Consider the following 57,671-nt stretch of genomic DNA (forward strand, 5'->3'; position numbering starts at 1 on the left):
AAAACAGCGACTATCTATCGCACGCGCCATCCTGAAAAATCCGCGGCTCATTATTCTAGATGAAGCGACTGCTGCACTGGATACCGAATCGGAGCACCTGATTCAACAGGCTTTGTCTTCCCTATTAACTGGTCGTACGAGTCTTGTTATTGCGCATCGACTGTCGACGATCCAACAAGCCGATCAGATTGTCGTCATGGAAAAGGGACGAATTATTGAAGCTGGCACACATGCTGAGCTGCTTAGAGCGGAAGGGCGTTACTACCAGCTGTACTCATTGCAATTTCCACAAGCAGCGAGAGAGCGAATTAGCATCTAAAAAAACCGCTACCTGAACAGGTAACGGCTTTTTGTCGTATTCAGTTTGATATAAAAGACCCACTTACATTTTTCACTACCCGCTCACCAGAGCCATCCTCGGTGATCGTCACATTTCCTTGGACCGTATCAATGAGCATATCCCCACTTCCGTCAGAAATCGTGATGTCTCCCGTATGATCTCGAATGACAATATCACCCGACTGATCTTGTATTTCTACAGTCCCGCCTGTATCCTCCAAGAAAATATCCCCAGAATCGTCATTGATCAGCTTGAGTGCAGATGCGTTTTTGATCTTGATATCGCCAGACTGATCTTGAATCACTAACTCGCCAGAAACATCTTTAATCAGTATATCGCCTGAGTCATCCTCAATCGTGAGCGCACCGGCAAGATTAAAAATATTTACATCACCGGAGCCGTCGTTTACGTTCACATTGAGCTTGGTTGGAATAGTCACTTCTAGCGTAAGGTCTGTAATCCGAACACCAAAGCCACCCTTTGTCTCCGAAACGAGTTTGGCTGTATTTCCATCCTGCTCTAAGGTAACGATGATGTCATCATCAGGGACGCTCTTCGATTTTTTTATGGTCGCTTCTACTTTAATGGAGGTTGCCTTTTCATCGCCTTTTACAATCAAGTCGCCCGATTCAGTCTGAATATCTAGGGCTTCGATGGAATCCACAGGCAGCTCCATTTGTCTCTTGGTCTCCACCATCTCCAAGCTGCTGCATCCATTCAAGCCAAGTGCTGCTATTAGCAAACCTACTCCTATCCAGTGTTTCATCTCTATCTCCCTTACCAATCCGTAATGTTCTTAGGTAAAGTATAGCATGAATATTTAGGAGAACCATCAGACCCTGGCGCTGTTTTCCAGTCAGTCTGTAGACGGAGTTTATGGATCGATGAGCGTTTTTCTTTCCCACGCTTTGCTTCTCCAGCGGAAAAACATGACGATCCCGCGAATCCATTCGTCCGCTGCCACAGCGAGCCAGACACCCGCCAGCCCCATATTAGCATGAAAAGCGAGTACGTAGCCAAGCGGCAAACTGATGCCAACCATGGAGATCAAGCCCATGTAGACAGGAAACTGTGCGTCACCAGCTGCCCGCAAGGAATTTATCAATACGATATTGAAAACCCGCCCCGTCTCGAGCAAAATACTCAGCAGGATAATCTGTGTACTGATGCGAAGTATGTCAGGGTCTTCCGTAAACAAGCGCATAATCGGCTCGCGGAAAATAATAATGACCGTATTGATGACGACTGTATATACGAGCCCCCACCGCAGACTTTTCCATACTCGCCCATACGCTTCATCACGTCTGCCTGCTCCAACCAAGCGCCCAGTAATAATCGCCGTCCCCATCCCAATCGCTACGCTAAACAAATAAATAAACATGGAAATATTCATCACGTACTGTCTCGAAGCAAGTGCTGCTGCCCCTAGGAAGGTTACATAGTACAGAAAGACAGACTGGCAGGCATGATACGTGATCTGCTCGAATGCCGAGGGAATTCCGACTCGACAGATTTTACTGACATATGATTTGGTAAGGGTAAAGTAGTCCCTAAGCAATACCTTGATCTCGATTAGACGATAAAACGCCCAGAAGAAGATCAGCAAGCCAAGCCCTCTGCTCAATACGGTCGAAATCGCTGCCCCTTCTACACCTAATTGAGGAAAGCCAAAATTCCCAAAGATGAGCAGGTAATTTCCGATGACGTGAATAATGTTGATCCCAAGCGAAATATACATGCTTTCTCGTGTAAATCCGTACGTACGAATAATGCTGGCCAATGTATTAATAATGGCTTGCAGAAAAAGTCCTCCACCGACAATCGCCGTATACGACTGGGCCATGTCCAAGATTTCTCCCTGAAGATTAAAACTTCGCAGAAGCGCATTTCCGTACAAGACAAAGCCTACACTGATCAAAATCCCGATCATCAAGTTGAGAGTAACTGCTATTGCTCCTACCTTTGCTGCGTCGTGCATTTTCTTGGAGCCAATGTATTGCGCAACGACAATCGATGCACCGTTACCCACTACCTCCAGAACAAGAATGGCAATAAACAGAAACTGATTGGCTGCCCCAACGGCAGACACAGCCTGATCGGAAACGCCACTTAGCATAAATGTATCCGTAATACCTATAAGTGTAAAAAGAAAAAGCTCCAAAAAGATAGGCCACGTCAAAGCAAACAGATTGAACTGCTTGGCATCCTGCCGTTCCTTTGGCTGCTTTGCGAGTGTCGCTTCCATGATGTCACCTTTCTTGGCAATGTGCCCCGATTTGCGTAGCGTCATCATTTTACACCCATTTTTCTCAGGTTAGTAGTAAGTAAATCTATTCTTTACATGATTTTCATGAATGAATGGGCCACATTTAATGACAATTCTACATGGAGGAACCGATGGAACAGAAAAAGATTGCAGATATCACGAATGCCTTCCCGTGCTTTGACGCGATTCCTGCAGACGAATGGCTGCGCAGCGGAATTAGCGTAGAACGATTTTCTCCACAGCTCGCCATGCAGGAGGGACATCTTTTTTCGCATGCTGCTTTTATCTTGAGTGGCACTGTGCGTATCCATAAAATCAGTGAGTCAGGACGCGAGGTGACATTATACCGGGTAAGACGAGGAGGGGTTTGCGTGATTATGATGGCAAGCATCCTCGGAGAGACGGGCTACGAAGCATCTGCTGAGATCGAGGAAGACTGCGAAATCTTACTGCTTTCGGTGGAACGGTTCAAGGAATGGATAGATACATGCAAGCCCCTCCGCCAATTTGTTTACCAGACCATGATGAAGCGCATGATCTCCGTTACTACCCTGATTGAGGACATCGCTTTTAAACCGATCAATGCGCGGATTGCACAATTTCTTCTCAGTCGTACCAGCCATTCCTGTACCACGCTCGTCATGACACATGATGCCATAGCAATTGAGCTGGGAACCGCCAGAGAGGTTGTCAGTCGAACTCTCAAGGAATTTGAAGCAGTCGGATGGCTGCAGCTGGGTCGGGGACGAATTACGGCAATCCAACGAGCTGCTATCAGGCAAAAATTCGGGCTGTAAACGGTAAGAAAACCTCTATCGAGGCCATCTCAAGGAGGAGCGACCGCGCTTATAAATTCTTATACGGTGAGAAAGTCACGGATGCTCGGCTGTCTGCTTCGTTACAATGAGTCCGTAATCACAACTTACTCAGAACGGAGCGATGAACCCGTGAGCAAAGCACAATCGTATTATGAAAAATTGAATCTGGCACACATCCCGGAATTGATGAAATTGGCCCCCGAGGCCGCCTCTTCTTATCTCGCCCTCGAACGGAAGGTCTACCACGAATCGCAGCATTTGCCTACGAAAACAAAGGAGCTTATCGCAATCTGTGTGGCGCATGTGACAGGCTGCCCGTACTGCATTGACGTACATGTAAAGAAATACAAGGAGCTTGGTGGTACGATGGAGGAAGTCATGGAGGCGTTGTTAGTGACAGCCATGACTCGTTCGGGCGCGATTCTCAGTCACGGCGTGAACGCCCTGCTTGCTTATCAGGAAGGACCATCATCGCCGCAGTGCTTTTGTTAGGGGATAGTAGTGGAAACAAAAACACCGGGCAAAAAATCTCCCGGTGTTTCTTCATTTAAAACTGAGTAGCTTCCGCTGCTTGCTTGAGCATCTCTTTCGATACTGCCAGTGAGTCGGTTGCCATGTGGTACATGATTGTCTTTTCTCCTTCTTTGCTTACCCATGACAGCTCCTTGTATAGACCGGAGTCACTAAACAGGAATTGATCGTTGCTTGTGTAGTGAGCTTTTTTGCCGTTTACTTCTACTGGCTCGTATTGGGTCGTCTCGGGAGTACTCACTTGGATATTTAACTGATCCTCCGGGAGTACCTCCACTGTGAAATAGATGTTTGCTTTTTGCTCATTTTGATAGAGTGTTGTATACGTATTGATTGGTGAAGCACTATTCGGAACTACCTTCCATACAACGCTTTTCCCTGTCTCTTTGCTTTCCTGTTGCAGCTCTTGCAGCCATGTCTCCCCTCCCTGCCCGATCATTGCTCCGTAAGGTGTTCCCAGCTTGCCTTCGCGGAATGTGAAGTCATCTCCGAGCTGCTTTGGTAGAGAATGAGAAAGAGAAGCTTTTTTGCTGATCTCATCCCACTGCTTCCAATCTGCAACGACCTCAGGCTTTTCTACCCCAATGACCGGATTTTGCTGAAAGAGAGGGTGCTTTTCCTTTGCCAGCTCCGCAAAATAAACGATCGCCGTCTCGCCTGTTGCCAGCTTGTTTTCTACACTTGCCAGCTCACGGCGTATTTCCTCAGGGGCAATCTGCGTCAAAGCAAAGTCTTTTGCCACTTGTACCTCCATTTGTACAGAGCCTGTATTCTCCTTGTAAAGCAAGCTGTGGGTAGCAAAGCCAAACCCAGTGAGCAAAACAAAGGATGCTGCTACATGCGTTAGTTTTGGACGTAAGAACATCGACTTTTTCTTTTCCTTTCTGCCTGCCAGCTCTTTTCTTGCTGCCAAAAGGATTTTATGATCGAGTGCAGGATTGCTCCCAAGCTCGTTTGCTGCCCATTCATACTCTTTTTTCAACTTATCCTCAATGAACATGATAAGATGCCTCCCCGCTATTCGTACGTTCTTCAAAATGCGCTCTCAGCTTTTTCATAGCCAGATGGTGTCGTGATTTCACCGTTCCGAGCGGAATTTGCAGCATCAGGGCAATTTCCTCCAGGGAACAATTTTGGTAGTAACGCAGCACAACAATTTCCTTTAGCTTTTGAGACAGTTGCTCGACGGCAGGTATTACCTCCAGTTGGTCGCTGATAGCCCCCAGCTTATCCTCCATCCCTGCTACAGGTGCCTCATACCCTTTTTCCTTCACTCGTTCCAGCAGCCGAAATCTCCTCCAAGTACTTCGGTTCCAATTGCGCACCTGCCTGACAATCAAGCCGTTGAACCATGCGATAAAGGGCTGCTCCAGATCGTACTTATCCAAGCTGCGAATCAGCTCCACATATACTTCACTCATGATGTCATCTACATCTTGCTTGTGCGGCGCCAAAAAATAAATCAGGTTGTAGACATAGGTCCGAGTGGCTCGGTAAAGCTCTTGAAATGCTTCTTCCTCCCCGTGGCGCATCCGGATGAGCCACGGTCTCACATCTATTTCTTTCATAGGCCGGCCTCCAATCAGGTCTTACATGATATATTGGCTCCCACCCGCTCATTAGGTTCACTTGGTTTTCAAGAAAAAAGACACCCGAGCTGCTTTTCGCAGTGGGTGCCTTACCAGACTTTTTCATGCTTGTGCGATTATGATTGGATCAAAGCCTGCAGTTGCTCCTCGGCATTATCCTCGCAGACGCCGCCATGGTAACAAATCACAGACTGAATCTCTGTATTCTGCAGCTTTTTCAAGGACTGAAGTGCTGTATCCATATCCAGCGTCGTTTGCGGGACTGGTCCTCTAAGCATACCGCCCATATAAACCATGGCATCCCCTGCAATCAGCGTTTTACTGTTCTGCACATATAAACTGATATGTCCCGGCGTATGACCAGGAGTATGGATGACACGTATGCCGCCAAAAATCGGCAGCACATCACCATCTGCGAGAATCTTGTCCACCTTTGCCATTGGGGGAGTTTCGAAGATCGCTTGCATCTTCTTCCGCTCTTCTTCTGGCAGTGACGCCAGCATCGCAGCCATGCGCTCTGGATTTGTTTTGATAAGCGGGAGCTTCCCCTCAATATAAGGCTGATCAAGCTCGTGCGCATATACTTCAATCTGCCCGCTATATACTTGCACAATTTCAGGTAGACTACCAATATGATCGATGTCTTGATGCGTGATAATGACAGCCTTCAGTTTTTCTGGCGATACTCCTGCCTCTATCATAGCAGCGCGTAACAACTCCCATGACCCAGGCATTCCGGTATCCACTAAAACAGCCATCTGCTCATCCCATAGTAATGTCGGATGAATGGCAATTTTTCCGCCAAAAGCTTCTGCTTCTAACGTAATCATTTCTACTCCAGCTGCAACCTTCATACCTTTTTCCTCCTCGTTACAATAAGGTCATGTGAACTACATCCTTATATGTACCACGAACAAGGAGAAGGATTCAACGAATAAATATAATATTATATCATAAAAATAATTATTTGTCAATATACCAAATAGGTATTTCTTTTGAACAATTCATGGGGTACGTGTCCCTGATAACCTTGTTAGCTACAAAAGAAATACCTATTCTTTTACGGAGTTGTAGTTTTCGGTGGCTCTTCAGATAAACCGTTTTGCTCCGCTGGCACCACATACTCAACGGGCTCGATCTGTGGTTCGATCACGAGACGATACGACGGAATCCAGCCATTAGTAGATGGCACTCTCACTCTGTGAGCCGTGTCCGTAGATGGGTCTTTTCCCTGTGCTTCCTCTTGTCCTTTCTGCCAAAACGCGTAGCCACCCCATGCTCCTGCCGCCACCAGTACAAGCAAAACGGATGTTACAAACGCTTTGTTGCGAAAAAGCTTGACCAGCGGATTTGCAGTATCTCTGCGCACTTCCTCCAGCAGCTTGCGGAAATCTGAATTTCGAACCGCATACCAGCGTCTGCGCGATTCTTTATTGCGCAATCTGCGTCCTTTTCCTTCTAAAAAGAGCTGCTTCAATGCTTGGCGATAGGCAGGGAGCAAGTCTTTTTCTTCAAAAAACATACGCTGCGTCATCGTCCACTGAATAAATGCGTGGAGTACCGTCTCTCCGCCATTTTGTTCCACAAAGGTCAGCATTTCTGTGCAATGAAAGCCTTCCTGCCCAAATTGATCGTCCCGATAAAAGACGAGGGCAACCAGCGGAAAGCTGTCTTTGTCCAAAGGAGTGCTCAGCATATTTTGAATGATACGCTGCTGCGCGCGTGACTCCTCCGGGTCCCATTTGCGGAAAAACTCTGCCGGGTGAGGGGACCGTTTTTGTTCCAGTAGTTCCGCCAGATTGAGGAGCAGCTCCTGCTTCTGACGGCTCTCCACATCCAGCGTTCGTGAAAAGCTTTGCGTCTTTTCCTCCAAGAGTGCCACGATTTTTTGAAAATCATCCTTCGAGACAGAATCCAGAGCGAGATGCTTCAGGAGGGACTTGTCCAGCTCGTCCAAAAGCTCCTCCGCGTAACCCCGGGTTCCATCGAGATTTTCAAAAAACTGATGAATCGAGATCGCCGTATCCAGCTTCTGCCGCTCGCGACCAAACAGGTCCAGCAGCCGCTCTGTTGACACCGTAATGAAAAACGGATTTCTCAGTGCTTGCGGTGCCGTCTCCGTCCAAAACTGAATTTCTTTTAAGACCTGGCTGATTTGGGAGGCGCCGCGCAGACGTTCACTCACATAGTCTTCAAACAGTGGCTTAACCAGCTGTTTATGTCCAAAGATCGATCGCATCATAAAGCCAAACAGCTCGGGGTTTCTGGACAGGTGCTTGTACATCTCCGCTACATAACCGCTCTCTCTCAAGCCTTTTGCTTTCATCAGCACATCCATCACAAACCGGACGATCTCCATTTGCAGGCTATCCTGCTTGGTGACATTGTATGATTCAATCATTTGCTTGATCGTTACACTATCAGGCAGCTTTGTCGCCGTCACCGCCTCGGTCTCCACGCGTAACAGCACACTTTGCAAATCGATCAAACGCTTTTTGTGAATCAGGCTAGGATGACCCAAATAACTGTTCAATGCCTGCCAAACTCCTGCCCGATTGCGTTCGTAGACGGACATCCGACCTTTTTCGATCATGTAGAGTGCGCATAGCTCATAACAGGTGCTGACTCGCAGAGTAATGTTGGTGTCCGCACCCGCTAGCACTTCCTCGCAAAAGGCGTAGAAGGATGCCATGATCCGGGAATCATTCAGGAACTCCCAGGCAAAATCCAGGTACTCGTGAACACTCTCCTGTAAATCGACGTTGTAGATGCGTCCCTGGCTAAAATCAAACAAAAAGTCTTTATCGCTATGCCCACCACCAGGTCGAATGCTCCCTTTTTCCACAAACATAACGTTGATATGCTTTTTGCTCTCTGGCTCATGACTATAGGTCAAAAAACCAAAATGCCTGCGCATCTCATAAGGCAGACAGCTATACAAAATCGCAAGCAGCTCAGCAGACACAGCCGACAATGCACTTACCTCGACATTTAAGCTGATAAATACTTTCTTTTTCGCCGAGAGAGATGTCATCACCGCATACAGCAGCTGTTTGAAAACACGCTCATCGATACCGAGCTGCATGAGCCACTTCTTCCGATCGCTTGTCGTGACTATCTGATACGGAAGCTCCTCCAGTGCGGGCAGCTCCTTGCCCATAGCATCCTCGTGCGCTGTAGCAAAGGTACGTATGCCAAATAGCTTGCTCGGGTCCTTTATGAATTCATCACGCCGCTGCGCCGGAATGATGTAATTATGGCTGAAGAACGTATTTCGTTGTCCGGTGAAATCGGCCCCGACAAAAGCGCTTCTCCCGATAACCATTTCCCCAGATTCAGCATGGAAACAGACGAGCGCTTCTGGATACTGGGACAAATCACCCTCTGCTCGCTCTTGCAATTCACGCGGAGCATGGTAGACACAAAACGGATGGAGCGTCTTTTTAATAAACGTATTGTCCAGCCCTGACGATTTGGCGACAGTATCGTATCCTTCGTTCGAACGGAAAATCCCCTGTCGCCCGCGGGTGTAGTACTGCTGCAAAATGGGCTGACGGCTCACTACCGTTCCCTCCCCTCGATGTAATCCAGTTGATGCATTAACCAAATAAACGGCTCATCAACCCGAATCGGTGTCACGACGCCACTTACCTTTTGGTTAACCGGATTGCTTCCCAGCGCGGATACAGCGAAATAAGCCGTGTTGGTAAAGTAAACCTCAAGTGCGTCTTTAAACGGACGATCCACTTTTTCAATGAAGCGACTGATCTCGCCATTGATGTTCTCGAATTCGGTCGTATTGAGGTACTGCTCATGCACGAAATTACGGAAGACGTTGCTGTTGGACTTGATGTACTCGCCGTCATCCTCCTTGATCAGATGCAGCATGTCGCTCTTGGTCAGAACGACCGCCGTCGGGATATTCGTCTTGCTCTGCTCCTGATAGCCGATGAAGTTCTCAAACAGCGTAATGACTACCTCGCGCGGCTCATCGTATCTGGCTGTAAACTCTCCCGGCTCATCCCCGGCCTGAAGCATCACCCGATCGCGAATCGTTTTAATTTGCAACGGATCGACGAGGAACAAAATACCGGACGAGTTTTTCACATGCGCAGCATACAGCTCCAAATACTCGCGATCCACCATTCCCTCACCTGCTACGTCAAAAAAGACAAGGATTAACGGTGCCTTTTCACTGTCCTTGAAAATGAACTGAAAAATAAACGGCTCCTGTCGCTTTTCCTTTTGCGTGGAATCGAGCAGCTGTCCGCGTTCAAACAGTGGCGCCTCATAGTTCTCGCGGAACTTGCGGCTGATTTGTGCATTGAGTGGCATACATGCCGCATCGAAGTGGTTCGCGGTCGTATTTTGCAGCGTATGGATCAAGGATGTCATGTAGACAGACTTACCTACCTGCGAGGCACCGACAATGGAAATGATGTTGCTCGGTGCTTTCCCCGCCGTGATCGGCAGCTCGTTGTGGCACTTCGGGCACAGTCTGCGCTTGGACACCATGCCATAGCGATCGGTCACGCCTGCCAGCACATTGTCTACGTATAGATGATTCTCCTCAGGAATAGACTCCGGATCGATAATAGCCTCCAGCTCATCGATAGCATCCAGTCCGAATTTATCTCGGTAGTGGTTAAGAATCTCATCTTCCTGCAAGGCATAATCTTCGTCATCCTGACGATGATGTGTAGCCCGGAAAACAACCTGATCTGGTTCAAACTTGGCAAAGCAGTATGGGCAAACAATATCGTAAAAAGGAAGTCTTTCCTTCACTGGCGGCTTCTTTTCAAACATGTTTTTCAAAAAAGACAGCATGGCGCTCGCCTCCTATTCGGGTATCAGTTCGTACAGTTCCCCGTACTTTTTGCCATCCGTAAAAAAGAGCCGAATAACATCCTTCTTCTTTATTTCGATCTCTGGCATCAGGTTGACGCCTGGCTCCAGATCGCGAATAAAGGCGTACTGGGTCCCGTCGTCCTTATGGGCAGGAGCTGAGCCTTCCTTTTTTACGTAGCAAAGCACATCCTTGGGGATCGGGATCTCTGAAAAAATGCGAATCTGCAAGGATTGATGCGAGCTGAACCAATTTCGACCTCTTTTAAAAGAGTAATAGATTTTGGCTTTCCCCGTGCTCACATGGACGATATGTGCATCTCCCTCTGGAATGAGCAGGACAGGCTTGCCATTTTGTAAGCGGCAGGGAAAAATCCGATACGTAAACCGCCCGATGCCCTCCGTTTTTTCGCGCAGCCCTTTGTGTACCTTGTATTCCTCACGGGTGTAGAGCTTTAATTGCCCTTCGCTGATTTCGGATGGATCAAATGGGCTGCCATATGGGGATTTATGAACATAAACACAGGGTACGTCCGCAGACCAGTACCAGTTGAGCACATACTCGCTCCCCTGGTACTGACACGTGACATCCTTGATTAGCCGCTCTTGTGTTTCTTCGCTAACGATCATGACTCATCATGCTCCCTTACAATTCAGTTCAAAAAGGAGGATCAACAGAGCCGAGAAGTTCGAGGCGCGGCTGACCCGAGCAGCGCAGCGTAGGTATGACTACGTGAGCAGCGGAGGGGCAACGCAACGCGGAAATTCGACAGCTATGTTGACCGGACTTTTTGAACATCCCCTTACAGTTCGAACCGCTTGCTGCTTCGATTACCGCCTTCCAAAGCACCTGCGCTTTTTCGTCCAGATAACATCCGCTTTTGGATCGAAGTCGCTCCTCCGCTCGCAGAAGCAGGAAAGAACACCGTAAAAATGGTCAAGACGACAGCAAGCAGAGCCAAAGCGATCAGGCGTACGACCATATCGAGCAGGTCAATCGACATCAGCCCCATCTCCAAAACCAGTCCAGCAAGCAGACCAGCTACCGCCCCGCCAATGGTAAAGCTTTTTGCCAGATGACGATTGTCAAAAATAAGTCCCAGACCCAATCCTAAGAGTCCACCAATAATGAGCAGGCTAACGACTCGCAAAATTGTGTAGAAGAGGCTTTCTTCTGTCGCCCCTGTGCGCTCTGTTACCAGATTGCGGTCTTGTCGGCTTATATCGTAGATTTGACCAAAAATACCAGTCATTTCATCCGCATGATCGACGTTGAAATAACGGCCACCTGTTTCAGCAGCAATTTGTTCAAGCAAGCTAGTTCCTGCTGCATCGATTTTGCTCATTCCTACCGTGTGAATCAGGACATGATTTTGCTTGAACGGAGCCAGTGTACTTGGAACATCCAAATCGCTGTAGCCGTCAGACATCAGCACGACTGTACTGTTTTCAAGCTGACTGGACGCCTGCAGCTGCGCAAGCCCCTCTTGCAGGGCCAGCCCAATACGGGTCCCTCCATCTGTTCCCGTTTGATTAAGCAGCTTTTGGATTACTTCATCTCTGGTTGCTTTACTGCTTAAAGAAACCAACGGCTGCAATACTTCCGTACGGTCATTAAAGGTAACAACCGCAACCTTCATATCACTGTCCATTTTTTGAACCATGTCGGCCGCTGCCTTGAACAGTTGATTGTCCGGGTCTGACTGGCTCATGCTCCCCGAAGTATCGAGCACCAGCACAATGTTGTTGGCACCACTCGATTGCTGAAACGACGAGCCGTACAGAAGCTGCAGAAGCATGGCAGCGACGCCTACCATTACAAGCGTGCTGGGCACGAGCATTTTCCATGAGAATCCCAGATAGCGCTGCTTCCATCCGTATCCGTTTAGTCTTGGTGAAATGATTTCCGCGATCAGGCACATCAATCCTACAAAAAAGGCATACTGCCCAAAATAAAGTCCCATTACAGCCCATTGCGGAAACTCGCCAGACAAACGATCCAGAATGACTTCCCCTACCAAAAACCCTATGACGCCACCCACCAGGCTACATAAAACCATGAGCAGACTGAGCTTTCTTTGACTCATGACCATTCATCTCCTCCCCGGCGGTGAAAGACAAACCCGCTTTCCTCGTAGGAAGCATGGTATTTCTTGTTGTTGCGGTAAAACATCAGGTCTTCCATGCCAAATCCGCCCATCAGATTCATTTTTTCTATTCCGCTTTTTTGTTCCTCGTGAATACACCCTTGCTTGTAGGTGCGGGTTCTATCTGCTGAACGGAGAACATACTGGACAAAATCGTTACGGATATCCGCGAATAAATATTTTTCCTCATAGCGGTGTTTTTGCAAGAAATGAAAGACTTCGATGTGAACCGCAGCCCGTTCCTCGAGCACAAGGGATAGATCCTGGAACAAGTCCTCTTTGGTTAAAACCGTTCTGTTCTCGTAAGCGGCAGCAACATTGGCACGAGCGAGCAGCTCTGCTTCAAAGGACAGGGCAAATGTCGATCGCGTAAGTATTTCTGCCCTGCAAAACTGGCATAACCTCTCTACCAATCCAGCAATGCCGCTTTGGAAGAGTAGCGAGCCATTGCCGATAAACCTGGATTCGAGATAAAACCCGCTCCCGCGCTGTGCCTCCAGCGAACGAATCGTCTCTGTCACTACCGACTCGTAATATTCGTCCATGTTTTTGCCCAGATAATCAGACGCCTCACGAACACTTTTTTGGGCAATCTCCCGAAGCTGCTTCTGCAAGCCTTCGAGCTCATCTACTTTTACGCCAATCTCTCTATGAATCTTCTCTACCTGTTTCTCCAATTGCAAGAGGAGTTCCAGTGTAAGCTCCCATTCCAGGAGCTCGAATTTTTTACTGTATATCATGCTCAACAGATGGCGGACAAAGGTTCTGACCCGTTCCTTGTCTCTTGTAAAAAAACCGCCTACTCTGATTTCCTGCCGATCGACACGCTGCTGGTATAGCTCCTCCAGCTCTGTCTTTGTATACTCCAGCTGCCTGGTTGTTTCTCTGATCCCTGTGCGCAGCTCCTCCAACAGATTTGCACCATTTGCCTGCTCCGCTGTCAGCTGATAGGCTGCGTAAAGTCCCAAGCGCTCATCGTCTACCCATTCACGCTGGATCAGTTGTGCGAGTGATTCCTGCAAACTTAGGCTATCGACGCGATTCCGTGCCCCACGAGCCACATTGGCTTCAAAAAAGGCTTGGCTGCTGCCGTCAAACAAAGCCAGCTCGGCTTCCCGCAGGTTCATGCCAGAAAGCTCGCTGTAGCTGACACCAGAGGTCATCAGCCCGGTCATTTCCTCCAGCGCATGATCTTCGGGCATTACCGACCTGATTTTTCGCTCCAAATCATGGGCGGTCAGTCCCAGCTTTTCTCTCGCCTTTGTTTTCGGCAAATTTTCTCCAGCCTTTAACCTTTCCAGATAGCGGTCAAAAACAGCCGAGAGCACCGTTAGCGCAATCGCATGTGTAGGCCGCTTCACCTTTGACAAGCCAGCGCTGGCAAAATTGGTTTGACCCGTATCGACCGTAATGCTGCGAATAAATTGCAGCTTATTGTAGCCCTCGCTGTTCTCACTGAATTCGCGCTCTGCCTTTTTATTGTTCAAAAGCACAAGCTTGCTGATTAGCTCGTAATTTTCCTCCATGCCCGCTTCCAGAAACAATCCGTGCTCCGTCTTGTCGCTCAGCATATAAACAAGGGAGAATAACGGCGCATTTCGATGCTCAACAGGCAGCTTGACGAGATCCTCCGTCACCAGGAGATTTTCTGAAAAGTTGAAATCACTGCGCTGGTAACGGTTGATCTCTTCTAAAAAGCTGACTGACAGTGCCGCTGAAAACCCGAATGCTTCTCCACTGTTTTTTTCTTGCAGCAGGACATACAAATCGACCGACACATTTTTAAACAGTTCAGCGAGATAGCTCTTGAGCAGCAAGGTCAGCTCAGGCAATAAGATAGCAGCCGGATCGTCTGCACGAGTCACAACAGCAATATTCACCTGTTGAAAGGTCGTGAACAGCTTGCCCATTTCCGCTACTCGTACACTGGCCAGCTTAAGCGCCTTGTTCAATTCCATCTTGAACGATTCATCCTGTACAAAACGTTCGTAGATTGAGGTGCGCATCGTCTGCTTGCTTGCCTCCGGACGCGGCAGTCGGCAGCCAAGCACTTGCGGATGCTCCCACGTCTCCTCTTGAAAAGCATGCACGTAGAGGACGCCGTTGCCATTTTGCCAGCTTTGCTTGTTCAGGGCACAAACAGCTTGCAGCGCCTCCACGCATTTATCCCCGAGAAAGAGGAAAAGCACAGGGTTTTGAATGCTTGGCTGTCCATTCCCGCTATCCAGTTGTTTCTCCAAATCCGTAACGTAATGGGTCGCGAACTCTCCAATCAAATCCCTCATGCTTCCTCCTGTCTTATTGCAGCGTCTTGCGCATATCGTTTACTTTTGACCAAACTTTTTTGTAGAACTGATACATCTCTTCTCCATTGACGTACTCATCACGGTCATACTCCAGATCACTCTTCACCGCTTGGAAAGCAGCTGCGATCTCATCGAGCTTGGCAACCAGCTGATCTGTATCCTCGGCAGAGGTCATAGCGTCACTGCGGCGCGAAGCCTTGCGCTGAAGCGTAGCCATGCTCTTGTGATCCAAGCCTCGGAACTTCTCATAGATGGAGAATTCAATGTGCTTTCCTGCCTTCATCAGATTGATGAACGGCTCCCACGCTTCTTCTTCCTCGTCCTTGTCGTACACGTACAGCGCACCGCGTTTTACGATTGTGCCAGTATAGAGCGCCTCGATAAATCGTGTAACCAGCTCTTCCTCACCCTGAATGGCATTTACGATTTGCTCCAGCTCCGCGATTTTGTCCTCGATTTCTTTGTATTTGCGCACTTCCTCTTCCATCAGACGGATTTGCTCCGGATAGCGAATCAGATTTTCCTTCGCCATCTCTTCATTGATACTGCCAAACACATCGCGTGTGTACTCTTGCTCCAAGCCATCCCTCATGAAGCCCTTCAGCTCGACCAGCGCACGCTTGATCTCTCCTGGACTCAGCTTGGACAGATCGCCCTGTGCCTGGTACTTCGCCATGAACGAAGCGATCGAAAATGGCTTGGTGACGACACACTCATAACGGCTGCTCGTTTTGCTGTCGCTGCCTTTTTCCCGGATGCTGCCGTATCCAAGCGCTGTTTCGAACAGGCGACGAACCTTGGCGTTGTATGCTCTGATCCGGTCGTTTTGGTACGTATCGCCCCATGATTTTTCAGGGATCGGGGACGGCAGGTACGCCCAGTTGTTCTTTTCAGTTTGAACGAGGTGACGTCCAATGCCCTCGCGCTCCAGAATCGTGCGCTCGTAGCTTTCCTCATATACCTTCAGTGGCGTGTAAACGAACAGCGGAATCCCGTTTTTCGTATTCAGCCAGAAAATACGGTTTTTGACTTCACTTTCTTTGACCGTAAAGCGCGACCCACTGATGGCTGTATCCTGATAGTTTTTAATTCCTTTCAAAATCCCTGGCGCTTTGAGTGGTACGGATACGAAGCCCCAAGACGGGAAGTGCATATTGCCAAGATTGTTGCTGAGATGGAAAACCGGAATCGCTTCCTCATCCAGCTTGCTTGCAATCTTGCGCTCGACGATGCGATCCAGCGTCTCATCCTGCCCGTATTTGATCACCAGGAATTCTTCCATCGACTTGGTGATCAGCTCACCGAATTTTTCCGACAAGAATTCCGAAATCGAGCTGACGATATCCAGATCCTGCTCTTTTACCCACTGATCCGAATGGCGGAGCAGCTCGCTTGTAAAGTCGCGGATCAAATCATCGGATTCCTTTTGCTCCAAAATGTTGCCGACGACCTTGGCGATATCAGGCACGCTGACGATATTCCAATAGTACGTCTTGTTGCCGGTACGGTCGCTCTCTTCTCCGCCGTTGATCAGAATGTCGCCGTTTTTCTCGAAAATCTGGTTCAGCGTATTCAAAATTTCTGTAAACACGTTATAAATGCGATTGTTTTCCGCATTGAGCAAACGGTGCAGCTCTTCGTAGAATTCAATCATTTGCTCCAGCTTTTCCTGATCGGCGAGAAGCTGGTACTCATTGATTTTCGCTTCAATATAAAGGTTCTTCTTTTTCTCCTTGGAGATAAAAGCGCTGCGGGCATCGCCCAGCTTTTCACCCGCCACTTCACGCGCGCCCTCGATCTCACGCGGGAAGCTCTCCAGATTCGCCTTGAGGCTTTCCACATAGGACAAAATCATTTTCATCAGGCAGTAGCCTTTGTCCGAATGAATCAGACGGGACGCGTAAAATGGTCCTTGCTCCGGATGCAGGAAGACACGCGTAATCATTTCTCCAAATACAGAAATCATATCGCCTGGTGTCTGCTTCTTGCACTTGATGTACGCCTCCCGCGCCTTGGCGAGATAGCCTTGCTCCAGCTCGTGATCGATGCTTACAACCTGCTGGGAAATCACGTTGCTGTAGTTCAGGCGCTCGCTGTTTTCATAGCCAGGCAGCGGCTCAGGAACGCGCTCTTCAAACTTGCGTGAAATGGAGTCGATGTCAATCCCCAGCTTACGAGCGAACTTCTCTGCGTCCTCCTGGGTCGGAGCTACCGTGAACATTTTCTCCATTTTCTTAAACAGACGATAAGCCAAATACGTAGTCATTTCTTCGATCGGCAGGACAGCGGATGAAGCACCGATAACGTTGTATTGATAATTTGCCGCGTACGCCTTTGGCATTTGGTTAATATTCGTGCGGATATTGCTGATATAGTCATGGATCGCGAATTCTTCGCCGGAACGCTTTTCCTCACTCGCCATGAAGTTCGTAATGTTCTCCGCTGTTACGTTCATGCAGTAGTCGTAGGCGTTTTCCAGTGCTTTGCCTTCGAGATTTGTCGCCGAGATCAAATGGCACAGGTTGAACGGAGGCATCGGCGATTGTACGGTAAGCACGTTGCCGTATTGCTGACGGAAGCGCTCCATGCGCTCGTCCGTGTTCATCCAGTAGTCGAGCTCCTTCAGTGCTGCATAGCCATTTTTCATGATGTAGTCACGCGTATGGGAGCTGAGGCTCTTGTTCGACAGATTCACGTCAGGCGTAAACAGATAGCCCAGTGTATTGACCTTGTCTACCCCGCCGCTGCCGAAATCGCGCTCCAAAATGCCGCGAACGATATACGCGATATCGAGGAAGCAGCCACTTCCTGTTCCACCGGAAAGACCGCTCAGCAGGAATACCGTCAGCTTTTTATTCGTGCCCTCGCAAAGCATTTTGATCTTTTTCTCAATCGTTTGGACAACCTGCGTGATTTTTGTAAATAAAAGCAGACGTCCTGCCTGGCGAACCCCGGATGCACCGCTGATTCCGTCTGTGATCGTCAGCTCAGGGGAAAGCCAATCTGTGATGTACGGCTCCAGAATGCTTCGGTTTTGCAATACGCCACCGATCTCCGGATTGGACAACAGTACAAACTCGGTTACCGGATCGAGTCCGATGCCCTTGTACTTTTTATTGCGATCATGCTCGTTGGTCTCAAACGCGATATATTCGATATTGTCCGGCTTTTCCTTGCGCTTTTTCGAGAGAGCGTCTACCGGCAGCTTGAAGCGTCTGTTCACCTGGTATTTCAAGCGGAGCAAGGCATCAATCCCTGTTCCGCCCAATCCGATCACGAGCATCGGGTTATCAATTGTATCTACACGAATTTTGTCGCTGACGATTCCGCCGCCAAGCGAAACATCCAATTGTTGAATATGTTCTCTTACTACTGCTTTCATAATGGATCCACTCCTAGACGATGTAGTCTACAAAAACGGACTTGTTTACGTTGGTGAGAGAAATCTTGATGCGGTCGTTTTTCTTGAGTTCCTTGCCGCGGCTGACATCCAGCACACGCCCTGCCTTTTCAATCCGGCAGCTCGAACGATTCTCGATGATTAGCGTATCGTTTTTCCCCGGGAAAAAGACCACTTTCTCCGTTTCTGTAAATTCTGGCGCCAGCTGCAGGAGCTGATGCAGCTTGACCTTGCCTTTAAATGCGTTCAGCTTTTTGTACTGTGGATTTGATTTTTCGCCTGTATCCTCGTCCACAATCTCGATCGCGATCTGACCGGCGAAGCCTTTGTTGGCTTTGCGCCAGAGCGACAGTGCATACAAGCCTCCCCCAATTAATAGAATGAGAAGTGCGGTACCTCCTACTACGGTTGTCCACGGAAATGGTTTCGACTCTGCGGACGGATCGGTCGTAGCTGGCGGCTGTGGCTTGGCTGTACCTGCACCTTGGGTAGCATCTACGATCAGCGCTGGTGTCTCGCGATAAAAGCTCGTATCCTCCGCTTTTACTTTCAACTCGTATTGATGGTCAGCAGGGATCGTGAAGCTTCCTTCGAACCCGCTGCCTGTATTGTTCAGCGCAATCTCATTCGTTTGATTGTCGGTCTTGTCATGGACGAGCAAGGTTGCCTTCATCTGCTTGTAAATATCGGGGCTTGCTACCTTTTGTCCGTTTGAAACTAGCGCTGCTTTTACAGGAACGACATCTCCTGCCTTAAAGCTTTTGGCAGCTACCGGCTCCATCTCCAATTGCAAATCGTAGTTAAAGATCATATTGATATCGATCTTTTCCTTTGGCACACCTTTTACTTGCAGCTTCCAATCGCCTTGCTGCGGCTTAACCAGCTTGAGCATGGTGTAGGCATTTGATCGTGAAAGACGTATTTCATTAGAGGGCAATTTCACTTCCTGACCGCTTGGATCGAATAGCTTCACGTCTACCGCTTTTTGCGACATGATTGAGATGTTTGCCTCCAGGACGCTCGCGTTCGGTATCGAAATCGCCACTTCCTGCGTCTGACCATTGGAGACAAAGCTTTTCACTGGAACAACCTTTAGCTTGAGATGATTGGCAAAAATTTCACTCAATATTTGTGGGAGCTTATCCGCGGTGCTTGTTTCAAAAAATTTACCGTTCGTGTCTGCCGCAATTTGCTGGAGTGTCGTACGGTTTAGCTGTCCGTCTGCATTCAGTCCAATCGTATAGATCGGGTATCCTTTTGACCCCGCGACCTTGACCGCTTCCGCCAGATCACGATCTGAATCGGCCTGTGTGCGACTAGACGCCTTGTTCAAAAAATTGTTTCCGTCAGCGAGGAGTACGATGATCGGCGCATTTGCCGGGTCACGCCCTGCATCCAGAATCTTCACTGCTTCTTTTACCCCTACCGAAATATCGGTGTACGCGCCTTTTTGCAAGCTATCAATAAATGCTTTGATATCATTCTTGTCCTGCTCGGAATTGACCTGGATCAACGCCTTTTCTCGCTCGATCTTGTCGGTATAGGAGATGACGCCAATCTTGTTTGCCTGAATCGAGGTCATATCTACAAACATTTTCATCGCTTCGTTGCTGACTTTGTTTTTATCACTCTGGGTCATGGAATTGCTGACATCCACCACCAGTACGGCATCCATATTGCTTCCGCTGGTTTGCGCAAAACCAAGTTGGGTGCCTGAGATGACAAAAACCATCAGCAGTGCAAGACACACTACGTATCGACACAGCACTTGGAATCGTAACATTCTACTAAAACCCCTTACTCACAGTATTTGAGATATTGCAAAGAAAGTAAGACTATGCCACTATTACCACTAGATTCAAGGGTCATAATAGCGAAAAATGAGTGAAATAATTGCCCCTACACCTAATACGATACCACATGATTCTTTGTTACAGGTTTCGACACTTTCAATTGGGAGAAATTTTATGTTAACTTACTTTCTTCTTTTTGCTGCTTTCGTACTAGTAGCCATCCGCTTCTTTAAGCTGCTTCGACTAAAAAGGCGCAATCTCTCCAACGCCGAAATCGACCAGCATCTTCATGTCCTTTTGAATGAAAAGAGGGATCGGCCATGAGAAAAAGAATCGGTGTCCAATTTCGCAAAACCCGTAAGACTGCCCATACGTTTGAACGCATACAAGGCTGCAAGCGATGCCATACCTACCATGTTTTATGGGATACACACTGCGAGAATTGCGGCAGAGAATATACTCCAATCCGACAGCTTTCGACAACAGTGACACTTCGCTATGTGCAGACTCGTTTTCTTTTGCTGGGATTGTTCATCTGTCTTGCCATCCTCTCTGCTGATACGGTCTTGCAGCTTGCTCTCGCATTCGGAATTGGCATTCTCCTGTTTGCTCTGTTTTTCGTCATCCAAAAAAGGCTTGGCTCCTATGAAAAGGACGCGCAGTTTGTACGCTTTCTTACATCAGAAAAAGAGACGATCAAACAGTCGCTGGTCCATCATCTCGAAGAAATCGGTGCTGATGTAAAGGCGGAACGGATCAAGGATGCTTATGAGAAAACAAGAGAGATCGGGCATTTTATCGAATCGGACACGATCAAAATTCGCAAAATCATGTTTTTGAACCACTATGTGCTGCGCAAGGACATGGAGCTGGAGCTGGATACGCTGATCCCGAAGACGTATGACAAGGATTTTATGGAGTATTTACGCGAAGTGATCAAGGTGCAGCCTTGGCTCGTCAAAAAAGCAGTGCTTGATTATGTGAAGCGCTACAAAGCCCAGATTTTGCTTTTGGAAAACGGTGAGCAGCTTATTGGACAGGTTGCCGGTGCTGCCCTGCGGATGAAAACGTATATCGAGCAGTATCAGGATCTGATCATCGAGTTTATCGATTATTTGCCGCGTGAGCGACTGCTGCGTCTGGCAAAAATGGCAAGTACGAACCGTCACGAGGGCTGGGATCGACTCTATGAAGCTGTGAAAAACCGAGTGGATACCCACTACGCCTTTGATCCTGACTTTAAAGGAGTACTGTGAAGGAGCCGCCTCTGATGATTATCTCTTCCTATAAAAAATCGCTTTGGGTCCGAAATACTTTGCTCGTGCTTTGCTCAATTGCTGTCGTCGCGGTTTTGGTAAAGGTAGGCCTCGGCTATAAAAAAGTCAACCTGTATAAACAGGCGCAAGCATACTATTCCTCTCATGACCTGATCAAAGCAGAGGAGCTGTTTGCCAAGGCGGATGAAATTACAGTGCTTTCATATGGCGACGAGCAGTGGAATTCGTTGATGCATGGTCTAACGGCCACACGTCAGGAGCTTGAATCGATTCAACTTCAAGCGCGATCAGCGATTTCGGAAAATCAGGACGCACAAGTGCTAGAAACGTATGAGCTCTATCAGAACATGCGAAAGAGTAACAAGCAGCCAGGAGAACAGACTGCATTTTTTGAGCAGCTGTCGAGTCACCTCGGTATAGAAAAAGAATGGGCCGATTACTATCACCGCGCTCTTCAAGCAGCCAAAGATCAGTCCAAAGCAAATTTGGCACAACATTCGTACGAGAACGAGACGTTCATTCGTACGCTCGTCACCATCCCGGATGAATATTTTGGCGGCGCGAAGCAAAAGCAAAGCGAGCTTGCTGACCTGTTCCAGGAATATGAAAAAACCAAGCTGCGTACGTTGACAGCTTCTGCCCCTTTTGATGAGGTAGTCGCACGTACAGCCAAAAGCTTGCGCATGTACCGGGAAATCGGGGTCAAGGCAGATTGGCTGCTAACAGGGCTGGAACGATTTGCACAGAGCGAGATCAATCTATCTATTCGCCAAAAAGATCTGAGTGCCTTTATTTCCCAGTCGATTGCATATCGAAAGATCGAGGACGTGCTACCGCGGGATTCCTCAGTACTTGCCGCGATTACTCGCCATTTGGAAAGCCGAGTCAAGCAAGCTGAGCAGTACATCCAATCGCGCCAATTTTCCAAGGCTATTGAGCTCTATCAGGAACTGAACGCGCTCATGGATACTGGGGCACTGATTGCGACTGCTGAGGAAAGCTGGCTGGCCCATGATCCAACACGTCTGCTCCATGAAAAATACCCAGATAAGAAATTCCGCTCCGTCCTCTCTGGAGCTGCTCGTTGGGGTGCCCAGGTGTACGCTTTTGGACTGGAGGAATCTGAGCAACGACTTTATTTTGCAGCCAAAAAAGAAGATGACTCTCTCGCTTACTTGGAAGTGGGCTTAGAAAATGTGGATATGAAGTCGGCAAAAGTTAGCATTTCGGATAAGCTTGGAGAAAAAGATGCTCCCCTCATCATGATCGAAGCTGACGGCAAAGAACGTCCTTTTTCTTACATAGGCTTGCTTCCAGCTCTCTCAGAAAATGTGATTCATAAACGTTTTTCGATTGAGGCGGATGAGTTTTCGATCGTAGACTCTACGCACATCCTCATCAAAAACGCCGTGGGTAAAGGCGGGCAGGAATTCGCCTCATTCATACTCGATGAGACAGGATTGGTATACGACCAAAAGATAGCCGATATAGAGGAAGCCACTACTCCAGAGGAATCTGGGGAGAATGAATATCCCCCGGACCTACCTCCTGTTAGTCAAACCGAGCAGAATGGGCAAAAGCCGCATCAAGTCTCGGTTTACGCAGGTCCTGGAGAAGAATACGAAAAAATTGGCCAAATCTCATCAGATAGCTCCATTCAAGTAGTGACTGATCTAAATGGCTGGTACCAAATCCAGGTGAATGGCAAAGAAGGCTGGATTCGTGCACCGCAGCCAGCTCCGTAAAAGTAAAGCTCCTTGTGACGAGGTTGTACTCACTCGCTGCGGGAGCTTTTTCCCTTTTTCTCAACTACCCACTCGAAATCACTTACAAAAATGGGCCATATTGGTATAATCGATGGATATCTGAACTAAGGAGGTTAGCCATGAAAAGATTTATCAGCTTTTTTGTACTCATGCTCACTCTTTTCTTTTTACCTTTTCAAACGATTGATGCTCATCCTGGTAGAACAGACGCAAACGGCGGTCACACCTGTCGTACCAATTGTGAAAAATGGGGCTTACAGTATGGACAATATCACTATCATAATGGTGGTGGAGGGTCTTCTACGAGCACTCGTACGACATCCTCTCCCCCTAAGACTACGGCTCCAAAAGCGAAGCCACAAGCTGCTCCTGTTGTCCAAAAGAAAGTCATTATCGCTGTAGATAATGCAAATGTACTCGCGTCCCCTTTAATTGATTCCTCAGTCGCTGCAACCTTGTGGTACGGCTTTGAAATCAAGGACTCAGGAAACCATCCAGATTATGCATCGATTGATCAAGGCTTTGTGTCGAAAAGTTTACTTGCTACCTATACTCCCATTACTCCCAAGACTGTAAAAATTCAAGCTGAGAAGGGGTACTTCTTCTCCACAGCTTCCTCTGAAAGCACGGGTAGGGGCTTCGCTGCCAAAGATACCCTGGTTCAAGTCGTTGGAGAGAGTGGCGACTGGTACTTTGGTTCAACGAAAGATGCGAACGGAAAAATACTCGTTGGCTTCGTTTCCAAGTCAGTAGCCTATTAATCTGTATTTTGTTTATATATCAATCAAGACTACATGCGGTATTCACCGTAGGTAGTCTTTTTTCATTTAACATACCTGACTTTCCCCCTTCCCTTCTCCTTTGCTTCTTATCAAAACTCCCGTGTTTTCTTCATTGGTATTGTCGAAATTGTTCAGAAGTTGTTCAGAACGATTTCGTAAACTGGTGGTCGGCATCTCTCATTCTTCATTAGGACGAGTATCCGTAGGGGCGTTGATACTTACACAAACAACTGTGGCATAGAGACATGCCGTGATATTTTCACTCACTCAAAATCTAGGGGAGATAAGAGAGGAGATGTGATTAAAAACAAAGCTAGCAGAGGGGGGATAGTAGAATGCGAATTGCATGGAGCATCGGATTTATACTGATCGGCATACTCCTGCTCTCCTATCCTCAAATCGAAAAGAGAGCTTCAGACGCTAAGCAGCAGCAACTGATTGAAGCTTTCGAACAGTTAGGAACCATTAGCGAGCAGGTGGAAGCTATACCGACAACCGATGTAGCTCCAATCCCGCCGGCTCCCGAGCAGCTCGCTTTATTAGACGGAGCACGAGGCGTCATCCGGATTCCAAAAATCGATTTGCAAATGATGATTTTTGAAGGCTCTGGTGAGGCTGCGCTCAGCAAGGGTGTAGGCATGATTGAGAAAGAAAAACAATTTGGCAAGAGCAACGTAGGGTTGGCAGGACATCGGGCTATTGCGTATGGCAAACAATTTAATCGGCTGGATGAGCTCGCTCCTAGCGATGAAATCGAGATAAGGACAAAGACAGACAGTTATACATTCGTAATCATCAAAACGTTTGTTGTTGACCGTACACAAGTAGAAGTTCTTGAAGATCAGAATGAACCAATGCTCACCCTAGTTACATGTACACCTATCGGTAAAAAGGACCCGATAGATCGGTTAATTGTGCAGGCGAAATTAAAAGATCACACTAAATGATGACACTGTATTTGGAAATGAATAAGCTTTTATTAATTTTAGGAGGAGCATATGCAAAGAAAGACATGGACAGTTATGTTTGCTATCATGCTCATCGTCCATAGCTTTTTCAACTGGGTAGCACCTACGTACGCTGAAACGAGTGGATCAGTCGTGACCTCGGGTGTTGGCGATGAAGCTGGGCAAATAGGGCAAGTTAAAAATGATTCAGCCGTAGAGGAAGGAGAGAGTGTCGACCAAACCGACAGTAGTAGTGAAAATCAGCCTGATGGTGAAAACCCAACTGATGGTGAAAACCCAACCAGCGGTGAAAACCCAACTGGCGGTGAAAACCCAACTGGCGGTGAAAACCCAACTGGCGGTGAAAACCCAACCAGCGGTGAAAACCCAACTGGTGGTGAAAACCCAACTGGCGGTGAAAACCCAACCAGCGGTGAAAACCCAACTGGCGGTGAAAACCCAACTGGCGGTGAAAACCCAACCAGCGGTGAAAACCCAACCAGCGGTGAAAACCCAACAGGTGGTGAAAACCCAAATAGCGATCCAAGCACCACCATTCCCATCGACATTCCAGAAGAGATCATCACTGCACCTCCTCCACCTCCTGAGCCAACTATCATCACAAAAAATCTCCTTACTGGCGTAATTGTTGAGGGTAAAGATGGAAAAGACATTTCTACCGATGATATCCGCGTAGATGTGGAATCTCCTGTCATGATTACTTATTACTGGGAACTGGAAGATGGTCACGACTATAGCCCTGGTTCAACTTTTTCCTTCCAATTGCCAACAAATTTTAAAGCAGATGTGATTGAGCCTGAAGACTTATTATTTGGCGGCGATGTAATAGGAACTTACGAAGTCGATGGCAAAGGAAAAGTCACCTTTACATTTAACGAAGTGATTGAAGGTGGAACGGGAATCCATGAAGGTTACTTCCGTATAAAAAGAGAATTTAGCGAAGATGTCAAGAATGGAAGCACTAAGCAAAAGATTGTATTTGAAGATCTAAAAAAAACTATCCCGGTCCATTTCAGTAGTGCAAACGATAGTGACATAACAAAGACTGGGAAAGCAAACAAAGATATCAATCCAAGCCAAATAGACTGGACAGTCGATTTAAACCTTGGGGAAAAACAGATCAATAATGCGATTTTCAAAGATGAACTTCCAAACGATTTAGAAATTGATAACAATTCTATTAAAGTAATTCCCCTAGAAGTCCCAATAAAAGGAGAGCCGGTTGAAATTGAACAAGATGAAGTAAGTAAAGCTCTCAATCCTAAGATAGAGGATAACGTCCTTATTATTGAGTTTGGTAACATTAATGGTGCTTACAGGGTTATGTACAAAACCACCATCACTGATACTCCTGATAATATTGAAAGGACCCACTTTACAAATAAAGCAACGATCTCAGGGACGTACCTCCAACAGTCTTGGACTAAATCCGGTACATTCGATGTACCTGTAAAATTTAGTAAGCCATTAGCCAAAAAGTCCGTTTACCATCCTTTCACCCAAACGATTGATTGGGAAATTCAGTACAACTACAATGAGCAAAAGTTAGCTACTAAAAATGAAGCCTGGCTAGTGGATACCTTTGATCCATCTCTAGTACTGTTGGAAGACACATTGAAGGTCTACCCTGTAGAGATCAATCCTGATAATGGCGAAGGAAATGTAATTGGGGAAGCTCTTGACGATAATGTCTATACTTTAACGAAAAATCCTAACCCACCGGATGTTGGCTTCAAGCTTGAGTTTAATAATGGAATTGATTCGGCATACAAAATTGTCTATCAAACAAAATTCAATGATCGAGTCTACGAAGACCGTGAAATCACAAATAAGGTAGAGATGTATAATCAAAAGCCTGTAACGGAAAGACTAGATATTTGGCAAATGATCTTCTCGAAGCAATACGATAAGATCGACTATGCGAACAAAAAGATTCAGTGGACGCTTTCTATTAACGCGGATACAGAGTCTCTGACAGGTTTAATGAAAAACGTTTCGATCAAAGATCGCTTTGAAATAAACCAACAAGGTGAATCGCTAGGGTTAACTCTCGATAAGCTGAGTATATTTGATCCGGTTACGAAGCAATATTTAGAACAAGGTGAAGACAAAGATTACACACTAACACCTGATGCTGACAACAAAGGATTTACCATTCATTTCCACAAGGAAATTAATGCTAAGCATACGATCACGTATACGACAAACTTCGATTCTACCATGCCAAAGCTTCCACAAAAGTATGAGAACAACGCTGAGCTCACGTGGATCGAAACAAAAGATTCAACCAGTCATTCCATCAAGAAATCCGCTGAAGTGATTCCAGACCGGTACACTAAGAAAAACGGTGAAAAAACCGGTAAGTATGATACAGACAAAAAAGCAATTGCCTGGCAAGTTGATGTCAACTACAACCTCCATAAAATCAGTAACGCAGTCATTGAAGATGAATTCGAACCAGGACAAGCTTTGGTTCCCGGATCGCTTGTAGTGTATGAATTGGAACTGAATGGTAATGACAACGGAGTGGATCCTATCACCGATAAAGAAGTAAAGCCAGTTGAGGTAACTCTTACTGAGAACGGTTTTACTTTGGCGCTTGGAGAGATTGAATCTGCCTATCGTATTGTGTATCAAACAAGCTTGGAAGACGTATCAATTGAAGACAAGTACTGGAACCACGCAACGCTGTATGATAAAGAAAAAGGGAAAGATAATCCTCTGTATGATGAAACAATTACAGTCCCAATTCCACGTGGTGACGAGTACATTGTTAAAACAGGTACACAAGGGACAACAAGAGAAGATGAAGAGTTTGCATTTTGGACTGTAGAGATTAATCCAAGCCAGTCCTACATCTCAGCAGGTGCTTCCCTTACGGATACACTATCATCAAATCAAATTCTTTTACCAGGGTCATTCGAGCTCTACTCAGCAAAGGTCAGCAATTCTGAGAAAGATCGAGGTAGACTGTATTACGAGTCATCCGATAACTTAGAACTAAACGATCCTAACGACAATTACAAATTAGATGTTTCTGGAAATACCTTTACCCTGACATTCAAGAACGCGATCAACAGAGCCTACATTCTGAAGTACAAGTCGTTCATTAATGAGATCAGTGGCTTAAAGATAAATAATAATGCCACCCTCAATGGCGTCCTAGCATCCAATAATCAGTCAAATGAAACGATTACGGTTAAAAAGTTTAGCTGGGAAGCTGGAGGAAAACTCTACAAAGGTGACCTCAAGGTCTTTAAACAAGACGGCAATGGAAAGGCATTAGCGGGTGCTGCATTCGCCCTTTACCCCAAATCTGGTGTAACTGGCGATCCACTTATGGGGCCTTTTATGACTGATGAAAATGGTGTAGTAGAGTTCAAAAACCTTATTCTCAAAACGTATATCCTTAAAGAGGTATCCGCTCCAGATGGATACGTGATCGATCCTGATTATAAGGTTGGAAAAACAATCATATTAAGCGACAAAAATGACGCCTGCCAAAAGGCACCTGATAATCCTGACTATTTCAATTGCACACAAACTATTACAAACAAGCTTCTGCGCAATGGCTTCACAGTTACAAAGGTCGATGAAGCCGATCACATTACAAAGCTTGACGGTGCTGTCTTTGAGTTGCAACGTAAATTAGCAAACGGCGATTTCGAAAAAGTAGCTCTAACAGAGGGAACGGTAGATGGAGAAGCCTCCATTGGTGATTTGCAACCGGGCATATACCGTCTAGTAGAAATAAAAGCACCAAAGGGGTATCAGCTCAACCCCGATTCTTCCAAAGAATTTGAAATTAAAGCAGACCAAACAGAAATAGAGCAAATTACTTTTTCAAACAAAATCTACAAGGGAACTGTTGAACTGGAGAAGGTTGACTACTTCACGAAAACACCTCTAGGTGCCGGCGTTACCTTTGACCTCTATGATAGCAATAACAACAAGATTTATAGCGATTTAAGAACTGATTCAAGTGGTAAGATCGTAATCAATGACTTGCCAGCAGGCAGCTATTATCTTCGTGAAACAAGTACGCTTGCTGACTATCAGTTGGAAACAGTACCTCTTCCTTTTGAATTCAATGAAGAAATAGCCACTATTACGGCTGCAGGTGACTTAGAGCTGAAGCTCACTGTTCCCAATAAATTGATTCCAGGTTCAGTCAAGCTGGTCAAATTCAGAGAGGGTTATCCAAACCACAAACTGGAAGGTGCCGAATTCTCCATCTACGATAAAGAAAAAGATGGAAACATCGTGAAGGACCAGGACGGCAAAGAACTGAAAGGTCTTACAACCGATAAAAACGGCGTTATTTTGGAAGGCAAGCTGAATCCTGGTGACTATTGGTTCGTCGAAACAAAAGCGCCAGCAGGCTATGTACGCGATAGCAAGCCGATTCCTTTTACGATTGAAAGAAGTCAGCAGCAGCTCGTTGAAATCTTGGTGGCAAACAAAATCGCCACAGGCCCAGTTATCCCACAACAAGGCTTCGAGTATATCAAAGTCGATGCTGAAAACCACGACAAAAAGCTGGAGGGCGCAGTTTTCAACCTTGAGCGCAAAACCGGGGATACGTTTACTCTTGTAAAAGAGCTCACTACTGACTCCAACGGAAAAATCGCTGATCGCGATTTGGAGCCAGGTATCTATCGTCTCGTAGAAACAAAATCCCCTGCTGGCTACAAGCTTGACGATACACCTGTCGAATTTGAAATCAAAGACAAGCAGACAGAAAATGTGACAGGTACCATCACTAACAAAATCAATAAAATCTACGTCACCACTCTTGAGCTTTCGAAGGTAGACTACTACACCAACAAACCTCTTGGTGAAGGCGTCACGTTTGATCTGTATGATAGCAAAGGAACCAAGGTGCACAGCGATTTGACGACTGACGCAAAAGGTAAAATCGTACTCAACGATTTGCCAACAGGAAGCTACCGTCTCGTTGAAACCAAAACCCTTGCTGACTATCAACTGTCAAAAGAACCTCTGCTCTTTGATCTGAATGAAAAAGTAGCCGAAAAAACGGAAGAAGGTACGTTAAAGCTCAAGCTGACCGTTACCAACAAATTGATTCCGGGCTCTGTCAAGCTGATCAAAGTAAATGCAGAATCTCCGGATGAGACACTGGAAGATGCCGTATTTACCCTCGAGGACGAAAACGGAAATACCATCGAAAGTGGACTTACGACCGATCGCAATGGTGAACTGACAGTAACTGACCTCAATCCTGGAAACTATCAGTTCATCGAAACCAAAGCACCAAAAGGCTACGAAAAGGATCGTACTCCGATTCCATTTACAATTGATCGCAGCCAAAAAGAAGCAGTAGTCAAGACGGTAAAAAATAAGAAATCCACCGGCAATCCGGGTGGACCTGGCGAACCTGGAGGGCCTGACACCCCAGAAAAGCCAGAGAAACCGGAAAAACCAGATAAACCGGATAAGCCAAACAAACCTGAGCAACCTGGAACCCCTGGACAACCTGGAACCCCTGGACAACCCGGAACTCCTGGACAACCTGGAACTCCTGGACAGCCTGGAACTCCTGGACAACCTGGAACTCCTGAACAACCTGGAACTCCTGAACAACCCGGAACTCCTGGACAACCTGGAACTCCTGGACAACCTGGAACTCCTGGGCAACCTAGCAACCCAGATCAAGCTAACAACGCTGGACAAACAAACAATGCTGGACAAACAAACAATGCTGGACAAACCACCACACCAAGCGGCTCTGGCAACCCTTCAGGAGCTGTAGCCTCCAACAACGCAAATAATAACAGCAACGTAGCTCCTTCACGGAATGTTTTACCGAAAACGGGTGAGGAAGCAAATGTAGGTATTCTTATTGCCGGAATTGCTTCCATTGCAATTGGTATCACCATCCTGCTTTATCGCAGAAAAAGAAACGCGTAATACGTGAAGAGGACTATCGTCAGGGTCATTCCTGAGATAGTCCTCTTTTTCCACTTCATTATGGAAAGGTTTGGGGATGTGCTTTACCTCTCCAGAACCTGCCTGATAATCGACTCACTTTTATATAAAATATCCAAATGCGTCGCCTGCACCACGTATTTTTCACCGATCATGGCAAAAACGCTGCTAGCCATCACGTTCCCGTCTCCAAAGTTGCTATTGATCGAGCCGACTGCCCTGCCATCCACCCATCTTTTTGGCGAAAGAGACGGAACGGTTTGCAAATACTGAATCGTTTCATGACTGACCCCAGCAATTAAGGTCACCGCGATGTCTCTCTCCCAAATGAGGTCCATCGTGCTGTTCAGCTGATCCAAAAAATGATTTTGTACAACCATACTGCTGTATGGAACAACGGTTTCCATTCCATTTTGCTTCTCCAACAAATAATCTCCATAGGCATAGCCTGGCGCCAAATCAGTCAAGCTGGGAAAATGCTTTTGTATGGCCTCTACCTTGTTGCGGGGAATACTTTTCTCCAAGTAAGCCAAGTACACATTCATGTACAGCTCCACGACATTCTTTTTAGGCGAAACGGTGCGAGGCAGCTTTCCGCCAGCCCAGTAACAATAGCTGACCGGTGAGCCTGCATTAGGCGTAGCCAACATAAGCAATTGATCTACGTCACACAGATAGTTCTCCCCTTGAACGTATGCCCTCGAAACAAGCCCACCCATGCTGTGACAAATCAAGTTCACTTTGCTTGAACCCGTAGTTTGCTTCGCCCATTCGATCGTGGGGACTAAATATTGTTCTGCACAGTAAGCAATCGGCTGTCTCCAATCATAAAACGCGATAAATAGCTGTTCGCCCTGTCGGTAGCCCATCTGCTCCAATATGCGAATAAACGGTTCATAAGCCGTTCGAGCAAAACCAAAATTCCAATTTCCTGTCCCCGGAATAATCTGATTGCTCATTGAACCAAACAATCCCGGAACAAAGACGATTGGTGTCTTTTCTGGGAGATAGGTGTCCATCGCGATGTTCCTCTCCATCAAATTACTCTCTAGTCTTTGCCTATTCTAAGGCAGCTTGGCTGGTTCCACTCACTTCGTTTTCGAATCTATTTGAAGTAAATATCTTCCCTATCAACCGTAACAAAGCGTTATAATAAGCGTCTAACGCTTAGTAAGAGTTTTACAGCAAATAATACCTGTCGGAGGATTCGCAAAATGAAGGTGCGTAAGTGGTTTCTGCTTTTGCTTATGTTCGTACTATGTATTCCAGCAATGGGGGTATCCGTGCAGGCAGCACAGACTTCTCCTGGTATTAGCATCTTTTTGGACGGCCAACAAATCAAAAGTGACGTCGCTCCGTACATAATTCCAAAGGTCAATGTAACAATGGTCCCGCTCCGCGTCATCAGTGAAAGCTTGGGAGCTGAGGTTTATTGGGATCAAAACCTGCAGACAGCAACCATTTTGAAAGACAATATCGTATTATCCATGGTCATTAACCAGAAGCACGCATTGGTAAACGATAGCACGATTCCACTGGATGCTTCTGTTGAAAACAAGCAAGGAAGAGTCATGGTTCCGCTCCGCTTTGTTTCCGAGCAGTTAGGCTTGCAGGTTAATTGGGAACAGGCGACACGCACCATTACCTTACTCACAGGCAATGTCGCTGTTACACCACCCACTCCTCCGCAAGACATTATTGGCGGCGGAACGAATGGATCAAGCACAACACCAAATGATAATTCCAACGTTCCTAGCATTCCGGTAAATACGACGAATGGCCTGCGTGGTGTATGGGTATCCACTGTGTACAATCTAGACTGGCCTTCTACAGGCTCATATGGGAACGGGGCGAAGCAGCAGCAGGAATACGTACAGCTGCTCAATGAACTGCAAGCGATGGGCATGAACGCTGTGTTTGTACAGGTACGTCCTTCCGCTGATGCACTGTATCCATCTTCTCTCGTACCGTGGTCCAAATATTTGACCGGTACACAAGGGAAAGATCCAGGGTATGATCCGCTCGCTTTTATGGTCGAAGAAACACATAAGCGTGGCATGCAATTCCACGCTTGGTTCAATCCGTTCCGTGCCAATGTTGACGCGAAAACAGACCAGCTTGCAGCTAACCACGTAGTGAAAAAACATCCTGAATGGATCGTCAATTCCAGCAACAAGCTCTACATCAATCCGGGTATTCCACAAGCACGTCAGGCGATTATTGCCGAGATTACCGAGGTTGTGCAGCGCTATGATGTCGATGGGGTTCACTTGGACGATTATTTCTATCCTTCCAATGGAATCTTTAATGACGAAACGACCTTCAAGACGTACAACAGCAAAAATATCGCGACCAAAGCAGATTGGCGCCGCGACAATATCAATATGTTCGTCCAACAATTAAATCAGTCTATTAAAAACACCAAGCCTCATGTACAATTCGGAATCAGCCCATTTGGAGTGTGGCGCAATATCGCCGTCGACAAAACAGGCTCCGACACCAAAGCAGGTGTAACCGCCTATGACAACATGTATGCAGACGTGCGCACCTGGATTAAACAAGGCTGGATGGATTATGTGACACCGCAAATTTACTGGAGCCTCTCTTTTGCTCCTGCCCAATACGACAAGCTCGTAACCTGGTGGTCAAGTGAAGTACGCGGCACCAATGTGAAGCTATACATCGGACACTCTCCGTACAAGCTAGGAACAGCAGAAGCAGGCTGGCAAAACTCTCAGGAGATTATCAACCAGCTGGATTACAACAATCAGCATCCTGAGGTTCAAGGCAGTATCTTCTTTAGTGCCAAAGACTTGCGGAAAAATCCGTTGGGACTTCTCCAGGCGCTCAGCAGCTACTACAATCGCTAAGAAAGAGTATTTGTAAATCAACAATCCCCCTGAGCCAGCCGCAGTGAAAAGCTACGGCACAGGGGGATTCATTATTTGCAGGACCTTTTCTTACTTTGCAGCAGGCAAAAAGGCTTTTACAAACTTCTCCACATTATTTTTATTCAGAGCCTCTCCCCTCGAGGATACTCGATACTGCACTTTTTTCCCGAATGTTTCCATCACCCACACAATTTCCTTGGATACGTGGTCACCCTGATCTTCCTCGGTATACAAAATTTCAAGTTGACCGACTTTCACTTTTTCCTTTTTCTGTTTGTCGAGGTTCGCCATATAAACGGTGTTTCCCACAACGTCGTCAAAATTGGAGATGGAGACATTAACATATTTCTCGCCTGCTTGATAGGTGACATCTGCGTAATCCATCTCGTCCGTTCTCTCTAACCGTTGTGCAACATACTCTTCTTTTCCATTTCCCGCCTGCTGATACAACGCCTCTTTGTTATATTCTCGTTTGATGCTCGTTTCCACTTGTCCGTTCAAAAATAGAAACCCCCCAGGTAACGACTCTGGAACAACTGCCTGCTTTCCAACTTTCGCTTCCAAGTCCCCCCATGTTTCATATTCAAAAGGCTTGGAGATTGTAATGACTCTTTTAGTCGGATTATGAGGGATGATATAGGCTGCTACAGCAGTGCCTGCCTCCAGACTGTCCTCTATTTCCCATCGTTTCTCTAAAAAAGCCTGCATCTCTGGATCTTGTTTATCTATGACCTTTACATTCGCATTAGAAACATCCTGTTCTTGATAAATAACCTCTCCCTGCGGATTTTTCAATTGGTAGTACTGCACGGCAGCATAGCCTGTTGTAATGCTTGCCAAAAGCCCGATCGCGACCAAAATACTCACTTTATACTTCACAAAAAAGCCCTCCTTGTTTTGTTTGATCTGATCCATGACCACAGAGGTGACGTCGATTTGCTGCGGTATGCGCGGATCGGTAAATAGCGCTTTAATACTCTCGCGCGACTCGTTTGGATTCTTCATGCGTCACCCCTCCCTTCTCAGACGGAGAATAAGCGGTGCGGAACTTGGCAGCCGTACGTTCGAATTTCTTGCGTAGGCTCGCCCCGTTTTTGTTCATAATCAAAGCGATTTCGTCGTAAGTCTTTTCCTCAACCCCGCGCAGCAAAAGAAGAGTACGTTCTTCTACAGAAAGAGTAGCCATGGCTTTATATACAGCCTCACTAAAATAAGCATTTTCAATATGCTGCTCGATGTCTGACTGATTTTGCTTGGTCTCCAAAAAGGGCAACAGGCGGAGCCATTTCCTTTTTCGAATGAGATCAATGCAGTGATGATAGGCAATTTTATAAAGCCAGGCGGCGAATGGAAATTCCCGATTATATTTGGTAATGTTGCGATACGCTTTGATAAAAACCTCTTGTGTGGCATCTTCCGCTTCGTATTGATTTCCCAGGATGTGATAGCAATAGTGAAAAATCCGCCCTTGAAAGCATTGCATGATTTCTGCATAACGGTTTTCCGCACCCTGAGTAATCGCATCGAGAAGCTCGTTTATTTCATTGCGTTCCACTCTCTCCCTCCTTTCAACTGGTATAACGTTCCAGGCAATCCTTTGTGTGACATCGACTGCAAAAAAAATACTGCGAACAGAAAAATGCTCGCAGCAATTGGTGTACGCTATTGATTTATTCCTTAAAACGCGGTCTTTCCTGGTAAAAGAAATTCGGCGTCTGCATCGTATTATCATAAGCTCGATGAAAAATATGGGTAGCTGCCGGAGAGACAGGAGGAATGAGCCACGTCCAATCACCTGTGACTGCGCGACCGCATTTCTCTTCCCTTTCTTCAAATCGCCTAAACTGCTGACTCGCCGTATGGTGATCGACAATCGATACGCCTTGCTCTTTAAAGGAGTGCAGCACAGCTACATTCAGCTCCACCAGCGCCTTATCCTTCCAGAGCGTGGCTTCTCTGCTGGTGTCGAGTCCCATGAGCTCAGCTACTCTGGGCAGCATATTGTAGCGCTGCGCATCAGCCAAATTACGTGCACCTATCTCCGTTCCCATGTACCAGCCGTTAAAAGGTGTGGTTTTATAATGGATACCCCCGATTTCCATGCGCATATCGGAGACAATCGGAACCCCGTACCATTTCAGGTCAAGATCAGTAAAGCTCGCAATCTCAGGATGAGTAATGGCTACCTCTACCACTAGCTCCTGCGGGATTTCAAAAAACTTCGGTCGCTGCTCTCCAATCTGGACAACAAGTGGCAGTACATCATAGTTTGTCCTTGCTCCCTGCCATCCCAGACTTTCACACAGCCTGGTCAGCTCGATAGACACTGGATCTCCAATCATACCGAATTCCGTCTCGTAGCCTGCGTAACGGATTAACTGGTTGTTCCAGATCCTTATTTGCGGCTTGTCCTGCTGAGTAGGGGCAAATACGGTAATGGTAGGTCGAATCTTCCCTCCGTTGGTGGCAAATTCAATGTGGCGAAGGAGTGCCTGTGCTACCTCCTCTTCTGTTTCTACCTGTCGTTCATCAAGTATCTGAAGCGATTCCCAAAAAAATCGCCCAATGCATCGATTACTGTTGCGCCAAGCCATTTTGGCACCGTGGCGCAGCTCCTCAGCCGTATGCTCATAATATCCTTGTGAGGTAATCAGCTCGCGCACTTCTCGTACACGCTGCTCCATTTCATCTATCGTCTTGTCTAGCTCGCTATAGCATACGCGGATAAACTGCTCGGCTTCTTGTATTAGTTGATCGTATTCCATAGTACCCTCTTTTCCCACTAAAGGTGCCTCACTGTTTTCGCCCTATCAAATGTACCTTCATTATAGAATACCGAGTAGCTATTACCAATCTCCCAGACATTTGGTCACAGATTCTCCCCTTTTTGGATTCATAGTATGTTGCGGCTAGAGGTAATGGCAAACTCTCAGAGGATAAATCGAAAACAAAAAGAGGCGGGTGCCATAATATGCACCTGCCTCGTTTTTGTTGACACTACTCTTCTTTTAAGTAATGCTGCAGCTTTTCCAGCAACCGACTCCACTCTACTGGCTTTGTATCAAAGTCGTCACAGCCTGCTGCCAAAGCTGTTTCACGATCGCTTGCCATCGCATGTGCTGTCAAAGCGATGATCGGAATGTGCTTCGTTTGTGGAAATGCTTTTAACTGACGTGTCGCATCCCACCCATCTAATACTGGTAGGCTCAAATCCATCAAGATCAGGTCCGGCAGCTCGTTTTTTGCTGCTTCCACTCCTTCTTGACCATCCACCGCGATAATGACCTCGTAGCCCTTTCGCATCAAACGGCGTGAGAGCATGTCGCGATTCATTTCGTTATCTTCTACAAGCAGTATTTTACGCATCTTTAACCTCGGTTTTCGTTTTTTTCCCTTCTAGAGAAGCGATCATCAAAGCACGTATTTCATGGAGCAAAGCTTCACGCTGGAAGCTCCCCTTTTGTACGATTCTCTCTACGTATCCATTTAGTCGCAGTCGATCCTCCGCTGAAATGTTCCTGGCTGTCACGACCACAACCGGAATGGAGCGCCATTCTTCACGTTTGCGCAGCTCGGTTACGAATTCGAAGCCATCCATGTTCGGCATCATTAAATCTAGCAGGATCAACTGGGGAAGCGCCTCAGCCACGCTTTCCAAAGCAATCCGTCCATCTACAGCTTGTTTTACCCGATAGCCTTCTTTTTCGAGCATTTTGGTCATCATGTGACTGGTCGTGTCATCATCCTCGATGACCAGCACTGTCTTGGTTTGGCGTTCCGGCAGATGCTTGTCCAAGACGGACACGAGCTTGTCTCGATAAACCGGTTTAACCAAAAATTCGGAGGCACCCAAAGCATATCCTAAATTTTTGTCGTCGGTCATGGAAATCATGATAACCGGGATGCTCGCCAGCTCCGGATCATTTTTTAATGCAGTCAAGACGCTCCAACCGTCCATTCCCGGCATCAGTACATCTAGTGAAATCAGGGAAGGTCGCAGCTCTCTCGCCAAGCGAATACCTTCTTGCCCATTTGACGCAAGCACAACAGAACAGTCTTCCTTGCTCAAAAAGCGTTGCATCAGCTGAAGCATCGCAGGATCGTCATCGATTACTAGCACAATCTGGCTCCCTGCCTGTACCTGCCCCGCGAATTGGGTAGCTACGGGCAACGCTTCGTCCCGATGCTCCCTTCGAGTCGGCAGCCAGACGATAAATGTAGTTCCTTTTCCGAGCTCACTATCGACCGTAATGTTCCCACCCATGTATTGGCACAGCCTTTTGCTGATAGCCAGACCCAATCCTGTGCCACCATATTTGCGAGTGGTAGAGGAATCAGCTTGCTTGAATGCTAAAAAAATGTGCTCGATCTGCTCCTGAGACATGCCAATCCCTGAATCCGTTACGGCTATACTGATTCCTGGAGTTTCTGCCTGGGCTTCATGTCTTACAGTCAGTGAGATCGTACCGTTTTGGGTGAATTTACTCGCATTGCTCAGCAGATTGAATAGGATTTGCCTGAACTTTGTTATATCTGTCTCGATCGTTCCATCTGGATACTCCACTTCCAGTTGATTATGATTTGCCTCTACTAATGGCCTAACCGTGGCCAGCACCTCTTCAATCATCTCGAGAATATCGACGTTCTCCAAAAACAAGTCCATTTTGCCTGCCTCAATCTTGGAAAGATCGAGTATGTCATTAATGAGAGAGAGCAGATGCTTTCCCGCGTGGTGGATTTTGCCCAGATCATCTGCAAAGCCGTGTTCGTTCATATCCTCGGCTTCTTCCTTCAGCATTTCGCTGTAACCGAGAATCGCGTTTAATGGCGTTCGTAATTCATGGCTCATATTGGCTAGAAACTGGCTTTTGATGTGGCTGGCCGCAACCGCTTCATCACGCGCTTTCGACAGCTCTGCCGTACGCTCCTTGACCATCTCTTCCAATTGATCATTTAATTCTCGCAGTTCTTGATTGACGTAATAAATCTCCCGCGTCTTCTGTTCAGCGATTTCTTCTGCTTCCTTGCGGGCTTTTTTCTCACGCTCAAGCTGCCTGCGCAGAAGGTCTATTTCCTGCATCCCGTCACTTCCGTTCTGTGAGGATAAACCGAGCGGCCGTTCCTTCATCGGTACATCGCCCCTTCTACCGCTGTGATCGATGACTTTTCTTCTTCCCCTACAATCTGAAGGAAAGCATCAACCACTTGCGGATCAAAATGCGCTCCACGCTGCTTCTTTATTTCCGCTAACGCTTCTTGTCGCGTCCAGGCTCGTTTATATGGGCGCTCATTCGTCAGCGCATCGTAGAAATCAGCCAATGCAACGATTCTACCCGCTAGCGGGATATCTTCTCCGTTTAGCCCAATTGGATACCCCGTTCCATCCCACTTTTCGTGATGGGTCATCGCGATTGTCTGCGCCAGCTGTAGTATTGAGAACTGGCTTCCTTCCAGAATGCTTGCACCAATGGTCGTATGTTCCTTCATTCGCTGGAATTCCTCAGGAGTAAATCTGCCGGGCTTCAGCAAAATCTCATCAGGGATTCCGATTTTTCCGATATCATGCAGCGGTGTCGCCTGTTTAATCAATTGTACCTCCTGTGGCGACAAACCAAGAGCTGCTGCGATTTTTTCTGCCATCAGAGCCACACGGACCGTATGTTGACCCGTATCATCATCGCGGAATTCTGATGTGCGAGCCAGCAGCTGTAAAATTTCATTCTTTGCTTTCTCAAGCTCCAATGTTCGTTCCTGCACACGCTGCTCCAAGCGATGATTTTGATCCTGCAGCTGAATATGGTAGAATCTCGTGCGCAGCAAGTTGTTAATCCTAAGTACTACCTCCGTTTTATCCAATGGCTTGGTCAGGAAATCATTCGCTCCCAAATGAAGGGCCTCTTTCTTCGCCTCCTGTGTCACATCGGCAGTCAGCACCAGAGTTGGCAAGTAGTCGCCCTCTGGTTTGAGCTCCTGCAGTCTTTTCAAAAGAGTAAACCCATCCATTTCAGGCATATGTAAATCAATCAGGATAATATCTGGCTGGAGCTCATTGTACAGCGGCTCCATCTGCTTCGGGTCAGTCGTACAGTGCAAATGAGAAAAACCTGATCGCCGAAGTATACGTTCTAGCAAGCTAAGATTATATTCCTGGTCATCAACAATCAGAAAGGTTGCATTCGTTCTCCATACTTCATTCATGTCTCATCCTCATCCCATCTTGGTCTCTATCTTGTGAACTAGGATGCTAGTCTAGTAGACGCATGTTAGACCTTACCAAAAGCTGCTGTTTTCACGTTTCACGCTCTGATTATAAGCGATTACCAGGACTTCTTACACAGGTTTTTCCTCATAGAAAAAAGAGACCTATCTTAGGCCTCTTTAGTCTTGTTCAGCAACCACTCGTATCTCGCTATTTCTCAAAACTTCCATAAAGTTGGATACCGCGATGTTCAAATGACGGTAAAAGGTAGCCCTGCTCATATTGCACGAGCGGGCAGCTGCAATCGGATTATCCGGATGAGTCAGATAAGCTGCGTTTAGCAGCTCACGGTCTTTACTAGACAATAAAGTTGATTCAGTGGATAAAAGAGCTACAATTCTCTCATATAAGTCCGTCACATTTTCTGCATCGTGAAATTCAGATACAAAAGCTTGTAAATCAGCAGGTTCGTGCAAAGAAGAAAGCAGCTTGCGGACCCACTTTTTCGTCAAATCAGAGGTGGCTGTCAGCTTAGCAGGCGACTTGGTTTTCTCCGAGAAGAAGGACATGATCCAATCACCAAACTGTCCATGACGAAAATCCAGCTCCAGCACATCTGCTCTCGCATAGGAAGTATCGCAGTCTCTGGTTTTTGTCGCCCGGATTAGAAAGCCGAGCTGCTGCAGAAACACTTTTAAATCAGAGTTGGTTGCCACTAGCATGACTCTCGCGCCTTCTCCGATTAAGGACAAGCGATCCAATGTGAGCAGGCCCACCAGTTCCTCTCGACTGAATCCTGGGAGTTGATTGGTCGCCGCTCCAAGTACCGCATAATACGAATCTGCCTGGTCGTGTTCACACAGCAATTCATGTGGTTCATAACATTCCGCCATTTCTGCCGGAAAATATTTGCTCATAAGCTCGCTAGTATCTTTGTGGATCATTACCCCGATAAACATTCCAATCGGTAATCCATCTGCTCCACGCAGGACAGCAATGCTTTCTGGGAAACGAACAGCCAACTCACTTAGAAATTCATGGTAGTTCTCACTCTGCCATGGATCTACACTGTACTCGCACCATTGACGCAAGAGCTCGTGCAGCACAGGTAAATCTTCTTCGGCATGAATGGATTCGAGCGGTGAGATCAGGGAGTCAACCGTCAAATCGGCATAGAGTCGATGCAGTGGAAAAGAATCCTTGCTAAGCTGCAGCATCTGAGAGGTGATGATCCTCTTATTTTGCGGCTTTGCCTGTTGCAATTGCTCATATAAAATCGACGCGGCTTTGGCACGCAGCAGATGCAGGCGCTGAGGCTCGCGCTGCCGGAAATCACGCAACAGATGCATACGAGCCAGATCGTGCAGAGACAACCCCTCTGGTGTAGAACGGACAAAGGACATCCCCTTCAACAGCTGATAGTCTGTTAATGCTACAGTCTCATCCAAAACAAGCGAAAGGATCTCCTGGTTGGCATATTGCAGGACGACCAGCACATCAACGAGTGGCTGCAATTTCGCAAGCGTCAGTTCGCGCAGGATATGGGCACTGATCGTTTGCGAAACAATCTGCTTATCCTCGGCTGATAGACGTTTTTGCTGTATCAGTGCTTCCACGGATAATGCCAAAGCAAGCGGGTGCCCGTCAGTCGAATGAGCCAACTCTCTTGCCATGTCCTTTTGAATAGGACCCGCTGATATAATGTAGTCAATCGCTTCTTGATGGGAAAAATGGACAAGCGGCAGCTCCTGCAGATGCTTCCCCCACTGGGAATGGGTTTTCCATGCCGTAGATAAGATTGATCGTGATGCTAGAATCAATACAATGCCAGTAGATTGCAGCTTGGGCAAGAAAGCTTCGAGAAGCCAGCCTTCCAATAGGGAGAGGTTATCAAAATTGTCGATGCATAGCACGATTCGTTGCTGCGGACTTGTCTGCAAAAGAGGTTCGAGCGGGTGGGAGTAGTTCCGGTCCCAAAACTCCAGGGAGACGGCCGCCGATATATATTCGAGGAAGCCAACTGGCGTCTGTCCGCAAGAGCGCCCATCCAGCCACAAGCCTTTGGCATTTCGCTGTCTTGCGCTATGCAGCAATTCTGCAAGCAAGCTGCTTTTTCCGATCCCGCCGATCCCCGTTACGGAGAATATGCGCAATGGAGCCTCAGGGTCATCTAACCACTCATTCAGTGAATCGCATTCTTTTATTCTGCCGACGAATAGCTTCCTGCTTACCCCTGATCGAACCTCTTGTGTCGAATTCATTTCTTCCCACCATTTTCTTCTATTATTTCTGTCAGAATAATTGTAACATTTAACGTTTTATATGTACGTAGAAACGTTGAGAAAAAACGGGACTACGTACATGTCCTGCTTCCCCTCGATAAAGATTTGATTCTATTATGGAATTATATACCGGCCTCCTTAGGAATTCTGTAACCTCTATCACAACTGCAGCAAAAAACTTGAGACAAAAAAAGGCGACCACTCCCTTGTAGATGTAACCGGGAATGATCGCCGCCAAGATAAGTTACTTATTCTTTTTTACTTCCACGGGATCAGCTTGCGTTCGATCCATCCCAGTACGCGGTTAAACGTCAGGCCGAGCAAGGATAGAATAAGTACGCCCACCATGAGCTTGGTTGTAATCATCAGGTTTCCATAGTGCAAAACCATGGAACCGATCCCCTGCTGAGCCGCGATCATCTCAGCTGACACCAGCAGCAGAAGGGATGTACCGGCAGCGAGCTTCAAGCCAGCAAAAATCATCGGCAATGATCCTGGCAGTATCACTTTGCGAATCACATTGAGATGATTGGAGCCAAAGGTCACTGCTGCTTTAATAAGGATGGGGTCCACGTTTTTCACGCCAGAAAACGTGTTGATCACCACAGGGAAAAACACACCTAGAGCGATAATCGCTACCTTTGGCATTTCTCCAATGCCTAGCCACAAAATGATGAGAGGCAACAGCGCAATCTTTGGAATCGGATAAATCGAATAAACGATGGGAGACACGATCGCATCGGTCCATTTTGAAAATCCGAGAATCAGCCCCACCACAATACCAAGAATCGCGCCGAGCGAATAACCGATTCCAATACGATACATACTGGCGAGCAAATCCTTGTACAATTCACCGCTCGAAAGCATTTCCCAGCCCGCGGATAAAATAGCGGTCGGGGCGGGCAAAAACAACGGGGGAACAATCTCCAATCGACAGATGATCTCCCATATAACTAATAAGCCTGCTATCCCTACTACTGCCGCATAACTAGGTATTTTTTGCTCTAAAAAGGCTACACGATTGGTTATGATTTGTCTGTCTTGAGACATCTTGTTATCCCTCCCTCGATGCTTCTTGCGCATCGTGGCGAATAAGCTGCCAAATCTCGTTGGCATACTGCTCAAACTGGCTGCGGTACTCTTCTTGATCTCTACCTATTTTCGGCAGATCGATCTCGATGATGCTCTTGATCTGACCAGGGTGTCTAGATAAAACGATGACCCGATCAGCCAAATAAACCGCTTCTTGAATGTTATGTGTCACATATAGAGTGCTCAGGCGCGTTCGGTTCCAGATCGTCAGGAGCTCTTCCTGCATGATAGTCCGTGTTTGAGCATCCAACGCCGAAAAGGGCTCGTCCATCAGTAGTAGGTCAGGCTCGATCGCGAGAGCTCGAGCGATACCTGCACGCTGCCGCATCCCGCCAGAGAGCTGCTTCGGATACGCTCCTTCAAAGCCCTGTAAGCCAACCATATCGATGTAGTGCTTGCCCTTTTCCCTTTGTACCTCTTTGCTGGCTCCACTCTCCTCCAGCCCGTAAATCACGTTTTCATAAACCGTTCTCCATGGAAATAAAGCGATCTCCTGAAAGACAATTCCGAGAGTAGGCTTTTTCCCATTGGTCCCTTCAAAGTACACTGAGCCCTGCGTCGGAGACATCAAGCCTCCGACGATATTCAAAAGAGTCGATTTCCCGCAGCCGCTTGGTCCCACGAGAACAACGAACTCTTGCTTTTCAATCGAAAAATTGATGTTTTGCAAGGCGGTAACTTCTCTTTTTTTGGAGTCAATAAACGTTTTATCGACGTTTTCAATGACGATTCTCATCGCGATCACTTCCCTAATTTCTGCACTGCATCATCCAACAACTGTATATTTACGATTTCTTTTGTATCAATCGCTTTATCAATCAGTTTTTCTTTTGCATACCAATCGACTTGCGTTTTGATATCGCTTTCTAGCAATTTGCCATCACGATCCATATAAGGCAGGCCTTTTTTGATCAGGTCCGGCTCTTGGTCCGTATACTTGGCGATAATGCTAACTACTTCATCATAATTCGCACCTGGTACGATCTTGCCGTCTTTTTTGGTCAAAACCGCATCGTAGTAGTAACGGGTGGATTTGGCATACGCTTTGAGAAAACGCTCTGCTACATCCTTATTTTCAGCCAGCTTGGGTGAGAAAAAGATGCCGGATGTTTGGTAGTCCATCTCGTCGCCAATTTGCGCAATGACTTTGCCATAGCCTTCTTCTACAACCGTAGAAATATTTGGCTCGTTCAGCAAAATGGCGTCTACCTGTTTACTTTTCAACGCTTCCATCAAGCCTTTGATGCTGTTAAGTGGGATCAACTCCACATCCTGCAAACCAAGGCCATGCTTTTCCAAGAGTCTGCCAGCCATATAGTGATAAGTAGAGCCGGTCTGGGTAATCCCGATTTTCTTGCCCTTTAGCTCTTCAATGCTTTTCAGAGGTGAATCGCTAGGGAACAACAAAGCAGAGGAGGAGTAACCTTGCTGCTCTCGTCCTTTATCCGCAACAATCACCAGCTTTTGTCCGCCTGCAACCATGTTGTACAAGCTCGCAGTAATACCAGTCGCGCCTACATCCACACTGCCTGCAGCTGTAGCCACTGCGATTGGTTGTGCGGCCTCAAACCATTTGGCCCTGGCGTCTATATTTTCTTCTTTGAAAAACCCTTTTTCGATGCCGATAAAGAGTGGGGCGGAGCTCGTCAGTTTTAACATCCCGATTTGTACGGAAGCAGCTTCAGCTGTCTGATTCGCGTTTGGTGCTGCTGCATTGTCTCCTTCTGTCTTTCCACAGCCAACCAGCATGAGGGACAGAGCTAATATTGTGCTAAGTAACAAATTCGCTGACTTATTCACGATGTCTTACCTCCAGATTAGTGTATTTATCTTTTAATTTTAATTATATTTTGAAAAAGTAACACAAAATTATTTATATATCAATGATTCCATTTCAACAGACGTTCGTCACCTTCCTGTAATATCCTCGTCATATATACGATCTGACCAGTGTGATATGAGTAATGCGACGTTGTATGATATAAGATTTCCATAATTGTCTTGGTATAGGATTCGATACCTGCTCCTGGCGGATAAATGATGTGAACTACCCTCTGAAAATCATCTGCTGACAGCCGTTGTAACTGCTCGCGTGTTTGTTCACGTACCTGTGTTAGCTTTTCTAGTAATTCAGTAGAACAAAATGAGCCCTCTGCTAGAAACTCTGCTGACCTCTCACGGATGAACGGTTTTTGACCGATTCCACTCACCACGTTTTGATATTCGTTACCCGCTAGGTGCAAACACAAATTACCAATGCTGTTTGTACTGCCGCGCACTTTTTTCCATACCAGCTCTTCCGGCAAACGCTCTAATGCTTTTTGGATTCGGTTAAGCTCGGTGTCTAGCAGACTCAGTGTTTGCTTATAAAATAAATGCATGAATTACCCTCCACTCTAAAAGATTTATTTTTCCAATTTCAAATGACAGGCTCATAAGTTCTGAGTGTACGGTAGAAACCGATTTATCTCAAGTGATCTGCCAGTGGCTCGTTCTGTACGGGGACATCCCTGAAATATAAAGCAACCAGCATGTCCCGCTATTCACGGAAACACACTGGTTGCTTATTCACCCATCGATTTGATTGCTATGAGCGTTTGACTAGCGCCCAAACCAATACGCAGTCTTCGTCACCATCGTTGTATACAGCGTGCGCCTCTCCGGCAGGTATAAGCGTAGAGTCCCCGGCTTGAATGCGATGCTCTGTTTCCCCGATTGTCGTAACCATTGTGCCTTTGACCAGGATCGAATACTCGTCTTCATCGTGTGGCGCGAGACCAGAGACGGGAATTCGGGAGCCTGGAGGGATGGTTACTATGCCAAAGCGAGTCTTGCCACCCTCTATAATGCCAAAGGGCAGCATCGTTTTGAGCACGACATCTGGTACAGCTTCTGCCTGAACTTCCTGTCCACGAGCGATCAACATACACAGCACTCCTTTCTTCTCCTGACAATTGTCATTACCCTATGTGTACAAATGACAAGCTACCAGCTGACCATCAGCTGCCTTTTTGAGTACAGGTATCTCTGTTTTGCAAATATCCATGCAGCTTGAGCAGCGGGTGTGGAACGTGCAGCCTGCTGGCGGCTTCGCCGGACTTGGTACGTCTCCGCGCAAAATGATCCTCTCCCGCTTCTCACCAGCTACCTCAGGTACAGCAGACATCAACGCTTGCGTGTAAGGGTGCAAGGGTGTTTCAAAAAGCTTCTCCTTCTCCGCAAGCTCTACGATCCTACCCAAATACATGACAGCTACCCGATCCGAAATGTGGCGCACCACCGATAAATCATGGGAAATAAACATGTAGGTGAGCTTGTACTGCTCCTGCAAGTCCTGCAACAGATTGATGACCTGTGCCTGAATGGATATATCCAGGGCAGATACAGGCTCATCCGCGATGATTAGCTGCGGCTGCAGAACGAGTGCCCGCGCGATCCCGATGCGCTGTCGCTGTCCCCCGGAAAATTCATGCGGATACCGCTTGGCGTAGCTCGGATTCAGTCCCACATTGTCCAGCAGCTCCAGTATCCGGTCGCGTTGCTCCCCCCGCGAGCCCATGCCATAAACCAGCATCGGTTCCATCAACGTGCGCTCAATCGTCCAGCGCGGATGCAGCGAAGCGTACGGGTCCTGGAAGATCATCTGCATGTCCCGGCGAACACCTCGCAGCTCGCCTTTTGACAGGGAGGTCAGCTCCTTGCCAGCAAAACGAATCGAGCCCTCGGTCTCCTGCAAAAGCCGAATTACCAATCGGGCTGTTGTCGATTTGCCGCAGCCTGACTCCCCCACGATACCGAGCGTTTCCCCTCTCGATACCGAAAAGCTGACGCCGTCAACTGCCTTTACCGTACCAACGGTGGTGGAGAAAACTCCCTTTTTTATCGGATAGTGCTTTTTTAGTCCGCTTACTTCAAGCAAGGTTTCATTGCTCGTGGTTGCTTTTGGCTGATCATGCATGCTGTGCTCCTCCTCCCTCGCTGACGAGCCAGCAGGCAGCCTGTGAAGCTGGTCCAGCGGCAAACAGTCCCGGCAATTCCTGACGGCAACGTTCGGTTACATGCGGGCAGCGATCCGCAAAACGGCAGCCTTTGCCCCATTGCAGCGGAGGTGGTACCTGACCAGGGATGTAATTCAGGCGATGATTGGCTCTCGCATTTTTTGGCAGAGAGGCGAGCAGCCCTTGGGTGTAAGGATGCTGGGGATTGTCCAATATTTCTCGGACAGGCCCCTTCTCCACAATCATCCCTGCATACATGACGATGACCTGATCGCACACCTCGGATACGACGCCCAAATCATGTGTAATCAGCATCATCGACATGTTGTGCTTGTGCTGCAGCTCTTTCATCAGCTCCAAAATTTGCGCCTGGATCGTCACGTCCAAAGCAGTAGTCGGCTCATCGGCAATCAACAGCTCCGGATCGCAAGCCATCGCCATTGCGATCATGACACGCTGCCGCATACCCCCGGAGAGCTGGTGGGGATAATCTGAGATGATCTCCTCCGCACGAGGAATCCCCACCATTTTCAATAGCTCGACTGCTCTCGCCTTGCGCTCGGATTTGCCCAGCTTCGTATGAATTTTCAGCGCTTCCATGATTTGATTGCCGACGGTATACACCGGATTGAGTGATGTCATCGGCTCCTGAAAAATCATCGAAATCCGATTCCCACGAATTTCGCGCAGCTCCTTTTTGCCGAGGGAGAGCAGGTCCTTGCCCTTGAACAGAATCTGTCCGCCGCTCACCTGACCTGGCGGCTTGATCAGTCCCATGATGGAGAGGGACGTGACACTTTTGCCACATCCTGACTCGCCGACCACGCCAATCGTCTCGCCCTGTCCGATTGTAAAGGATACCCCATCTATGGCATGAAACGATTGCCCCTGCGAACGGAAGGTGGTTCTCAGGTCCCTGACTTCCAAAACAGGTTGTTGGCGCTCCATAGTCCTCCCCCTTTTACTTCGCTGCTTTTGCGATCGCTACTTGCTCCAGGCTCTCGTCCATATCCGCGACAAACTGTTCCAAAATCGCATCGTCGTGCGCCATCGAGATGGCATGGTGCAAGAGATAGTTTGGCAGGCAGTACACCTGCTTGCTGCTCAAATGATTGATGAAGCGAGCATAATCCTCTTTGTCAGACGCTTGTGCTTCACGGTAGTTCGCAATCGACTCATTGGTAAAATACCAGTGGAAGTGCCCTCCGCGTCCCTGCATTCTCGCCGCTACCCCGTGCTTTTGCGCCAAACGGTCAAATTCACTGATTAACTGCGCAGTCCGTGCCTGCAACGTATCAAATACGCGTTTTTCCTTGTACAGCTCCATGAATGCCATAGAAGCAGCCAATGACACTTGATGCCCATTATAAGTTCCGATAAAGGAGCAGGTTCCTTTTCCCGGAGTGACGGTTTCAAAGATTTTAGCTTTTCCGGCGACGGCTGCCAGCATGTACCCGTTGGCAATCGCTTTTCCGAACGTAGCCAAGTCTGGCACGACCCCATAATGCTGCTGTGCCCCACCCTCGCTGTCGCGGAAGCCAGTCAACAGCTCATCAAAGACAAGCACGATATTCAACTGGTCGCACAAGCGGCGCAGCCCTTGCAGATATTCCTTTTTCGCCGGGATGTAGCCAATATCAATCATCGTCGGTTCGATAATCAGAGCTGCAATCCGGTGCTGGTTGGCTGTCAGGAGCTTTTCCGCTGCCTCCAGGTCATTAAATGGCAGAACCAACGTAGTTTCTACGATCTCTTTCATTAATCCGCTTGTACCTGGGAGGGAATTTGGAGCTGAATGATCTCCAGCCTTGGTCATGTCTGGCCACGTGCTGACGTACACCGCGTCATGCCAGCCGTTATAAGCGCCCTCAATAACTGCCACATGCGGCTTTCCTGTAAAAGTGCGCGCCATTGTCATCGTGTGCATGGTCGCTTCGGTGCCGGTATTCGTGTAACGCACCTGCTCAGCTGTTTTCACCAGGGAGAGGAAGGTTTCTGCTGCTTTTACGCTCAGCTCTGTTTCCAGTCCCGTCACAATGCCACTCGTCATATAGGAAGCCATGCGCTCATTGAAATCTTTGTCGTTATGCCCGAGAATGACAGCGCCATTACCCATGACTACGTCGAGATAACGGTTGTTGTCGAGGTCCCAAATGTAGGCTCCATCGCCTTTTTTATAATAGAGCGGGTGTGGAGAGCGAAAACGGGAGTTGGAATGAACGCCACCAGGCACCGATCGGTTTGCTGCTTCGTATAGTTCCTTTGATTTTGTGAAATCCATGTTGAACACCTCTTTAGCCATATTGTTTTACTGTGTCAGCCGACAGCATGCTTTTATATAGGAACTGATAGAACTGGTTATGTTCACTTGGAGCCAGTCGGCTGTATGCTTCGTACACTGCTTCGTTGCCGCGCCAGTAGCTATAAATGAACGGTGCTCTTAATGAATGAGTAACAAAGCGCAGGCGAGAAGCGATCCAGTTGTCTTCACCAAAAGCAAACTCTTTCAAATAGTGACCTGCCTCTTCGGGGGTCTTGCCCTCTGTATGAATCATATGGGCCGCATTCATTCCGGAAATAGAGCGTATCTGCTGATAGATTTCATAAATATGATCATCGACAGTGTAGCCCCAGCTAATAAAGCGCATGCCGTTGTCCGCGATTCCTTCGAATACAGAGCTGGACGCTGTATTGGTGATGACGAGTCCGGCATCCAGTGGCAGCTCGCCTGCCTTTACCCCAAGCTCGCGAATGTACATATGTGTGGTATGACCCGGGAAGCACTCATGCGTGACGAGATGCTTGAGTCCCTCGTACGTGTAGGCGAGATCGCCGTTTAGATACATCTTGCCGTTTACGTAGTCGCAGTAGGCATTGTAAGGAACGCCGTACACGATTTCAGGAGTCACTTCTACGTCTGCCATTTGCGGAAACATCCGCTCGGCTACGAGTGCCCGTGCTGTCGCCAGCATTTCTCGCAAGACCGAATCAAGCTCTTTTGCCGGAACGCGCCGCTCTGCCTCCCATGCCGCTACCTTTTGCGCGAGCGTGCCTTGGTATCCACACTGTGACAGCGCTTTGTCCAGACGCGCATGCAATGTTTTTTGCTCTGCACTCGTCACAGGATTTTCATTTACATACAAGAAGCCTCGCACTTTTTCCCTGAAGGGTATGTCCGCACCCGCGCACCAGTTTGCAAGTACGTCTAGCGATCCAATCTGCTGCTGCATGTAATTGCGGCGCACCTCGTCAGTGATTTTGGCATAATCAGCAAGCAGCCTCCGTAAATCCTCGCGCACCTCAGTCCAGCTTGTATAAGAATTAGGGGCGACATCTGTCAGATTGATGGGCACGAGCCCTTCCCGGTCAAAGGAAGCCTCGTTGGTCGATTCATGTCCATTTCGATACAGGTTGTCCATCCCCAGCACGATACGGCAGTAGGTTTCGGACAACTGCATATCCCGCTCATCTCGCAAAGTCACTTGTGTTTACGCCTCCTCGGCAGTATCCAGATTTCCAATCATGAAGCCATAATCGCCCGGATTTACCTTGTGCAGATTGCCGCGCATCAGAATCACCAGATTACGCTCAAAAGGAGTATGAATGATTTCCAGCTCCTCAAAGGTTTGCGGATTGTACGTGCGAGACAATACTTGCTTGCCCTCAATCACAGAGCCTACTGCGCTGAAATCGAAGCCTGGCACCAAAAGGCCGCCTTGTGTCGGACGAATGATCTGGATTTCAGTCATGACGACTTGCTTCGGTGCAGGCACGACTTCACCCGGCAGCATTTTCAGATGACGCATGCAGTTGAAAATACCTTCTACGCCACGCTCTACAGCTTGCTCGTAGTTAGGACCTCCGCCTACCTCTACAGTCACGCTAGGTATGCCTTTTGCCGATGTATACGTAGCTGTTGTTCCCTCGTACGGATGAGCCGGACGGTACAGCACCGGGAAGTTAAAGGCACGGGACAATGCTTCATCATTTTGGATGTACACGTAATCAACGATCGGTACTGCTCCACCAGCATGCAGGTCAATATAGGCATCGATCTTATCGAGGAAATTGGTCACGATCGCATGTGCCATTTGATCGGTCACCCAGCCCTGTGGATCGCCCGGGAATACGCGATTGAGGTTGTTCATGTCCAGCGGCGTGTTGCGTGTTAGTGATTCGAATGCGAGTGGATTCGCTACCGGCATGATCAGGACCTTACCGGACAGCTCTTCTTCGTTCAGACGATCATAGACGCGGCGCAGGATTTCAGCGCCAATGATTTCATCACCGTGAATGACAGCGGACAAACCGAGAACTGGTCCTTCTTGCTTTCCGTAGATGGTATGCAGCGGCAGTGTTACTTTGGCTCCGTTGGACAGGTGTGTTACCGGGATTTCGTTATATTCGCGTTTTACTTGGTTCATGGGTTAAGCCTCCTCATTATTTTCGTTTCAATTTGGTATCTGTCAGGTCACGGATGCCATCGCCCAAAAGATTGAAGCCGAGTACCGTGAGCATAATCGCCACACCTGGATAAATAGATAGATGAGGCGCATCCTGCAAAAATTTCATGCCAAATGCCAAGGTCCAGCCCCAGCTTGATTCAGGTGGTTGAATTCCGAGCCCCAAAAAGCTGAGTGTCGCTTCTGCCACAATCGCCTGACCAAGTCCCAGCGTCGCGACGACGATGATCGGAGCCAAGCAGTTGGGCAAAATGTTGTACACAATGATGCGAAAATCGCTGGAGCCAATGGTGCGTGCTGCCTGTACGTACTCTTCCTCCTTGATGGAGAGGACTGTAGCCCGCACGAGCCTCGCGTAGCTCGTCCAATAGACCAGAGCAAGCGCGATAATCACATTTTCTATGCCTGGACCGAGCGCTGCGACGAAGGCAATAGCGAGCAGCAGCACTGGAAAGGACAACACGATATCGACAAATCGCATGATCACGGTATCAATCCAGCCGCCATAGTAGCCAGAAATCAGACCAAGTGTCACGCCGATGACCAGCGCCAAACTAACGGAGACAATCCCTACCTCAAGCGAGACCCGTGCCCCATACAGAATACGCGTAAACAGATCGCGCCCAAACTGGTCCGTCCCTAGCAAATGGCCGCCTTCCAGCGGATCAAGCAATCTCTCTTTTACATTCATTTCATAGGGGTCATGCGTGGACAACAGTGGTGCGAGTATCGCCGCCACCATGACGGCAAGCACGATGATTCCCCCCATCAACACAGCCTTGCTTCTGGCTGCAGTACGAAGCAGATTGACGTTCATCAGCCTCCCTCCTTATCTCTGCTGTATCTTGGGGTTGACGACAGCGTACAGAATATCGACGATCAGATTCGTGAGCGCAAACAGGAAGGCGATAATAAAGACACTGCCTTGCACCACTGGAAAATCGCGTTGGCTGATCGCTGTAATCACCAGTCGACCGATGCCAGGCCATGCAAAGACCGTCTCCGTGACAATCGCGCCACCCAGCAGGTTGCCAAACTGGAGTCCGACAATCGTAATGACTGGGATCAGCGCGTTGCGAAACGCATGCTTGACGATCACCATGAATCCGCTTACACCTTTTGCCTCAGCTGTTCGCACATAATCCTCTTTGAGCACCTCAAGCATCGTAGAGCGAACCATCCTGGTAATTAGCGCTGCGCTCATGACCCCAAGCGTCAAGGCAGGTAAAAATAAACTGCGTATGCTTTGAACCAGATCGTAGATGTTTCCTGTTGTAATCGCTGTCCATAATGCTTCGGTAAGAGGCTCGCCACGTCCAAAGGAAGGGAACCAACCAAGATTCACGGACAAGCCGATGATGAGCAGCATGCCCATCCAGAAAACCGGAATCGACACTCCCAGCTGCGCAAAAAACATACTGATGTAATCGACCCAGGAAAACTGCTTTACCGCAGACAAGATCCCAAGCGGAATCGCAATGACGAGCGCGATAATCATCGCGAGAAATGCCAGCTCCAAAGTGGCAGGGAGATGCTTCGTAATCAGGGACAGGACAGATTCATTCTGGAAAATGGAATGGCCCAGATCACCCATCGCCACATTTTTCAAAAAGGTAAAAAGCTGGACATACAGTGGCTCATTAAGCCCCATCAGATTGCGCAGCCGCTCAATCTCGCTCTGACTGGCATCCTGCCCAAGCAGCACCATCGCCGGATCGCCCGGAATCATGTGCAAGAGGAAAAAGACGATGATAGAGATACCGATGACGACCGGCACCATTTGGAACAATCGTTTTATGAGATACGTGACCAAAAGGATCGCTCCTTACGCTGTAAGTGAAGCGGGGGAGGAAATCTCCCCAGCCACTTATTTATTCACTTCCACATCTTTGAGGTTGTACAGGCTACCTTTCGGGTGTTCCTTGAAGCCAGTGAGCTTGTTGGAGTGCATAGCCACATAGCCTTGGTACAAAACAACATCGTACGCTACTTCCTCCGTAACTGTTTTGGCTACTTCCTGATAAATCTTGGCACGCTCTGCCTGATCCAGCGATGCGCGTCCTTTATCCAAAAGCTCGTCGACCTTTGGATTGTTGTACTTGCCATAGTTGTTTTCGCTTTGCGATTGGAACTGTCCGTACATAGCACGATCCGGATCAACGAGGCTGAGCCAGCCGAGCAGGGCGATATCGAATTTTTGGGACATCATGTTTGCGGAGAATGTTGGCCACTCTGTTGTGGATACTTTGGCGTCTACTCCCGCTTTGGCGAACTCGTTTTGCAGGAACTCTACGGTTTGAATTCGGTTCGGGTCTTCCGTATGGGTAGACAAGGTGACTGTCAGCTTTTGTCCGTCCTTGTCCAGGAAGCCATCGCTGTTGGTATCCTTCCAGCCCGCTTCATCAAACAGTCTTTTTGCTTCTACTGGATCATAGGAGAAGCCCGTTATGCTCGGGTCGTATGCCCACGATGGAGGAATCAACGGTGTTTGCCCCGGCTTATCCATTCCTGCGTAGAGGCTTTCGGAAATCAGCTTTTTATCTACCAGATGGGCAAAGGCTTGGCGTACTTTTACATCAGACAGAATCGGATTGGTCGTGTTGTAGTTGAGGTAAGTAAAGCCCAGTCCCTCAGTCTCGATAACCGTAAAGTTGTTGTTGTTCTTGATTTTCGTGATGTCCTGTGGCGAGAGCGGCGAATGAACGAGATCGACGTCCCCTGCTTCCAGGGCGGATACGCGTGTGGTGTTGTCCGGAATGATAAAGTAGGTCAGCTTTTTGGTTTTCGCAGGACCGCCCCAATACTGATCATTTGCTTCAAAGGCAATCTTGCTGTTTTTATCCCATTTCACCATCTTGTAAGGTCCGGTTCCCACAGGATTGAAAGAAAAGGCTTGCGGGTCCTTCTCCGCCAGATGCTTCGGAACGATTCCCAGATCGAGGTAGCTCAGCAGCGGTCCATACGGCTGCTTCAGCGTAAATTTGACGGTTGATTCGTCAATCACATCTACGCTGGCGATCGGTGCATACAGCTTTGCGTACGGTGCCTTGAAATTAGGGTCCAAGAGCGAATCATAGGTAAATTTCACATCTTGTGCGGTAAAAGGCGTGCCATCATGAAAGGTCACACCCTTGCGCAGTGTGAACACCCATGTAGTCGGATCAGGATTTTCCCACTTCTCAGCCAGGGAAGGCAGCGCTTCCATTTTGTCAGAGAGTCGGATCAAGCCGTCAAAAACGAGGTCGGTTACCCGTGCAGCTGTCGTATCGCGTGAGAGTCTCGGGTCCATCGTTCCTGCGTCAACATCCAGTCCAATTTTCAATTCATCTGACTTAACTGCTTGCTCGCCTTGGCCTTCTGTAGTCGTTTGCGGCGTACCTGCTTGGGAGCTGCTGCTGTTCTCTGGTGCTTTGTAGCTGCACCCAGTCATCGCAGCCGTTACTAGAAAAGCGATGGAAACCAGTGCGCATAAGCCTTTCTTTTTCATCTCATGAGATCCCCTTTCTAAATGGACAATCTATTTCTCTCTTGCTTGTTACCCCTCGCGAATGTCGATGTAGCTAATTTCTTTCGGGCTTTGCGTGAGTACCTCGCAGCCACCCTCTGTCACTACGACGATATCCTCAATACGAACTCCAAACTCACCCGGCAAATAAATCCCCGGTTCGATGCTGAACACCATCCCTGCCTGCATTTCATCCTCATTGTTTTGATGCAGGAATGGTCCTTCGTGCAATTCCAGTCCCAAGCCATGACCTGTTCGATGTGTGAAATATTGGTCGTAGCCGACTTTGGCAAATTCGCTGCGGATCATGCGGTCCACATCTGCGAACCTGACTCCCGGCTTGATCATCGCAATCGCCTTTTCCTGTGCAGAGCGAACGATCTTGTAAATTTCTTCGAAGCGTTGATTCGGCTTGCCGTAGTAAAGTGTTCGCGTAATGTCTGAACAGTAGCTGTGGTAAATCCCTCCCATATCAATCACGACTGCCTGCTCTGGTATCAGACTGGTCATGCCGATCTCATGATGAGGATTGGCGCTGTTTTTCCCGAAGCCGATAATTGGTTGAAAGGATAAATCATGCACCGAATGCTCCCCGAAAAAGCTGCGGATCGTCTCTGCCATTTCCCGCTCGGTTGCCGGATAATACTGCAGCTCTACTACCTGGTGCATGACCGCATCGGCTATGCGGGCGGATTGGCGCAGAATATTGATCTCGCACTCATCCTTAATTTCGCGCAGCTTTTCTACGACGTAGCTTTTAATTGGCTGGAGCTCGGGACGGATGCGCAGCAGATCAATCAGATAGGAGCTAGACCAGCTTTGGTCAATCCCGATTTCCCCGCTCGTTCCCACATGCTCCGCCAAAAGAATGACAGGATCGTTTTCGTCTGACCAGAGAACGACCTCAATCTCTTCCGGCAAAGTAAGCTGACCTGCGAACATTTGGTGGATAAACAGCTTCGGCTTGTTCTCCCCGTCAAAATAAAGACAGCTGAGTCTCTCTCCCGTGGAGATGTGTTGACCGGTAAGGTAGTACAAATTCGCTGTGGAACTGACGAGTAATCGGCTCATCCGCTCTGACTGCATGGACAGGATGCAACGTTGAAGTCGTCCTGTGAAGGGTTTCATAAAGGGATGCTCCTTTCTTTTGCTGCCACACGCATGCACGAAAAAGACCAAGCCAAACACTCGTCCCCAAACATGGCTGGGAGACAAATGATCAGCTTGGTCGTAAACTCCGGGTGTATGAATAGGGGCTGCCTATCCACAGGAATTTAGGCTTGCTGTGTACATCTGTTGTCGTTCAGTTATAAATATTCTTACTCTTTTATGTTATCGCACTTTTAATAAGAGTGCAACTATTTACTTTCATTAAAATTATTCTTATCGAATTCTCCTCGAAAACTTCCTAGCAAATCAATGATTCCAAATCTCTTGGATAGTATGTCAGCATCTCCATTCCATTTTCCGTTACCACAATCGTCTCTGCATGGCGGAAGCCGCCAAGACCATTTACGTAAATGCCCGGTTCCACCGACATGACCATTCCTGCCTGTAAAATAGTTTCTTCCCCGAGGTCAAAAAACGGTGCTTCGTGATTCATGAGGCCAAGGGCATGTCCTGTATGATGACGTGTCAAATGAGTTACACCGTTTTCGCGGAAATAGCGCTGCACTTCTTCCTCTACGCGTTTCGCCGGGATTCCTGCACGTATGGTGGCAAACGCTGTGTCCTGCGCGCCTAGCATGAGCTGAAAATACTTCTCCTGCTCCTTACTCGCTTCTCCAACAAACATCGTCCGTTCCAGCTCGCTATGGTACCCCCAAACCGCAGCATCCGCTCCAGTCACCAGCGTATCCCCGTGCTTGAGCATGATGCTTTGTGTCACGGCGTGCGGCACAGCCGACATCGGTCCTACCTGTCCACGGAACACCGCAATCACATTGTGCCCATATCCGCCATACGGCTTGTAATCTGGACCAAGCGCATCGAGCATCATCATCGATGCCTCGTGACTGGCACGACCCTCGATTTCCATCGCATTGATACCAGCTTTCGAATATTTTTGCAGAAGTCGGTGAGCCAGGTGCGACCAACGCAACGATTCTTTGATCAGCTCCAGCTCATTAGCCGATTTTACCGCACGTGCCTCTTCTACCCAGCCTCGCAGGGAGACGAATGCTTTTGCATCAAGTAATTCACTCACTCTCGGTCCTCGATACCCCATCGCTGAGCCATAGCCATCCGCGTCCAGCCCGATCGTTTTGCCCTCAAAACCTGCAGCGATCAGTACTTCCTTCAGATACTCCAGCGGATGACGCAAGCCCGGATACTCTGGATAGGAATGCACCTCGTCTACCTGCGCAAACATCTCCGCGTGCTCATGCTCTAGTGCCGGAACAAACAGATGGGACTTGCCATTCGGAGCAAAGAACAGTCCAATGGGGCGTTCTGTGGGATGAAA

44 protein-coding genes (2 of these 44 only partly in view) are annotated in these 57,671 nt (G+C 47.8%); 9 read left to right on the forward strand and 35 right to left on the reverse strand.

All coding sequences use genetic code 11. From position 1 onward, the window contains the following. Positions 1–319, forward strand: partial view of an ABC transporter ATP-binding protein gene (locus tag C3B52_RS04195; protein ID WP_103104846.1) — the end only. The gene continues 1,496 nt to the left of window position 1, outside the view; the window shows 319 of its 1,815 coding nt (coding positions 1,497–1,815); its start codon lies beyond the left edge, outside the window; the stop codon is at positions 317–319. Between the two features lie 40 nt (positions 320–359). Here C3B52_RS04195 and C3B52_RS04200 read toward each other — a convergent pair whose 3' ends face one another. Further along, complete coding sequence (locus C3B52_RS04200; protein WP_103104847.1) at positions 360–1,106, reverse strand: DUF4097 family beta strand repeat-containing protein; 747 nt, start codon at positions 1,104–1,106, stop codon at positions 360–362. Positions 1,107–1,214: 108 nt separating this feature from the next. Further along, positions 1,215–2,585 (reverse strand): MATE family efflux transporter, encoded by a 1,371-nt coding sequence (locus C3B52_RS04205; RefSeq protein ID WP_103105063.1) that lies wholly within the window; start codon positions 2,583–2,585, stop codon positions 1,215–1,217. 152 nt (positions 2,586–2,737) lie between these two features. Between C3B52_RS04205 and C3B52_RS04210 the strand changes: the two genes are divergently transcribed. Together C3B52_RS04210 and C3B52_RS04215 are read left to right on the forward strand one after the other, a co-directional pair. Continuing rightward, positions 2,738–3,403: a Crp/Fnr family transcriptional regulator gene (locus C3B52_RS04210; protein WP_103104848.1), complete on the forward strand. Its 666-nt coding sequence runs from the start codon at positions 2,738–2,740 to the stop codon at positions 3,401–3,403. Positions 3,404–3,469: 66 nt separating this feature from the next. Next, complete coding sequence (locus tag C3B52_RS04215; RefSeq protein WP_235615597.1) at positions 3,470–3,916, forward strand: carboxymuconolactone decarboxylase family protein; 447 nt, start codon at positions 3,470–3,472, stop codon at positions 3,914–3,916. Positions 3,917–3,971: 55 nt separating this feature from the next. On the opposite strand, the gene C3B52_RS04220 is transcribed toward C3B52_RS04215, so the two are convergent. From C3B52_RS04220 to C3B52_RS04265, 10 genes are all read right to left on the reverse strand, one after another. Next, positions 3,972–4,955 (reverse strand): hypothetical protein, encoded by a 984-nt coding sequence (locus tag C3B52_RS04220; protein ID WP_103104849.1) that lies wholly within the window; start codon positions 4,953–4,955, stop codon positions 3,972–3,974. Next, positions 4,945–5,523 carry a sigma-70 family RNA polymerase sigma factor gene (locus tag C3B52_RS04225; protein WP_103104850.1) on the reverse strand — a complete coding sequence of 193 codons (579 nt, stop codon included), beginning with the start codon at positions 5,521–5,523 and terminating at the stop codon, positions 4,945–4,947. The genes C3B52_RS04220 and C3B52_RS04225 overlap by 11 nt, the downstream gene beginning before the upstream one ends. A gap of 137 nt (positions 5,524–5,660) precedes the next feature. Continuing rightward, positions 5,661–6,398 (reverse strand): MBL fold metallo-hydrolase, encoded by a 738-nt coding sequence (locus tag C3B52_RS04230; RefSeq protein ID WP_103104851.1) that lies wholly within the window; start codon positions 6,396–6,398, stop codon positions 5,661–5,663. Positions 6,399–6,604: 206 nt separating this feature from the next. Then, positions 6,605–9,106 (reverse strand): GAP1-N2 domain-containing protein, encoded by a 2,502-nt coding sequence (locus C3B52_RS04235; protein WP_201264842.1) that lies wholly within the window; start codon positions 9,104–9,106, stop codon positions 6,605–6,607. Beyond that, positions 9,106–10,371 (reverse strand): TRAFAC clade GTPase domain-containing protein, encoded by a 1,266-nt coding sequence (locus C3B52_RS04240; protein ID WP_103104853.1) that lies wholly within the window; start codon positions 10,369–10,371, stop codon positions 9,106–9,108. The genes C3B52_RS04235 and C3B52_RS04240 overlap by 1 nt, the downstream gene beginning before the upstream one ends. A gap of 12 nt (positions 10,372–10,383) precedes the next feature. After that, the gene (locus C3B52_RS04245; protein ID WP_103104854.1) at positions 10,384–11,019 is read right to left on the reverse strand and encodes a beta-mannanase; all 636 of its coding nucleotides are present in this window, start codon (positions 11,017–11,019) and stop codon (positions 10,384–10,386) included. Positions 11,020–11,192: 173 nt separating this feature from the next. Beyond that, complete coding sequence (locus C3B52_RS04250; RefSeq protein WP_103105065.1) at positions 11,193–12,476, reverse strand: vWA domain-containing protein; 1,284 nt, start codon at positions 12,474–12,476, stop codon at positions 11,193–11,195. Beyond that, the gene (locus tag C3B52_RS04255) at positions 12,473–14,821 is read right to left on the reverse strand and encodes a hypothetical protein (RefSeq protein WP_103104855.1); all 2,349 of its coding nucleotides are present in this window, start codon (positions 14,819–14,821) and stop codon (positions 12,473–12,475) included. Before C3B52_RS04255 ends, C3B52_RS04250 begins: the two co-directional genes overlap by 4 nt. Before the next feature lie 13 nt (positions 14,822–14,834). After that, entirely contained in the window at positions 14,835–18,224 is a 3,390-nt protein-coding gene (locus tag C3B52_RS04260; RefSeq protein ID WP_103104856.1) for a tubulin-like doman-containing protein, read from the reverse strand. 13 nt (positions 18,225–18,237) lie between these two features. Continuing rightward, a complete protein-coding gene (locus C3B52_RS04265; RefSeq protein ID WP_103104857.1) occupies positions 18,238–20,025 on the reverse strand; it encodes a vWA domain-containing protein in 1,788 nt (595 codons plus the stop codon). A 330-nt stretch (positions 20,026–20,355) separates the two neighbouring features. On the opposite strand from C3B52_RS04265, the gene C3B52_RS04270 reads away from it, so the two are divergent. The 5 genes from C3B52_RS04270 (at position 20,356) to C3B52_RS04290 (ending at position 30,759) form a co-directional block, all read left to right on the forward strand. Continuing rightward, a complete protein-coding gene (locus C3B52_RS04270) occupies positions 20,356–21,291 on the forward strand; it encodes a hypothetical protein (protein ID WP_103104858.1) in 936 nt (311 codons plus the stop codon). Positions 21,292–21,305: 14 nt separating this feature from the next. Continuing rightward, the gene (locus tag C3B52_RS04275; RefSeq protein ID WP_103104859.1) at positions 21,306–23,057 is read left to right on the forward strand and encodes an SH3 domain-containing protein; all 1,752 of its coding nucleotides are present in this window, start codon (positions 21,306–21,308) and stop codon (positions 23,055–23,057) included. Positions 23,058–23,197: 140 nt separating this feature from the next. Continuing rightward, a complete protein-coding gene (locus C3B52_RS04280; protein WP_103104860.1) occupies positions 23,198–23,839 on the forward strand; it encodes a YHYH domain-containing protein in 642 nt (213 codons plus the stop codon). Between the two features lie 356 nt (positions 23,840–24,195). After that, the gene (locus tag C3B52_RS04285) at positions 24,196–24,807 is read left to right on the forward strand and encodes a class D sortase (RefSeq protein WP_103104861.1); all 612 of its coding nucleotides are present in this window, start codon (positions 24,196–24,198) and stop codon (positions 24,805–24,807) included. A 51-nt stretch (positions 24,808–24,858) separates the two neighbouring features. After that, entirely contained in the window at positions 24,859–30,759 is a 5,901-nt protein-coding gene (locus tag C3B52_RS04290; protein ID WP_103104862.1) for a SpaA isopeptide-forming pilin-related protein, read from the forward strand. Between the two features lie 83 nt (positions 30,760–30,842). On the opposite strand, the gene C3B52_RS04295 is transcribed toward C3B52_RS04290, so the two are convergent. Further along, positions 30,843–31,796 (reverse strand): esterase/lipase family protein, encoded by a 954-nt coding sequence (locus C3B52_RS04295; RefSeq protein WP_103104863.1) that lies wholly within the window; start codon positions 31,794–31,796, stop codon positions 30,843–30,845. 195 nt (positions 31,797–31,991) lie between these two features. On the opposite strand from C3B52_RS04295, the gene C3B52_RS04300 reads away from it, so the two are divergent. Further along, a complete protein-coding gene (locus C3B52_RS04300) occupies positions 31,992–33,647 on the forward strand; it encodes a family 10 glycosylhydrolase (protein ID WP_103104864.1) in 1,656 nt (551 codons plus the stop codon). 90 nt (positions 33,648–33,737) lie between these two features. Here the strand turns inward: C3B52_RS04300 and C3B52_RS04305 are convergent, their stop codons facing one another. The 22 genes from C3B52_RS04305 to C3B52_RS04410 form a co-directional block, all read right to left on the reverse strand. Beyond that, complete coding sequence (locus tag C3B52_RS04305) at positions 33,738–34,673, reverse strand: hypothetical protein (protein WP_103104865.1); 936 nt, start codon at positions 34,671–34,673, stop codon at positions 33,738–33,740. Next, positions 34,639–35,223, reverse strand: a complete 585-nt coding sequence (locus C3B52_RS04310) for an RNA polymerase sigma factor (RefSeq protein ID WP_103104866.1) — start codon at positions 35,221–35,223, stop codon at positions 34,639–34,641. The genes C3B52_RS04305 and C3B52_RS04310 overlap by 35 nt, the downstream gene beginning before the upstream one ends. 115 nt (positions 35,224–35,338) lie before the next feature. Next, positions 35,339–36,433 carry a nitric oxide synthase oxygenase gene (locus tag C3B52_RS04315; RefSeq protein WP_103104867.1) on the reverse strand — a complete coding sequence of 365 codons (1,095 nt, stop codon included), beginning with the start codon at positions 36,431–36,433 and terminating at the stop codon, positions 35,339–35,341. Positions 36,434–36,665: 232 nt separating this feature from the next. Continuing rightward, a complete protein-coding gene (locus C3B52_RS04320; protein WP_103104868.1) occupies positions 36,666–37,034 on the reverse strand; it encodes a response regulator in 369 nt (122 codons plus the stop codon). Then, positions 37,027–38,796, reverse strand: a complete 1,770-nt coding sequence (locus C3B52_RS04325) for a hybrid sensor histidine kinase/response regulator (protein WP_103104869.1) — start codon at positions 38,794–38,796, stop codon at positions 37,027–37,029. The genes C3B52_RS04320 and C3B52_RS04325 overlap by 8 nt, the downstream gene beginning before the upstream one ends. Further along, complete coding sequence (locus C3B52_RS04330; protein WP_103104870.1) at positions 38,793–39,866, reverse strand: HD-GYP domain-containing protein; 1,074 nt, start codon at positions 39,864–39,866, stop codon at positions 38,793–38,795. Before C3B52_RS04330 ends, C3B52_RS04325 begins: the two co-directional genes overlap by 4 nt. A 180-nt stretch (positions 39,867–40,046) precedes the next feature. Beyond that, positions 40,047–42,128, reverse strand: coding sequence for an ATP-binding protein (locus tag C3B52_RS04335; protein WP_103104871.1), 2,082 nt, complete (start codon positions 42,126–42,128; stop codon positions 40,047–40,049). Between the two features lie 279 nt (positions 42,129–42,407). Further along, entirely contained in the window at positions 42,408–43,199 is a 792-nt protein-coding gene (locus C3B52_RS04340) for an ABC transporter permease (RefSeq protein ID WP_103104872.1), read from the reverse strand. Between the two features lie 4 nt (positions 43,200–43,203). Continuing rightward, positions 43,204–43,977 (reverse strand): ABC transporter ATP-binding protein, encoded by a 774-nt coding sequence (locus C3B52_RS04345; RefSeq protein WP_103104873.1) that lies wholly within the window; start codon positions 43,975–43,977, stop codon positions 43,204–43,206. A gap of 5 nt (positions 43,978–43,982) precedes the next feature. Beyond that, positions 43,983–45,041, reverse strand: a complete 1,059-nt coding sequence (locus C3B52_RS04350; RefSeq protein WP_103104874.1) for an ABC transporter substrate-binding protein — start codon at positions 45,039–45,041, stop codon at positions 43,983–43,985. An 80-nt stretch (positions 45,042–45,121) separates the two neighbouring features. Beyond that, a complete protein-coding gene (locus tag C3B52_RS04355) occupies positions 45,122–45,622 on the reverse strand; it encodes a DinB family protein (RefSeq protein WP_103104875.1) in 501 nt (166 codons plus the stop codon). Between the two features lie 206 nt (positions 45,623–45,828). Beyond that, positions 45,829–46,167 carry a cupin domain-containing protein gene (locus C3B52_RS04360; RefSeq protein WP_103104876.1) on the reverse strand — a complete coding sequence of 113 codons (339 nt, stop codon included), beginning with the start codon at positions 46,165–46,167 and terminating at the stop codon, positions 45,829–45,831. Between the two features lie 39 nt (positions 46,168–46,206). After that, positions 46,207–47,199, reverse strand: a complete 993-nt coding sequence (locus C3B52_RS04365; RefSeq protein ID WP_103104877.1) for an ABC transporter ATP-binding protein — start codon at positions 47,197–47,199, stop codon at positions 46,207–46,209. Continuing rightward, positions 47,192–48,187 carry an ABC transporter ATP-binding protein gene (locus tag C3B52_RS04370; RefSeq protein ID WP_103104878.1) on the reverse strand — a complete coding sequence of 332 codons (996 nt, stop codon included), beginning with the start codon at positions 48,185–48,187 and terminating at the stop codon, positions 47,192–47,194. Before C3B52_RS04370 ends, C3B52_RS04365 begins: the two co-directional genes overlap by 8 nt. 13 nt (positions 48,188–48,200) lie before the next feature. Then, on the reverse strand, positions 48,201–49,520 hold the full coding sequence (locus C3B52_RS04375; RefSeq protein ID WP_164684695.1) for an aspartate aminotransferase family protein: 1,320 nt from the start codon (positions 49,518–49,520) through the stop codon (positions 48,201–48,203). 13 nt (positions 49,521–49,533) lie between these two features. After that, positions 49,534–50,721, reverse strand: a complete 1,188-nt coding sequence (locus C3B52_RS04380; RefSeq protein WP_103104880.1) for a hypothetical protein — start codon at positions 50,719–50,721, stop codon at positions 49,534–49,536. Positions 50,722–50,727: 6 nt separating this feature from the next. After that, entirely contained in the window at positions 50,728–51,663 is a 936-nt protein-coding gene (locus tag C3B52_RS04385) for a succinylglutamate desuccinylase/aspartoacylase family protein (RefSeq protein WP_103104881.1), read from the reverse strand. A 16-nt stretch (positions 51,664–51,679) separates the two neighbouring features. After that, complete coding sequence (gene nikC / locus C3B52_RS04390) at positions 51,680–52,519, reverse strand: nickel transporter permease (RefSeq protein ID WP_103104882.1); 840 nt, start codon at positions 52,517–52,519, stop codon at positions 51,680–51,682. A gap of 12 nt (positions 52,520–52,531) precedes the next feature. Next, complete coding sequence (locus tag C3B52_RS04395) at positions 52,532–53,515, reverse strand: ABC transporter permease (protein WP_103104883.1); 984 nt, start codon at positions 53,513–53,515, stop codon at positions 52,532–52,534. Positions 53,516–53,569: 54 nt separating this feature from the next. Further along, the gene (locus tag C3B52_RS04400; protein ID WP_103104884.1) at positions 53,570–55,189 is read right to left on the reverse strand and encodes an ABC transporter substrate-binding protein; all 1,620 of its coding nucleotides are present in this window, start codon (positions 55,187–55,189) and stop codon (positions 53,570–53,572) included. Positions 55,190–55,237: 48 nt separating this feature from the next. After that, a complete protein-coding gene (locus C3B52_RS04405; RefSeq protein ID WP_103104885.1) occupies positions 55,238–56,335 on the reverse strand; it encodes a M24 family metallopeptidase in 1,098 nt (365 codons plus the stop codon). Between the two features lie 280 nt (positions 56,336–56,615). After that, positions 56,616–57,671 carry the 3' portion of a M24 family metallopeptidase gene (locus tag C3B52_RS04410; protein ID WP_103104886.1) on the reverse strand. Its footprint extends 132 nt past the window's final position, so 1,056 of the gene's 1,188 nt are visible here — the last part of the coding sequence; its start codon lies off the right edge, out of view; the stop codon is at positions 56,616–56,618.

It is taken from the genome of Brevibacillus reuszeri, from assembly GCF_002897295.1.
GTDB classification, from domain to species: Bacteria; Bacillota; Bacilli; order Brevibacillales; family Brevibacillaceae; genus Brevibacillus; species Brevibacillus reuszeri_A.

Coding starts and splice junctions, on each gene's coding strand:
- C3B52_RS04200 (WP_103104847.1), bottom strand. CDS start 1,106: ATGAAACACTGGATAGGAGTAGGTTTGCTAATAGCAGCACTTGGCTTG.
- C3B52_RS04205 (WP_103105063.1), bottom strand. CDS start 2,585: ATGGAAGCGACACTCGCAAAGCAGCCAAAGGAACGGCAGGATGCCAAG.
- C3B52_RS04210 (WP_103104848.1), top strand. CDS start 2,738: ATGGAACAGAAAAAGATTGCAGATATCACGAATGCCTTCCCGTGCTTT.
- C3B52_RS04220 (WP_103104849.1), bottom strand. CDS start 4,955: ATGTTCATTGAGGATAAGTTGAAAAAAGAGTATGAATGGGCAGCAAAC.
- C3B52_RS04225 (WP_103104850.1), bottom strand. CDS start 5,523: ATGAAAGAAATAGATGTGAGACCGTGGCTCATCCGGATGCGCCACGGG.
- C3B52_RS04230 (WP_103104851.1), bottom strand. CDS start 6,398: ATGAAGGTTGCAGCTGGAGTAGAAATGATTACGTTAGAAGCAGAAGCT.
- C3B52_RS04240 (WP_103104853.1), bottom strand. CDS start 10,371: ATGCTGTCTTTTTTGAAAAACATGTTTGAAAAGAAGCCGCCAGTGAAG.
- C3B52_RS04245 (WP_103104854.1), bottom strand. CDS start 11,019: ATGATCGTTAGCGAAGAAACACAAGAGCGGCTAATCAAGGATGTCACG.
- C3B52_RS04250 (WP_103105065.1), bottom strand. CDS start 12,476: ATGAGTCAAAGAAAGCTCAGTCTGCTCATGGTTTTATGTAGCCTGGTG.
- C3B52_RS04255 (WP_103104855.1), bottom strand. CDS start 14,821: ATGAGGGATTTGATTGGAGAGTTCGCGACCCATTACGTTACGGATTTG.
- C3B52_RS04260 (WP_103104856.1), bottom strand. CDS start 18,224: ATGAAAGCAGTAGTAAGAGAACATATTCAACAATTGGATGTTTCGCTT.
- C3B52_RS04265 (WP_103104857.1), bottom strand. CDS start 20,025: ATGTTACGATTCCAAGTGCTGTGTCGATACGTAGTGTGTCTTGCACTG.
- C3B52_RS04270 (WP_103104858.1), top strand. CDS start 20,356: ATGAGAAAAAGAATCGGTGTCCAATTTCGCAAAACCCGTAAGACTGCC.
- C3B52_RS04275 (WP_103104859.1), top strand. CDS start 21,306: ATGATTATCTCTTCCTATAAAAAATCGCTTTGGGTCCGAAATACTTTG.
- C3B52_RS04280 (WP_103104860.1), top strand. CDS start 23,198: ATGAAAAGATTTATCAGCTTTTTTGTACTCATGCTCACTCTTTTCTTT.
- C3B52_RS04285 (WP_103104861.1), top strand. CDS start 24,196: ATGCGAATTGCATGGAGCATCGGATTTATACTGATCGGCATACTCCTG.
- C3B52_RS04290 (WP_103104862.1), top strand. CDS start 24,859: ATGCAAAGAAAGACATGGACAGTTATGTTTGCTATCATGCTCATCGTC.
- C3B52_RS04295 (WP_103104863.1), bottom strand. CDS start 31,796: ATGGACACCTATCTCCCAGAAAAGACACCAATCGTCTTTGTTCCGGGA.
- C3B52_RS04300 (WP_103104864.1), top strand. CDS start 31,992: ATGAAGGTGCGTAAGTGGTTTCTGCTTTTGCTTATGTTCGTACTATGT.
- C3B52_RS04305 (WP_103104865.1), bottom strand. CDS start 34,673: ATGAAGAATCCAAACGAGTCGCGCGAGAGTATTAAAGCGCTATTTACC.
- C3B52_RS04315 (WP_103104867.1), bottom strand. CDS start 36,433: ATGGAATACGATCAACTAATACAAGAAGCCGAGCAGTTTATCCGCGTA.
- C3B52_RS04320 (WP_103104868.1), bottom strand. CDS start 37,034: ATGCGTAAAATACTGCTTGTAGAAGATAACGAAATGAATCGCGACATG.
- C3B52_RS04325 (WP_103104869.1), bottom strand. CDS start 38,796: ATGAAGGAACGGCCGCTCGGTTTATCCTCACAGAACGGAAGTGACGGG.
- C3B52_RS04330 (WP_103104870.1), bottom strand. CDS start 39,866: ATGAATGAAGTATGGAGAACGAATGCAACCTTTCTGATTGTTGATGAC.
- C3B52_RS04335 (WP_103104871.1), bottom strand. CDS start 42,128: ATGAATTCGACACAAGAGGTTCGATCAGGGGTAAGCAGGAAGCTATTC.
- C3B52_RS04340 (WP_103104872.1), bottom strand. CDS start 43,199: ATGTCTCAAGACAGACAAATCATAACCAATCGTGTAGCCTTTTTAGAG.
- C3B52_RS04345 (WP_103104873.1), bottom strand. CDS start 43,977: ATGAGAATCGTCATTGAAAACGTCGATAAAACGTTTATTGACTCCAAA.
- C3B52_RS04355 (WP_103104875.1), bottom strand. CDS start 45,622: ATGCATTTATTTTATAAGCAAACACTGAGTCTGCTAGACACCGAGCTT.
- C3B52_RS04360 (WP_103104876.1), bottom strand. CDS start 46,167: ATGTTGATCGCTCGTGGACAGGAAGTTCAGGCAGAAGCTGTACCAGAT.
- C3B52_RS04365 (WP_103104877.1), bottom strand. CDS start 47,199: ATGCATGATCAGCCAAAAGCAACCACGAGCAATGAAACCTTGCTTGAA.
- C3B52_RS04370 (WP_103104878.1), bottom strand. CDS start 48,187: ATGGAGCGCCAACAACCTGTTTTGGAAGTCAGGGACCTGAGAACCACC.
- C3B52_RS04375 (WP_164684695.1), bottom strand. CDS start 49,520: ATGGATTTCACAAAATCAAAGGAACTATACGAAGCAGCAAACCGATCG.
- C3B52_RS04385 (WP_103104881.1), bottom strand. CDS start 51,663: ATGAACCAAGTAAAACGCGAATATAACGAAATCCCGGTAACACACCTG.
- nikC (WP_103104882.1), bottom strand. CDS start 52,519: ATGAACGTCAATCTGCTTCGTACTGCAGCCAGAAGCAAGGCTGTGTTG.
- C3B52_RS04400 (WP_103104884.1), bottom strand. CDS start 55,189: ATGAAAAAGAAAGGCTTATGCGCACTGGTTTCCATCGCTTTTCTAGTA.
- C3B52_RS04405 (WP_103104885.1), bottom strand. CDS start 56,335: ATGAAACCCTTCACAGGACGACTTCAACGTTGCATCCTGTCCATGCAG.